Genomic DNA, 57,671 nt, shown 5'->3' with positions numbered 1-57,671 from the left:
AAATTCACTAGAGGTAATACATACCTGTGACATATAGGGAAAAAGTTTATCCTCATATAAAATTAAGTAACTAAGTTGACTATTAAGTTCTACAGGGAAAAGTTTATGTTGTTGATATAAATCTATGTAATGACTAAATTCTTCTAATTTCTCAATATCAAATCCTTCTGGTTGTGTGGGGTGGGATAAGCCACCAACATCATCTATCCACATAAAATTTACATTAGGATTCAAACAAAAATTTCCTCTCACTTCAGAATTTAAAATATTGGGATAATAATATTGCATTACTTCCAAAAATATATCTTTCTTACTAGGTAATATCCAATATCTATCTAAATAAACATTTGGATGATAGTTATATAATTCATTTCCTAAATCATCTTGAATCATCTGCTCGTCTTCAACAATATAAACAAGGTTCAAAAGTTCCGATTTTAATATATATTTAGGAATTGAAATATATAAACTATCCTGTCTTTGCGACAAAACCAACTGATAACGTTTAGCACCCTTACCAGGATTTTTCAACCGATACCCTATATATTGAGATGTTCGCTTCTCCTCAAACTTCTCATAAAAACCCATTTTACCTAACATACTGATAGCTAAAGATAACAAATCTTCCCCACCTTCAATTACCTGAATATTCGTGGAAACTAAGCGAGGAACACCGTTTTCAACCTCAAAGCGTTGGATGACATCGTATATAATTTTTGACATGGCTTTTTTCCAAATACCTTGGCTAAGGTTCATGGAAATATCATAAACTCTATTTTCTAAAATTACAATAGTCTTGGCTAAGATTTTTGGATTTTGTGGAAAAGGTTGATTTTCCGGCTTTTTCTTCAGAACACATTTCTTATCAGTGTGTAAGAAGAAGTTATAATGAAAACGAACCACAGAGGCACAGAGGACACGGAGGTAAGAGGTTTGGGAGAGGATATGAATGAGCTTACAGGAGAAGTTATTGGGGCTGCAATTGAGGTACACCGGGTTTTGGGTCCTGGTTTTTTGGAGGAGGTGTATAAGGGGGCTCTTATTATTGAGTTTATGGTGCGGGGTATACATCATGAGGTTGAGAAGTCAATCAGTTTGACCTACAAAGGACATGAGGTGGGTTGGGGTAGATTAGATTTTTTGGTTGCAAACTGTTTAATTGTGGAATTAAAAGCTGTGCAAAACTTAGCTCCCATTCATGAAGCTCAACTTTTGTCCTACCTGAAAATCACGAACCTTTCTTTAGGTCTTCTCATCAACTTTAATGTCCCTCTCCTCAAAGACGGTATCAAACGCATCATCCTCTAACTCTTCCCTCTGTGTCCTCCATGCCTCTGTGGTTCGTTTATACTCTTGCAAAACATTACATTATCCCCCTAACTCTTACCTCTGCGCCTCTGCGATTCGTTTATACATTTATGGCATTTTTAGACAAAATTAGGATTAAATCTTGTACTGCGGGCATCTTACCCCCTAGAATCATACATATTAAAGCCAAATTCCAATTTAACGAAAGTTTATGTCGCCTTATCCTAGTTTAGTTACTGTTTCCGCACTTTTACTATATTTTGTAGTTACAATTAATGTTGGTAGAGCTAGATTCAAATATCAAGTTCCCGTACCACAAACCACAGGCAACCCAGATTTTGAAAGGGTTTTACGGGTACAGCAAAATACTTTAGAACAACTAGCTTTATTTATACCTGCCCTATGGTTGTTTTCTATATATGTTAATCCTATTTGGGCTGCTGGTTTAGGTGCAGCTTGGGTCGTGGGGCGTATTGCTTATGCTTGGGGATATTATATAGCGGCCGAAAAACGCGGGCCAGGTTTTGCCATTAGTTCTCTTAGCAGCATCGTGCTAATTCTCGGTTCACTTGTGGGTATTATTTTATCTATGCTGAAATAAACCTGGGACTGTGCATTGGTGACTGGGTTAAATTTTACCAATCACCAATCACCAATTACCCAACTAAATCGGGAAATACCTCTTGCACAGCAGGATGTACCAGATGATGATTTTGGACATTTAAACCTTTTGCTAAAGCTGGGTTAACTTCTAAAGCTTTTAGTCCCAGATTTGCTAACTGCACAGCGTAGGGTAAGGTACTGTTATTTAGGGCTTGTGTTGATGTCCAAGGTACTGCTCCTGGCATATTGGGAACGCCATAATGAACTACACCTTCATCAATATATACTGGTTTAGTGTGTGATGTAGGATGTAGTGTTTCTACGCAGCCACCTTGATCAACGGCGACATCCACAATCACTGAGCCAGGACGCATTTGTTTAACTAATTCACGAGATACTAAAATAGGTGCTTTTTTGCCGGGAATTAAAACTGCACCAATGAGTAAATCAGCGTCTTTAACAGCAGTTTCAATATGGGCGGAATTGCTGTAAAGTAATTCTACCCGCGAACCAAAGAAGGTTTCTAGGTAGGATAGGCGTTCCACATTGACATCTAAAATTTGTACTATTGCACCCATACCGACGGCGATTTTTGCGGCTTCTGTACCGACTACACCACCGCCTAAAATTACTACTTTGCCGGCTTTAACTCCTGGTATACCGCCTAAAAGTACCCCTCTTCCCCCTTGTTGACGTTCCAGGAATCTTGCACCAAATTGGACGGCTAACCGACCCGCAACAATACTCATGGGGGTGAGTAGGGGGAGTTTATTTGCTCCTGGTTGTTCTACGGTTTCATAGGCGATCGCACAAGTGCCACAATCAATTAAATGTTCTGTTAATTTCCGATCTGCTGCTAAATGTAAATAAGTAAATAACAACTGTTCTTTTTGTAAAAATTTATACTCACTAATTAAAGGCTCTTTCACCTTGATTACTAATTCCCTATTCCAGGCAGCAGAAGAATTATTAACAATTTTTGCTCCAGCTTGGCGGTAATCTTCATCCGTAAAACCCGCACCAGTACCAGCTTCGCTTTCTACAAAAATATCATGGCCGTTTTCCCGTAAAACCCGCACACTAGAAGGACTTAAACCAACCCGAAACTCTTGATCTTTAGTTTCTTTAGGAACACCTATTTCCATTGATCGCCTCTAATATTTTATTGTTTGACTTTAGCCTGACAGTCCCGATCCAATTTTGTCCGTATTCAGTAATTCAAAATGAGAAGTTTTTATTCTCTACAGCTTACATCTTGACTAATCCGCTAATATTATTAGAATAGATAAAGAATAATTAAAAATTGTTAACTTCTAGTCAGTATCCCTGGCAACTTAGTTGAAAAATCCCTGTAAATCTCCCTTCGTCAATTACACCAAAGGAATAACTGATAATGACACAACCACAACCCACTGTTAGCCCCAAATTAGAAGATCCCAAATTTGGCTTTAATGAATATGCAGAGCGTTTAAATGGTAGAGCAGCTATGATTGGCTTTATTTTAATGGTAGTTATTGAATATACTACCAATCAAGGTGTACTTACATGGCTAGGTTTAAAATAGATTGATAATTGAGGATTGTTGATATGTAGTAGAGACGTTCCCCGGAACATCTCTATGTTCGTTTGATGATGATTTGTAAGTATTCAGCTATAGCGATCGTTCATGGCCAGATCCCCCATTTCTTTTACTGACTGTGTCTATAAATCATAAATTGATCACAGAAGTCGGGGATCTTTGTACCCTATCCTCTACAATAAGAATAATTAATACCCTCTCCTTAAAAATCGCTGTTGCTAGGGTGTTAATTACCGTACTTCTTTTTTTGCCCAAGAAAATTATAATTGTGTGTGCTATTATTTGCCCTTAATGCAATAGACAAATTGTAGTTAGGATTTGCCCAAGAAATCTATACAAAAACTCTAAATGGAAGTAACTAAGCTGTGATGAATGCTGTATTACCTCGTTTTTTAAAGTCAGCCTACCGTAAAGAACCTATCATCAGTGCCTTGGTAACAATTGGTGTTGTAGATGCTTTAATTGGTGGTTTGGATGATAGTTGGTCTCTTTTTGCCTTTGGTTTAGGCACAGGAGGAATAGCCGTCGTTTTGAAATTATGGCGGATGCATCGAACTCCACCGATACCAGAAGAACCTGTAGCCCAATATTATTTACCACCTCAGCCTTCTAGTGATCCCTTACCGGTCATTAAGGTTGCCAAGAAAAAACCACGTCAGTAGTTATTAACAATGAATTTGTTAAAATTATTACTAAAATTCAGGCAGGTGAGGAACAGTGATCAAAGGTGTAGCAGTCTGATTTTAGGATTGATCATATTTGTATCTGGTCTGATGGGGCAAGATTTGAAAATGAGTTCTGCTCATGCTGATACTAATCTTATCCTCAAGCCAGAGGTGCCTAATAGTGTTGCTGAACCTCGACTGCTGCATAGTTTTGTCGCCCATACGGGTATTGTTAAATCCCTGATTTTTAGTCCTGATAGCAAAATTTTAGTTAGTGGTGGTTTAGATGGAATTCGTGTCTGGGATTTAGTCCAACAACGCCCATTATTCTTTAGCTATCAATTTACCGTTCATACCCAGATCCTCGACTTCGTGATCAATTTATTATTTATGGACACAATTAATACAAATAACTTGGGGATCTTGAGGACTCACGAACAAGTGACGGAAAAAACCAACCACTCCAGGCACAGAGGACACGGAGAAGTGAAATTTTGAGAGGTTTTTTGCGTAAGTCCTGATATTTTTACCTCACCTGAATTCTTACATTTACTTTGATTTGGGTTCAAATTTGAGATATGTTCCACCTAGTCCTTCTATAATGATTCTGGTGTTAGCAGTCATCATTTTTTGATAGGTTTCTCCATCGCTTCCTGGTTTACCTAAACCATAAATATATAATGGGCGCTCAAAAACTTTGACTTTAGCTTGTGTGGCAATGGTGGTGAGTACCTTAGACTGAGTGGTAGTATCACTAAAAATAGTTGGTACTTTAGCTTTTTTAATATCTTTAACTAAGTTTTTAACTTTTGTATCTGTCAATTTTCCGGCACTTTTCACATTAGCTAAATTACCTTGATAGGGAATACCATAAGCTTGAACATAATAAATCATAGCGTTATGGGCTGTAATTAGTTTACGATTTTTCTCAGGAATACTAGCTAATCTGACTTGAATCCACTTATTCATTTGATTGATTTCTTGGGTAATTTTTTTTGTATTTCTATTATATAAATCTTTGTTTTTGGGAAATGTTTTAATTAATTTAGTATTAATTAGTTTCACCATTTTAATGGTATTATTAGCATTATGCCAAATATGAGGCTCAACAATTTGCTGATTATTTTTAATGATTTTGATGGTATTAGTGACAGCAGTTTGAGCAACCGCAAGTTTTGGTGGGGATTTTTTCAGAGATTTAATAATTTTGTTTAAACCTGGCTCAAAGTTATAACCATGATATAAAACTAAATCAGCATTTTTAATAGTTTGAGTATCTTCTGGCATGGATTTATAATTTAATGGATTTATACCGGGAGGTATTAAACAGGTTAGGTTAATTGTATCTTGAGCAATTTGTTTTGTTAAATCACATAGGATACTATTTGTTGCGACTACTGAGGGTAAATTTTTATTAATATTATTGGTTACTATTTGGGGATTATTTATTTTATTAATGCTGGGATTATTTATTTTATTAATGTTGGGATTATTACAACTAAATAAGCCGAATATTAGGCTAAAGATAGTAGTTTTTAATAAATGTTGCATATCACAAAATTCAGGACTCAGGAGTGAAAATCTAAATCAATAAAGACACAGGGTTGCTGTGTCTCTCTAATATTTAGGGTTCTATAGGAATAATATTTGATTTATGAAATATTACGTAGGCATTGCCCAACGTAAGCGGGTTTTGGTGGGCATTGCCCACCCTACACTACTTAATATTTTATGGCTACACCAAGCAAGCTATCAAATATCATTTATGATTCCTATAATTTATTAAATGTTAACTAAAGGTAATTTACCTTGTAACATTTGGAAATTAGCTTGAACACAATTAGCACAACTGCAACCACTTGATTCTATCACTGAATGTGTGATGTTATTTACTTGTGGTGTAATTAGATCAAGATTTACGGATGTAGATTTCACCACCATCATTTGTGCATCGGGTGTAGTTTGGAGTCTGGAAGCGTGCGCTGGGTTGACTATTAATAGCACAGAGGCTAAAAACAGGGGTAAAGCAAGCAAAATGCGTTTGATTATTTTCATCTTGTTTTCCGCGAGATACCCCATCCTCAGCGAAGCAGGGTGGGGAGGGATAGCGTGTTTAATTTAATGGCTCAACGTCATTAAATTAAACATTTTCCGAGTTGATAACACGATTAAACCCGTGTTTCGCTGTATCAATCGGACTTTTTTAGCTGTACATTGTCCTAATCGTTTCCAATTAAAATCACTAACTGAAACTTGTTTTTCCGTATCTCCACTAACCCAACCGAAAAATGTTTTCTGACCTTGGGTAGCTTCTACAAAATCACCTCGCCCAACTAATCCAGAATGTCTTGGCTGAACCCAACGACTGAACAAACAGTCTTGCAGATAATCCAAACTGGGGAAGTATTTGGAAGTGCGTATCAGGATTAGTCTCAGTGAGCTAGTCAAACACGTAATCTTTGTTAATTACAAGCCCCATCCCTATTGACGGGTAGGGTTATTGACGATTCTATAAACACTGCTGCTGATACAGCATAACTAATTATTAATCCGTAGTCAGTAGTTAGGTGTCAACTGTTAGAGAATTTTTCTCCCGGTTAATATTTCTCGCACTTCTAACATGGCGGAATAGGTGGGGAGAATGTGTAAGGTTTCATGGATTGGTGTATGCTCTAAAGCAGTGGCGATCGCTTGCTGTAAATCTGGTTCTACAATTAGGTTAATATGACTTTCTACAGATGATTGACTATAGCGCAGACGTAAAGCCATATCATAGACGCGATCGCCACTCACAACCAAAGTTCCTCCCCGTTCTACTAACTTTTCTGTATCCACATCCCAAATCCAGGATACATCTGTACCATCTGGAGTGCGATCATTCAATACTAATAAAGTAGTTTTATCGCTGCTTTGAGTGACGACACGAATAGTTTCATTTGTGCCGACAGGATTTTTTGATAATAAAATTCTCACTTTTTTACCATCAATCACTAAATCTTCAGCCCGACCAAAAGCAGCTTGGAAATGATTAATTGTATCCTTAATACTAACTGCATCAACTCCTAATTCTTGGGCGGCTGTAACTGCGGCTAAAGTATTATATTTGTTGTATAATCCTACGAGAATTTGTGGCCATTCTCGGCTAAATAATGTGGGTTTACTTTTACTAAAACCACAACTAGGACAAGTAAAATCTCCCAAATGAGATAAATAAACTCCTTGATAATCTAAAGGATGACCACATCGGGGACAATAAATAGAATCAACTGCATGGGGAATGGATTCTAAATAATTTTCTGGTTCATTTAAGCCAAAGAATAAAACCCTTTGGGGTAACTGTTGTCCTAAATATGATAAAGTCGGATCATCGGCATTGGGAATAACTACCGTTGTTTCTGGTAAAGTAGAAATTACCTTTGTCCAGCGTTTACTAATAGTATCTACTTCCCCATATCTATCTAATTGATCACGGAAGAGATTTAAACAAAGAATAATTCGAGGTTTGAGGGGGTTTAAAACTTTAGGAACTATATTTTCATCAATTTCTAAAATTGCATAATCTATATTCAATTTTCCCAGAAGATTGGCATTATCTATTAAAGCAGTTGCTAAACCATTTTCTAAATTTGCTCCGGTGGAATTATGGGCGATGCGAAAACCTTTTTTTGTTAAAATGCTACATAATAGTAATGCTGTAGTTGTTTTCCCATTTGTGCCGGCAATCAGAATTACTCCATTTTTGACTTGCTGACTTAATAATTCTAAAATGCGGGGTTCTATCCGTCGTGCAATAGAACCTGGTAGAACACTAGCAGCGCCAAGACGCAGTGACCTGACGAAAAAAGTGACACTTTTTGCTATTGATACCGCAAAACCTAAGCGTAATCTATCTATAACTCTTATTTTCTGATCCACAGTCATGATTTATGAATAACCTGATAATTGTAAACAGAATTTGAACCTGCAAGTTTAACTAATTAGTGAAGATAGCATCAAAAGGACAAATCTAGTAGAGATGTTCTCTAGGAATGTATCTAGAACCAGAAATTTTTCGGAAAATAGTATGTGTTGTTGAGATGTAGTCCCACTCAGGGTTATCTTTAAAATAGTGTGTGCGTGTGATTATTATCCAACCCAGTTAATATTAGTTCAGCACAAACTTAGGAAAAATAGTAGTAAAGACAAGGTTTTTGTTGATGAATAGCATAAAGTGGCTTTTTTTACAAACTCAAATAATTACTAATTGGAGACGGTTAGTATCTAAATGCCTATTGCTGCTTGTTTGCCTATTCTTCATTACTATGCAGCCAGCTTTGGCAGGTATTAAAGATGACCGCTATGATGGCAATATTTTTGTAGTTTATGCTGGTAATGGCTCTCTAGTTCCTTCCAAAGAAACATTAGCTCAGACTTTAGCAAAACATAAACCAGCTATAGTGACATTTTACGTCGAGGATAGTAGTGATTGCAAGCAATATGCGCCGGTTGTTTCCCAGATGCAAGCTTTTTACGGACAGGTAGTAGAAATTATTCCCATTAGCGTGGATACTATTTTACCGGATCAGACCTATTCACCCACAGAACCAGGATACTATTACTCAGGGGGTGTACCCCAAGTGGTAATTTTTGACCAGTTGGGTAAGGTGGTCTTGAATGAGAAAGGTCAAGTACCTTTTGAGGAAATAGACGACAAGTTGAGAGTAATATTTGACTTATTACCCCGTACTGAGTCAGTGGAATTAAGACGACGTTCTCCGAAGGAATTTAGCAGTCAGCTAGAAGATCAATAATAGTAGGGGCGGGGTATTCCCGTCCTGGGTATTCCCTCAATTTTGAGATATTGATGATATTTTTTTTAGCGTTGTGGGTAGTCTAATGACTGGGAGGAAGGCTGTACCTTTGATCACAGCTATTTTTGATATATGGCTAATTCCAATGATTACTTCATTCAGCGCGGTAAGCAAATTGAATGCAAGAAAAGAATTGTTACATATATTTCTCTGATATCTTTTAGTGGTTCTATACTGTTTGGGGGATTTAATACTATCAAACAGGCTTGGGAAAAACCAGAGCAACCAGTAGTTCAATCTGCCGAAAGTGAGTTACAGAGACAGGTTAAGGGTTATGAGTTGGTTTTACAGCGTGAACCTAATAATCAGATGGCTTTAGAGAAGTTATCTATTATTCGGTTAAATTCAGGGGATAATCAAGGAGCGATCGCATTACTGGAAAAATTATCACAACAACATCCAGATCGGCAAGATTATAAAACTTTATTGACGAATGTGCAAACAAAAACAAGACAGAGTAATCACCCTTAGAGTTAACTCAATTTTGTTCACAATATAGCTCAGACGGATATAATGCTATACTCTATCATAAGGGAAACAAAGCTATTCTTCCAAAATGGGAAATTATGGATACTCTTAAACTTGATCTTTCCACGCAGTTACCAGATCATACTCAATTACCCTGTGAAGATGGAACAATAGTGAAGAATTTTCAAGAGCATCCCCAAAGTATTTTATTAACTGAATCTATTTGGTTAAAATTACAAGATATTCACCCAGATAAACAATTTTGTATAGGACAAGATAGCGGTATTTATTGGCGAATTACAGACCCACCAGAGAAGGGAGCAGAAGCACCAGATTGGTTTTATGTTCCTGATGTGCCACCAACTTTAAATGGTCAAATGCGCCGTTCTTACGTATTATGGCAAGAATTGGTAGCACCTTTAATTGTCATTGAATTTGTATCAGGAAACGGTAAAGAAGAAAGAGACGAAACTCCCTATCAGGGAAAATTTTGGGTCTATGAAAAAGCAATTAGAGTACCTTTTTATGGCATTTATGAAGAAAAGAAATCATCTTTAGAATTATATCATTTAGTTGAGGGAGAATATTATTTAATGTCACCTAATGAAAGAGGTCATTATGTAATTGCAAAAATGGGTGTTGAATTAGGTATTTGGCAAGGAATATATAAAAATGTAGAATTGCCTTGGTTACGCTGGTGGGACTTAGAAGGTAATTTATTATTAACAGGACAAGAATTAGCTGAACAGGAAAAACAACGGGCTGATAAATTGGCGGCAAAATTAAGAGAGTTAGGAGTGGAAGTTGATGATTAAGCACGAATTGTTAAAATGAAAAAAATCTTAGCAACTTATGGAGATTTTGCTCAATGAAAACTTTTGTTAAATGGACAGTTAGCGACTACCATAAAATGATTGAATCAGATATTTTAACAGGTCGTAATTGCGAATTAATAGCTGAAGAAATTATAGAAATGAGTCCAGAATTGCCTGATCATTATAATACTGCCAAAAGAAGTGTAAATTATTTAGCAAATCTTTTACAAGGTAAAGCAGATGTGCGGTTTAATGGTCCAATTACTTTATCTAATTCTGAACCAGAACCTGATATTGCGATCGTTAAATTACCTGAACACAGATATAATCAACACCATCCATATCCCGATGATATTTTTTGGTTGATTGAAGTTGCTAATACGAGTTTAAGCAAAGATTTATTAATTAAAAGAAAAATCTATGCCCAAGCGTAAATAGCTGAGTATTGGGTTATCAACCTACCAACGCAAGAATTAATAGTTTTTCGTAACCCTAACAAGGGGAATTATTCACTGGAAATAAAATGGCAAGAACCGATAATTAATTTATTAGCTTTTCCTAATATTGATATTATTATTAGTCAGATGTTAAATTAAAAAATATGGTTCTACCGATCCCCTTACGGAGAAGAATATTAATTTAATTTTTGTAGGTTGGGTAGAACGAAGTGAAACCCAACATTAGCGATAGGATACCAAGGGGTGTTGGGTTTCCTTTGTCAACCCAACCTACAATAAATGTTGTTTTACATAAAGAGAACGGTAGAGCCAAAAATATCAATTAAATTTTTGTTCACAGTCATATAGTTAGGAAAAGTAGAATCTATGAATAATCCCATTAACAATGATAAATTGGCGGCAAAGTTGCGAGAATTAGGGGTAGAACTAGATGGGTAAACGATGCTTTATTTTTTTAAGAAAAGGGTTTGCTGATGTTAATTGTAAAGATTTATTTCAAGAAATTTTTACGTATTTAGGAGATGATAGATTTTTGGAAGTTGTGGGTATTCTACGGATATGGGGGTAATTTAAGGATGGATAACTACAGCAATCGCTTTAATGAATGGAGAAGTTGGTTAAGCTGCATCCAAATAGACAGGATTATAAAACTGCTTTGGCAGATGCTAAAAAGAGGGAAGGGAAATAATAGAAATATTAAAGTTTACAAAATTACTGAGTTAAGTAGGTTGGCGTTAAAAATTGTCGTTATGACAAGGGAACAGGGAATAGAGAAAAGGTTTTAGGCAACTTTACTTTTCGTTACATATTTCGGTTTTTTTCTGTTCACCTACTTATCTTCTGAATTATTATTTCGTAAACATACAATCTATAATTTTGAGCCTGTTAGCTATCCTTTAACAATGATTCGGGAGCAAAAAATTAGAGTTAAAAAAGAAGGTAATATTGGAGGTGCTTGTTTTTTAATTCCCAAGCGTACACAAGAAATTTTAGGCTATTGGTGTGAAGATTATGGACTATATGGTTTTGAAGATGTTGACTACAGCTTTAGAGTACAACTTTTAGGACTACTCAATGCTTACATGGAAGATGAAGATATTGGAATTCATCTACCTGCTGGAAAAGCGCCAATCATAGATGGCATAACTTGGAATGCTAGTGATGGTGTAGAGGAGGTTAGATATAAAAAATATCGTGCTTTTAAAGATTCACAACTTAAAGATGCTGTTGTTACTGGAATTATCAGAAAAAGATTTGATGATTATATTAATGGCAAGTGTTCTTTGTATCAGGACTTACGCAAAATAGAACGAAAGTAGGGGTAATTCATGAATTACCCCTACGAAAGAATCAGGTTTTTGATTGCTTTGTGCGTAAGTCCTATGTATGTTACGACAAGTAGCTTACAATTAACTAAAAGCTACAATATTCAACAACAAAACCAATCTATGGAAAATAAGTTTAAATTTTTGAATAGCCAGTCTCATTTACAGCAATTACGCATAGATTTAGGATGTGGACTCAATAAACCTAATGGATTTGTTGGTGTGGACTTATGTCCCGGCTTAGGTGTAGATATTGTTGCCGATCTGAGTCAAAGGTTTCCATTTGAAGATAGTAGCGTAGACGAAATTAGGGCGCATGATGTTATTGAACATCTGCCAGACCGAATTCACACCATGAATGAGATTTGGAGAGTTTGTAAGCATGGCGCAAAAGTTGATATTCGTGTACCGTCTACAGATGGTAGAGGCGCTTTCCAAGATCCAACTCATATCAGTTTTTGGAATATTAATTCTTTTCTATATTATTGTAATGAATATCCTGCTTATCTAGACCTTTGTAGAAGGTATGGATTTAAAGGTGAGTTCAGTGCTGTGCGTCTTGAACATGAAGAATCTCCTGGCAAAGTAATTCATGTAATTGCAGGATTAACTGTAGTTAAGCAAGATTCAAATTTCAATAAACAGCCAATTTCAGAAAATATCCAAGTTGTCCAAGAATATCAAAGATTAGTTCAGGAAAATGAGTATCTGAAATTCCTATTTTCCGCTCATTCATACTTCCAAGAAATCGGTGAAGCAGATAATTACTACCAATACTTACAGAAATCTCTTGATTACCTACACACATCTATATTCAATAATCCTGAATCGGAATTATGGCATGAAGCAGCTAAAAATTTCACTCAGATTGCTAATTTCATCCCTGTCTACTTCAATGAGGTCAATCTAAAAGATATCTATGTTAAACGTGCAGAAATAATAGAATATTTTCTGAAACTCAATGGTGATGAAATTTATTATGAATTTCCAGATAGACCTATAAACAGAAAAAAAATCCGGCTTGGTATTCTAGCAACACATTTTACACCCTCAGCAGAAACTTATGCTTATCTTCCTGTTTATGAATATATCAGCCGAGATTTTGAAGTTATCTTGTACTCTCTCAGCCAAACTAGCCATCCACTAGAACAATATTGTCAACTTTCTGCTAATGCCTTTAGACTGCTACCACAAGAATTGTCAGCACAGGTTAATATGATTCGTGGTGATGATGTAGATATCTTATTTATAGCTACCAACGTCACCGCAGTCACTAATCAAATCTGCCTGTTAGCAACCCATAGATTAGCAAGAATACAAGTTACTAGCGGTGGTTCTGTAGTGACAACAGGAATGAGAAACATAGATTATTATATTTCTGGTACATTAACTGATTCATCACCCACAGCACAAGATCAATATCAAGAAAAGTCAATCAAATTAGAGGGTTCAGCCCATTGTTTTAGTTATGGAACTGAAGAAGGAAAAATCACCAACCCAGTAGAACGGAATAATTTAGGTATTCCCGAAGATGCTTTTGTTTTCATCTCCTGTGCTAACTACTTTAAAATAATTCCCGAATTAGTGGAAGCATGGGCAAAAATTATTTCTCAAGTACCAAATTCAGTTTTAGTGCTATTACCATTTGGTCCCAATTGGTCAAATAATTATCCCAAGCTACAATTTATCAATCATCTCAATTCCATATTTATCAAATATGGGTTAGAAACTGAACGCTTAATAGTATTAGATCCTCAACCAGTCCCAGAACGAGAGGAGATGAAGGAATATTATAAAATAGCAGATGTCTATTTAGATTCTTTCCCATTTTCAGGAACAACTTCCCTAATAGAACCACTACAGGTTAATTTACCAGTGATAGCAAGACAGGGAAATTGTTTCCGTTCTGCAATGGGAGCAGCAATGATCCAAACATTGAATATTCCTGACTTAGTAGCAGATAGTGAAGAAACTTATATCCAATTAGCTGTTACACTAGGTAATAATCCTGAATTACGGCAACAAAAAAGCGACGAAATTAAAGCAGCGATGCAGAATAATCCTAGTTTCCTGGATAGTCGCTCTTACTCCGCTAAAATGGGTAATATCTTTCAGACAATATTCACTAATTATCTGTTAGAAAATCTAGAAAATCGCCTGAGACTGAGAGATATTAACTTAATAATTTTTCCTGATTGGACACAATCAGAAGATGAACTAGGATTTGAGTTACAGCAACTAATTTATGCATTAGCAAATCATCCTGAAAATGAAAAAATTACCCTGATTATCCATACAGGTAGTATTACTACTGAAGATGCGGAAATGTTTTTATCTAGCGTAGCCATGAATCTGTTAATGGAAGATTTAGATATTACCGATACTATAGATATCTCTTTAGTAGATAAGTTAGGGAATATGCAATGGCAATCTTTATTATCTCGCATTTATGCCAGAATTATTTTGAATCATGAAGATGCAAAGACTTTGGAACAAGCATCTGTAGGAAATCTAAAAAATTATCATCTAGATACTTTAATCAATAAACTATAGTGCAAGATTCATGAATAAATAGGACTAATCTCTTACTACAAACTTTTTTGGAGTCAGCATTTTAGTCCTTAAAATTTAATCAATTGTTGAATACTGTAAATTTATGTTAATCTCTAACCATTAAATTTAGACAAGTTATTATAATCATAATTATTTTATACACAATGTAATTTGAGGTGAGACTCCACAAAATTATACAGCACTTCCCATTCTTATGAGGTACAATACCAGAAATTAACAAACCAAGGCTTAAATTATTCTTTAAATATTCTGTAGCTTCATCTTAATTTGGCATTACTCAAAAAATTATCAGCATAAAATAGGTGCAAAATGACTTCATTCAATATTAAAGAACAAGCATTACTACATTTTAATCAAGGTAATTATCAACAAGCAATATCATTATATGAGGAGTATCTAACAACAGATAATATAGACTTGGAGGTTTCTATCTATTTATGTTTGGCGTTGCTCCTAGAAAATAAAGACGAACTATCTCAAAATATTCTATCATCAATAGAATTATCTGAAGACATAGCTATTCAAGTTAATTTCTACAACCAACTATTAGATATAGCTGCAAAAACTGCATTTCAATTGTTTCAAAAAAAAGATATTATTCAAGCAGAAAAATTATATTTGTTTATCAATAATCTTGATTCTAGTTATGCAGATTCTTATTTAGGATTAGGAATGATCAAGTTTCAGCAAAATGAATTTAATTTAGCTATTGACTACTTACAAATATTCATTGACTTAGAACCTCAAGAGCATATAGCCTACTATTACTTAGGACTATGTTACAAAAATCAGAACGAATGGGATAAAGCTATCTTTAATTTAGAAACAGTAATTAAACTTAATCCTCAATTTGGTCAAGCCTATCATGAACTAAGTTTCTGTTATCTTCAGAATCATAATTTTTCTCAAGCTATTAACAAGAGCCAAATTGCAATAGAGCTAAATCCTAATCTGGCAGAAGCTTACTGTAATTTAGGTATTTGTTTACAGCATGAAGAGAAAATTGAAGCAGCTATTATTCAATTTCAGAAAGCTCTTATTATAAATCCTGATTTAAGTGAAGCTCTTAATAATTTAGGAGCTTGTCTACATGATATAGAACAATATCAAGAAGCTATTCCTTACTTGAAAAAAGCAGTTGAAATTAATCCTAATTTAGTAGAGGCTTATTATAATTTAGGTTCTTGTCTGCAAAAAGAAAATAATTTTCAAGATATAATTGGATTATACGAAAAAGCTATTAATATTGATAAGAATAATGCTAAGGCTTACTTAGGATTAGCAATTGGGTTGCTAAAAATCAGTAATGATACTAATAAAGCAGATTTCAGAGAAAAAGCAATTAAATATCTTAATAAGTCGCTAGAACTTGAACCTAACTCACCTGAAGCTTACTGCCGATTAGCAACTTGTTTCTATCAAAAAGGACAAGTAGAAGAAGCTATTAAATTATGTCAGAAAGCTATTGAATATCAACCAGATTTTTCTCTAGCATATTATAATCTAGGGATTTGTAATAGATATCAAGCAAATATTAAACAAGCTCTTTTGAACTTTGAAAAAGCACTAGAGTTAAATCCAAACGATAATGTCACAAAGCATTTGATAGAAACTATTACAGAATGTGAAAAATCTGGGTATTTTCCCCAACTTCAACAAGGTGATAATGCTTGGGATGCAATGTTATTTAAAGATAATAGCTACTATCGCTTATTTTACCTCACCGGAAGTAGCCAGTCTAGACCATTTTGGACAGTTGGAGAAATTGCCAGTGCTATTTCTTATGACTTAAAAACATGGGAATATCAAGGAGTAATCATTAAACCTAATCTAGATTTAGATTGGGCAAATGCTCGCATTTTAGCAGGTAGTGTTTATAAAGAGAATGGAATATACTATTTCTTTTTTGCTGCTTCATCATCGGAAAATATCCTTCATGAAATAATAGCTTTAGCGACTTCCTCTGATGGTATTAATTGGGAATGGAAACAAGAACCTTTTCTAGAGCTTCATTCTAGTTACTATTCGACTCGTCCTAGTTTCCATGAGGGTATGACATTAACCCATTATCCTTGGCGAGATCCTTATATTGTACAAGAACCGAGTACAGGGAATTATTATATGTTTTTTACTGCTAATTCTCCTAATCCTAATTCTATCTATCAAGGATGTATAGGTTGTGCTGTTGCAGATAGGATTGATGGTAATTATACACTTTTAGCACCCGCAACCTATCCTATAATTGAAGATATAGGAGAAGGAATTTATTTAGAAATGGAACGTCCTCAAGTTATCTATAGAGACGGCAAATATCATCTCTTTTTCTCCGTTGGCTCTGAATTTATTAATCCTAAGTGGTTAGAGCAATTAGAAATGGAGGAAAGAAAAACAGTAGCAATAACACGTTGTTCATTGCATTGGTATACTGCCGATAATATCACAGGACCATTTACAGCAGTAGGTAAAATTCCCATAGTTCAAGGTAGTCCTGAAACTGGATTATATGGAACAAATTTCATGCAAACATTAGATGGTGAATGGTTCGCTTATGGTTGTTATTTTTGGAGTAAAACATTAGAAGTACATCCTCGTTTTCCTGTTGTTTGGAATGAGGAAAAGCTGGAGATATTAATTAATTATCATGAATCTCCTATGGCATAAGTTTGTAATAAATAATTTCGTGTTCATTTATTTTCAGCTATCAATATAACTTTGCCACATCTGCTCATAAGCATTCTCCATATTACGAGTAAACTGTTTACCATTCCATAATGGTGCAGTTTGACGAGATTTCAATAATTTCCAGTGAATATCTTTCCTTAGTTCAGCATCCTTACCTAACTGTACACCCCAGTTAATATACTCCTCATCATTCCAAGCAATACCTTCTGTAATACCAGCATTCATCATCATAGTGTAACTATTACGGGCTGAAAATTGCTCTCCTACTTTAGTAACTAAAGGTACACCTAGCCATAAGGTTTCCATAGTTGTGGTTGCACCATTATAGGGATAGGTATCTAATACCACATCTGCAATTTGCAGATTAGCACGATGAATGGCTGATGAGGGTACTTTATTTAAAAATCTTAATCTTTCCTTACTTACTCCCTCCTCTTCTGAAATTTGTTCAAAAAATTCTCTCACCACACCGACATCTTTATTAATATCCTTAATTAAAAAATAACTATTGGCTACTTCTTTGAGAATTTTCATTTGTAACCGCACATTATCAGGGTTACGTTTGTAACCAGCTTGGGCGCTAAAGTAAATTACCGCATCATTAGGTATTTCTAAACCTTTTCGAGTTAAAGTCGGTACACCAATTTCAAAACCATCTACAGCTAAATAAGTATTTGGTAAACGCCAAATTTTCTCACTGTAATATTCTTGGGCATATTCTGGTAAGACATGATTATCAGCAAGATAATAATCTATGGTGGGTATTCCTGAGCCATCCCAACCTAACCAAGTTACCTGAATTGGTGCTGGTTTTAATGCCATTGCTTCACAGCTAATATCTGCTGTCATGCTATCTAAATCTATTAAAATATCTATTTCATCTTGATGAATTGTTTCCGCAATTTCTATACCATCTCTACCTAATTTTCTCACATGATCTGAATTTTCTTCATACCAATCCTGTAAAAAATCCTGAATACGAGAACGATAAGTAACAAGATATGTATAAATTTCAAATTTTTCTCGATTATGGTGTTGATATAACCACCGCGTTAACCACCCCACAGAATGTTCTCGCAAACAATGGGAAAGATAACCTATTTTTAATCGTTTTTTAGATGTTTTAATTCTTCGAGCATTAGCTTGTGAATAACGATTATATTGTTCTTGAGCATAGATTTGAATACTTTTTTGGCAAACTTGCAAAACTTGATTATGCAAAAATCTGTTTTCTCTAGGTGTATCACGAATATACGGTAAATAATAGGTACAGTTTAATAACCGATAAACTCTGGTTCTCTGTAAATTAGGTTGTTCTTCAATTAGCTGACGTAAATAACTTTCATATTTTTCAATCACTGGTAGAGCTTCATCCCAACGTCCTCCAGAACGGAGAAAACCCTGCAACAACATGACATAAGCATTAATAAAGTCATTAGTATTCTCAGCTAAATCACATATTTGTTTACTAATCTCAATACCTTGATCAAAATCACCCAATTCATAATAAAAAGTGGCTAAATGACTCAAAACTTCGGAAATGACTGCTGAGTTAGGATAATTAATTTCTACAGCTAATTGGCCATATTTAATAGCTAAATCAAATCTATGTCCTGTATAAGCTGCTTCTGTAGCAGTTAACATTACAATATGAGTAAGTTGTAAATTATCTAGATAAGCAATACAAGCTTTAGGAAAATCTAATACCCAGGGATCAAACCAAATTAATTTTAATGTTTTTTCTAGGACGGTAAATAATAGTGCCTGATCTATTTCTCCAATTTCAGAATTTAAAATTTCGATAATTCCTAATTCATGAAAATTGTCTTCTGTAAGATTTTCTAATTCTAGTGATAAATTAATTATTTCTAGAATATTGCTAATATCTCCAGGATTAAGTTCTCGAAGATGTTGACGAATTACCCAAGCAAATTTATATACTTTTAACTCTTCCTGTCTTCGCGCTTCTGTTTGTAAAACTTCGATTAATTCATAAGTCCATTGTTCAATTTCTGCATCTTCTCCATCAAAAACTGCTAACATCCAAGCTGTTTGTGCTTCTGCTTCTTTTCCTTGTAGAAGTAAGGATAATCCTAAATACCAATGATATTCTTTAATTTCTGGTTGCTGATTAATTAATTCTTGATAGAGTGTTGCGGCTTGGAAATACTCACATATTTGAAAATTTCTCACCGCTTGTTTTTTTAAAGATTCAAGATTATTCATAACCATGACCACTAAAAGTAGTAAAAATAAAAAGTAGGTAAAAAATACCTACTTTTGTTTGATATTAACAAATTATTTCTAAATAATGGATTCAAAGTTTCAGCAACTTTTAAATCCATTTTACACAACTGACTAATCAATTGGTTTGAAATCACCTATACAAGTAGGTGCTGTTGAATCAGCAGCAGCAGAAACACTTGCACCACCAGCAGCATAAGCACCAGCATCTTTTTTCTGACATAGAATAGCTGTTGTTGTTGTTGCACCACCAGACTGGATTAGGTCAGTAACGCCAATAAATGCTCTTAAGTTAACACTGTTCTTGGGATCTGCAACGTTATGTACGGCAACAGAAGCACCAGCAGCATCCAGGTCAGTACCAGTAGTAGTCTTAAGGCTATAAGTATAATTCGTTGTTCCAGTAGCGATACCTAGTCCCATTAATTCAATGCTGGTGGCAAATTTTTGGTTTTCTAAGTAGAATGTTTGTTGACCACGGTTCATAGAACCAGCATATTGTTTACCTTCAGATTCCCGTGCTTTGTTGGCTTGGTTTAAGAAGGAAGGTAGAGCAATAGCGGAGAGAATACCGATAATAATGATTACAACTAACAGTTCAATTAAGGTGAAACCTTCGTTATCTTTCTTTTTGTCTAAGAGGTGTTGTAAGAATTTTGCTTTCAGTTCGTTTTTCATAGTAGTTTTCCTTGCGGTGGGGTGTTGTTTGTTTCTTTATGCAAATAACTTACCCACTCTTGATCAATTTCATATCACCTCCCAGAAAAAATATTTTTCCTTAGAAATAAAAAATGGCTGAAAAAGCTGATAAATAAACATTTCATCTCATTTTATTTTTTCTATCAGTGCAAAAATTACGCCGCTAATTATGCTATCCTAGATTATGCGTAGTCATTATGAGTATAGATAAAAATATGGCTAACCCCACAGTGGAAAACTTGGTTATTATCGGTTCTGGTCCTGCTGGATATACGGCCGCTATCTATGCGGGAAGAGCGCATTTAAAACCTGTTGTGTTTGAAGGTTTCCAACTGGGGGGTTTTCCAGGAGGACAACTCATGACAACTACGGAAGTGGAAAATTTTCCCGGTTTTCCTGAAGGTATTACCGGTCCACAACTGATGGCTAATATCAAGGCACAGGCGCAACGATGGGGGGCGCAATTATATACTGAAGATGCGATCGCTGTTGATTTAAGTCAGCGTCCTTTTATCATTCGTTCTCAAGAAAGGGAAGTCAAGGCACATAGTTTAATTATCGCTACAGGTGCAACGGCTAAACGCTTAGGTTTACCTAGTGAAAAGCAATTTTGGAATCGGGGGATTTCCGCTTGTGCGATTTGTGATGGTGTTATCCCTATGTTTCGCGGTGTGGAGTTGGTGGTAATTGGTGCAGGTGACTCCGCCGCAGAGGAAGCTATTTATTTAACTAAATATGGTTCTTTGGTGCATTTATTAGTCCGTTCTGAGAAAATGCGGGCTTCTAAAACTATGCGAGATCGGGTTTTACATCATCCGAAAATTAAAGTGCATTGGTATACAGAAGCGGTAGATGTGGTTGGTAAAGAAACAATGACGGGTTTACAAGTCCGTAATAATCAAACTGGGGAAGAAAGCACAATTGCCGCTAAAGGCTTATTTTACGCCATTGGTCACAAGCCCAATACAGACCTATTTCAAGGGCAATTAGAATTAGACAAGGTAGGATACATCACCACTAAAAATGGTGGCGTGGAAACGAGCTTAGAGGGTGTATTTGCCGCCGGTGATGTCCAAGACCATGAATTTCGTCAGGCTATTACGGCGGCGGGGACTGGTTGTATGGCGGCGATGTTGGCGGAAAGATGGTTATCAGCACAGGGTTTAATTCAAGAATTTGATTTAAGTTCACCAGCAGAAATACCAGCAGAAACGCAGATCACAGAAATAGTCACAGAGTTTAATTTACAGATCACACGCCATGAAGGTGGTCATGCTTTAAGAAAATTATTTCATGAGAGCGATCGCTTGTTAGTGGTGAAATATATTGCTCCTAGTTGTAGTCCTTGTCATGCTCTCAAACCCATATTAAACAAGGTGATTGATGAGTTTGATGGTAAAATTCATTTTGTAGAAATTGATATTGACAAAGATCGAGAGATTGCGGAAAATGCTGGCGTGATTGGTACACCAACAGTACAGTTATTTAAAAATCAAGAATTAGTGCAGGAAGTGAGGGGCGTGAAGCAAAAAAGCGAATATCGGCAATTAATAGAGAGTAATATTTCATGAATAGGCAATAGGCAATACTTCGACTTACTTCGACCCTTCGACTAGCTCAGGGCATCGCCAGATCAGTACAAGTCGCTCAGTAACCAGAGGCAAGAGTGGGGACTTCAGTCCTAAAATGAGGAATAGATTCCTCACTACCAAACCTAATCTGCTTTAATTTATTCGCCTGTACTTACTTAACTATTTTAACAATGCCGCTAAACTTCCGCATCTAATTCTGTTTCATGTCAAAAATAATACAAATGGCAAAGTGCAATGCTAAACCCCTAGGATAAATTCATAAGTGTGATGATTAGGACTTACCCAACTGGAACATTGGTAGGGTGCGTCAGATATGAACAATCTGTTTATTGGCAGGATTTATGCAGTCTGACGCACCCTACAACAGATTTACTGACTAATGATAAACTACGGTAATATATCACTACTTTCTAACTCGGTTTTGTCTAGACTTTCTTTAACCCGGCGAATGGGTAAATTAGCGATTAAGGCCGTTGCCCGTTGATTGCTTTCAAGGGAAAACTCCAAACCATCTGTTTCTATTTCTACATAGCGACAAACGATTTCTAGGATTTCCTGGCGGATTTTTTCCAAGGTTTGGGGGTCTAAGTCGGCACGGTCATGGGATATCACCACTTGCAAGCGACGTTTAACATCATCGCGGCTGTTATCGGGACTACGAACAAATAGTTTTTCTAAAATTTCAAGGATCATTGCAGGTATGTGTAAGGCAGAAGAAACTGGGAGGCTAATTAAACAATCTTCGACCACAACATTTTTCTCAAGCGAGAGAAAATGCCGTTGTTAGATGAGTCAAGGTCAAGAAACTCGACAGTTTCCCCTTCCAATCTCCGAGCAATGTTCTCAAAAGCAATGGCAGCTAAAGAAGGAGTTTCTGATAATACTAAAGGTTCGCCACGGTTTGTAGAGACAATCACACGCTCATCATCGGGGATTACTCCTATGATGGGGATAGCGAGAAGTTCCTGAACATCATGTACAGACATCATATCATTTGCCTGTACCATTGCTGGTCTAATTCTGTTAACTATTAAGTTAATCTTTTTTACACCTTGGGCTTCCAGCAATCCGACTACACGGTCAGCATCGCGGACTGCGGAAATTTCGGGAGTGGTGACAATGAGGGCTTCTTTAGCGGGTGCGGTGGCATTTTTAAATCCCATTTCAATTCCCGCCGGACAGTCAATCATCACATACTGATACTTTTGGGCTAGGGCATTGACTAATAGTTTCATTTGATCCGGTGTGACGGATTCCTTATTGCGATGTTGGGTAGCTGGTAATAGTACCAAATTTGGTTGTCGTTTGTCTTTAACGAGGGCTTGTTCTAAACGACATTCTCTAGCTAGGACTTCCACCGCAGTATAAACAATGCGATTTTCTAGTCCTAGTAGTAAATCTAAATTTCTCAGACCAAAATCTGCGTCAATTAAGGCTACTTGCTTACCAATTTTGGCTAAGGCCATACCCAAATTAGCGGAAACTGTGGTTTTACCGACTCCTCCTTTACCGGAGGTAATGACAATAATGCGAGTCATGATAATGGGTTGATGAAACTTCAGGAAACAACTATAGCAGGAGGCAGAGGGCAGGAGGCAGTGGTTCGGCTTACTTCAACCCTTCGACTAGCTCAGGGCATTACAAGCTCAGTACAAGTCCCTCACCAACCGGAGGCATGAAACAGGAGGGGAAGCCGATAACTATTGATTGATTTTAATCAATTGGTTACGGGAAAAATCAGCAGCTTTGGCAATGCGAATGCCTTCACTGGTAATATGTGCAACTTCAGGATAGAAGTTAGTTGGTGATTTTTCTGGCGCTCTGGCCACAGCATCGGCAATTCGTAATTGGGTGGGTTGCATTTGCAAGGCCATAATTAGAGACTCCCGATTACCACTAGCACCGGCATGGGCTACTCCTCGCAATCTTCCCCAGATGATAATATCTCCATCTGCAATGACGATACCACTAGGATTAATATCTCCTAAAACAATTACTGTCCCAGGATGACGAATTTCCACACCGGATCGGACTGTCATTTGCAAATAGAGTGCGTCTGCTAGGGGGGTGGTGGTAGATTGAACGTTAGTGGTAAGGGGGTTTTGCAGTGGGATTTGTTCTACAGAATAACCGAGAGTGCAAGCGGCGATCGCTGTTTGTCTCCGACTGGTAGCTACAGATTTTAGTTGTATTTGGTATGTATTTAATGTTTCTGCTAGTTGTTGCAGTTGTCTGTTATCCAATAACCGATCTTGGGCTAGCAAATGCAAGGCTGTATTTGGTTTCCGTAGGCGATCGCCCGCATTGAGTCGCTGTTTCATTTGTTGCCAAATTTCCCAAGCACTAAATTCTGATGCTGGTACTTGCGACTCCGTAGGCAAAATTAATAACAGTCGTTCTCCTTCTGTTTTTAACTGAACTTGAATATTATGATCTACTTTCTGCTGAGGTAATTCTAAACCAGCCGTTAATCGATCAGATATAATAGAACTAGATTCCTCTAGTTCAGAAACTTGAGATGTTGAATTTTCCGTTGTAGAATTACTTTTTAAATTAGTAATCACAGAGTTTAACTCTGAATTAGGGATAATATCATTAGCTTCTATTTTATTATTAGTCGCATCTGTATTTATCTCGCCAGAGTTAGAATTATTGATCTCTGGATTAACCTGGTGCAAACTTGGGTCTGATTTAGGTAATTCAGATTTTATAGCATCAGATTTATTAGTATCTACATTAGTTTTTTCAACATCATAATTATTTACTTGTTGATTACTCTGATCACCAACTGATTCTGACTTAGTAAAATCAGATTTTATTGGATTAGATTTAGCAGCATCAGAATTCATGTAACACTAGCCAAAATATGCCAACATTTGAGATTTGAATAAAAGTTTGGAATTTGTTGAATGTTAACTGGTAACTGTTAACTGTTTATCAATCTTTGGTAAACCGTTGCCAAAGCATCAGCATTACCGACATTACCAGGAAACAATACTACAGGCAAATCAGGAAATAAAGGATGATCGGATGGTGTAATTACCATAGAACAACCTGCTAAAATTTGACCAAGTAACCGGGCTGAAGTTAAAGCCAGTCCTGTACTCAAGACATCATTAGAAGTTATACCTCCCTTACTGATTAGGAATCCTATATCAGATGGCAAACCTTGAACAATATCCATGAGTAAACCAGAAACCGTATTGCCAAAATCTAATCTAGTTTTGATATCCGGAAAAGTCAACTCCTGACGGCTAGTGTATACTACTGGTGTTTTACCAGCATTGTGTACTTCCTGAACTTTTTCCAGAATCTCGGTTAGCAGTGTAACAGATTCATGGACTCCATCATCAAGCAATCTCCCCACATTTACTTCTATACCGACTGTTCCGGCAACTTGTAATAGTGATTCTAACTGTTGAGTTGTCTTTTTGACATGAGAACCAACAATGACTGCCCCTGGTTTACCATCACGGACGTATGCTGCCATATTTTCAGCAGCGATGGGTTGGGCTGGTAAGGCGGCCAAAGCTGTTAAAATACTAGCAGCAGAACGGAATAAAAATCGTTTTCCCTGATTGGCGGCTGTTAATACATCTACAGCAAAGGTATTAAGATCATCTTGATGTTCTCCATCTACCACACCACACTGATTATCTTGAAGTTCCAGTAACTGTTTTAAACTACCTTGACGGATATCGTCAAGTAAGAATCTACTGACAGTATCTTCTTTAATTCGTCCTTTGGTTTTTTCTTCTACATACTTAGGTAGATAGCTATAATTGTAACTAAAGACGGAATCACGAGCAAATTCTGTTTCATGCACGGGTGTAGGAACACCATCAATAATTAGATAATGAATGCTATCACGGGTAATTCTTCCCCCTTCAAAAAATGCGGGGACAAGAAAATGAGCATCAAATGGTCCGAGTTCTTCAGCAATAACATCAGTTTCTATGGGATAATGTCCACGTAAGGTGGAGTCAGAACGACTAACTACGAGAAAATCGGTTATTTGTTCTGCTGCTAAGGCAATTTTCAGGTTATGACAAACTTCTCTAGTTACCGATGCTGCTGCTTCTGGAGTGAGGGAACGAGTATTAGTTAAAATAAAGAAAATGGGAGCATCATCTTTTAGTCCTAACCGTAAAGTTTCCACATCCCAGCGCATTAATAATAAACAACTGTGGACGGTTTGTGAACCGGTCGGATCATCATCTAATACAATTATTTTAGGTTGGTTATTCATAAATATGTGACTGGTGGTAGATATTCGACATCTAAAATTTGATCAATGGTGTAAGGACAAGTTGGAGGAAAACAATTTAAACCGCTTTTTTTCTTTGCTTGTCGTACTGCATCAGTATAAACTTCATCCAGCACTGTTAACAAATAATTGTAGAGATTTTTTGATTTGGTTAATTTCCTGATTTCTACGCGAAAATTATCAATTTCTACTTCCCAATGATTTTTACAGTCAGGAATACTCCAATGTTGATACAATAGCAGATGTTTAAGAAGTTGCAGTAGATGGCTTTCCAATTTGTGTTTTTGTTCATTCCCCAATGACGAAATCTCCTCAATTAAATTTTCCCAATCAAGATTTTCTAAATTCTTTTCCTGTAATTGTTGCAATGTTATTTCTAACCACTGGGGATAATCTTGTTCATAAAGAGTTTTACTCAATAATTTAGATATCATTTAGGATTCTCCAGTTTGACTACAAAGGGTAAAGAGTTCAGGAGTTCAGATTGTATTACTTAATCTACTTTGATTTATGCTGGTTTACTTACTGAGGTTAAATTTTTAACTGTGCTAAACCCAAATAACGGATACCTTGGGGAGAAATATCAAACCGACAAGGTAAGACTTCTAGACCGAGTTTAATAGCTTCTCGCAACAACTTACCATAAATAGGATCGGTAGTATCACCGGGAGCAAATTTTGGACAATCCCCGCGATTAATAAAATACAACATTACCGCCCGACTTTGGGGTAAAACGTCCATTAATTCCTGTAAATGTTTTTGTCCTCTGGTGGTTTCTGTATCAGGAAATACTGCTAAATTGCCTTGTGTCCAAGTTGTATTTTTAACTTCTAAAAAAATAGGTCGTTGTTCACTACTACCTGTGAGATAAAAATCTACTCGACTTTTGCGATCTTTGCCATAGACAACTTCACCTTTCACCTGTTCATATTCACCCAATTCTGGGAATAAATACTTCTCTAAGGCTAATTTAATGACCCGATTAGGTAAAGCGGTATTGACACCAACCCAAATGGGTGTGGGATTATTGACCTGTATTAATTCTAGGGTATAAGCTAATTTGCGTTGCGGATTATTACTTTTAGAAATTTGCACAGGACTACCAACAGTACAAACTCCCGTCATTGGCCCCGTATTGGGACAATGTGCTGTTACTATTTCCCCAGATTCCAGTTGCACATCCACAAAAAACCGCTTGTAGCGTTTGAGTAAAATTCCAGGATATAATTTTGGGTAATCATACAGATAATCAATCATGTCCATAAATTATTTCACAGCTATCTGAGTCATGAGTTTTTTAGTAATATATATTATGTACCTCAGAAAGTAACTTTTTTAATAAAAATTTGGGTCATGTAGTTATAAGATACCAGTAATAACTAAAAAACAATTACTTGTTAAAATTCCTCAGAATACTTATGAATGAAAAATACGATTCTCCACTGTACTGCAATATATCGAATAATAATGTTACAAACCACTATTACCAATCCTTAGAGCATTTGTTAATAGTATCTCAAGATATCTCTCAAACTCGTTCCCTAGAAGAGATTATACAAATAGCCTTAAATGCAGCCCGAAAAATTACCAACTGCGATGGAGCAACTTTTGTCCTTCTGGATCATGGCTTATGCTACTATGTTGATGAAAATTCTATTGCTCCGCTGTGGAAAGGTCAGCGAGTTCCCCTCAATCTTTGTATTTCTGGCTGGGTAATGGTGAATAATCAGCCTGTGATCATTAGTGATATATATAGTGATAAAAGAATAAATTCTAATTTTTACAAACATACTTTTATTAAAAGTATGGCCATGGTTTCTCTGTCCTATCAAAAACCTACGGGAGCAATTGGTATTTATTGGCAAAATCAGTATCAATCCAGTCTGGAAACAGTTAAATTGCTACAAGTTATTGCTGATATTGTCATGGCAAATATGGATAATTGTTTGCGATATTCACAACTAGAGCGACAATTACAAGATCGCACCACAGCCTTAGAAGAGGCTAATTTTTGCTTACAAAAAGAAATGCAAACTCGCAAGCTTTTAGAATCAAAAATTCGTATTCTTTCCCTGACTGATGAATTAACAGGAATGCACAACCGTCATGGTTTTTTCCTCTTAGCTGAACAGCAAATCCGTTTAGCCCAACGTTCTGGGACAAATCTGAGTATTTTATTTGTAGAAATAGAGGGATTCAAAAATATTTACAAGCAGTGGGGGAAGGATATTGGAGATGATACAATCCTAGCTATAGCTAGATTACTCAAACGCATCTGCCGAAATTCTGATACCATAGGGCGGATAGAAGAGGGAGAATTTGTGGTACTTGCCCAAGGTTGTGATCCAGGTTGTTTAATCATAAAACAGCGCTTACGAGAATCTGTTGATGAATTAAATGCCAGCAAAGAATTTCCATTTCCTGTAATTCTCAATATCGGTGTTCAAGATTATGAATCTAAACCCCATCTTCCCCTAGATGATTTAATTACCCTGGCGCAAATTAATATGTATAAATCAGGGACAGGCAGTTAAGCTGCTAAGTTTGATTTATATCATAAAAGGATAATTTTTGTACTCAAATTGAGGGTATTTTTCTGGAGGTTGAATATAATTGATCTTATTAATCCTACCATGTAGACTAGCGCGGGAGGATTTACCAATGCAAGGAGAAACATCCTATGCAACAAATCTCATCTGCTACGGACTTAGAATATGCTTTTCTGTTTACTCTCAGAAAAGTTAACTCGATTAATACCGCAGGTTTTCAGCCATTTTTTGCAGATTTACCAATTGATCCTGATATTAAGGGTAAATATCGCTTCCGCAGATTATCCCGGTTTATAGTTACGGGAGATAAGTTAGTTAAACTCCCCCATGGATATCTATTCCAAAGCGAGAAATATAATCCCTTGTTAGGAGATGTAAAACGCGAATTTGCGGAATTAGATGATGCACTTATAGAACTGGAAATTTTCAAAAATTTGATTTTGGCTTTTTATGATTCTTGCAAATTACATCCAGAAGCAGAAATTGGTGTGCATCAAATTAGAACTACCTGTTCAACTAATAATTTAGGTAATCCTGCACCTGAAGGTATTCACCAAGATGGTACGGATTTTATTGGTATTTTTGCTGCTGGGAGGGATAATATTCAAGGTGGAGAAACCCATTTATACACTGCTAAAAAAGAAAAGCCAGTTTTTAATAAAGTCTTGAAACCTGGAGAAATAATTTTGGTGAATGACCATGAATTTTTCCATTTTACTACTCCCATTAAACCAGAAAATCCCGGCGTGGGAACTAGAGATGTTTTTGTGATTACTTCTCCAAGTTTAATTACTGATTAAGTAAGAATTCAGGAATCAGGAGGGGCGAACGGCGGTTCGCCCCTCCAGAAGTAAGAATATTTGTTTGTAACAGGAATCGTCTATAGACAAATTTTTTCATCAATTATCAATTCAACAATGAATCGGAAATTTTCATTCTGACTCCTGTATTCTGTATCCTCAATCTTTACCTTAACTTTAACATCAAGATTTAGATCCCCGATTTCTTCAAGAATGGGGGGATTTTGTATAATTGCTATATACTGAAGATAATGAGTAATTGATTTTTGCCAATTATGAATCACGAATTTTACAACCAGGGATTAGCAAAAGCCCAACAACAAGACTATGCAGGGGCGATCGCCAATTTTACTGAGGCTATTCAAGAAAATCCTGGGTTGACTAAGGCATATATTCAACGAGGTTTGGCATATTATGATTCTGGGGCAGTTTTGCAAGCTGTTTATGATTATACGGCAGCAATTAAACTGGATGAATCTATTAGTGAGGCTTTTTATTGTCGGGCTTTAGCTAGGTTAGCATTAAAAAATTTGCCTGGTGCTTTAGAGGATGTAGATCAAGCAATTAGAATTAATTCTGATGATGCTGCAGCTTATGATTTGCGGGGAATAGTAGAACGCAAACAGGGGCATATTCAGCAGGCGATCGCTAGTTTTAAAAAAGCCGCCCAACTATATTTAGATCAAAAAAATAAAGAAAAATGTCAAAGTTGTTTAGAAAAAATTAAACAATTACAACCCCCAGAAAAACCTCTACCACCACAAACAAATCCTGCACCTGTATCTATTATCTCTACTAATCAATATTTCCAGCAATTATTAGCTAAAGCAGAACATGGAAAAACAAAGGAAGCAATGGCTGATTTAGATTGGGTGTTAAAAGCTGATCCCCATGATGCTCAAGCTTACTGTTGTCGTGGAGTAGTACAATGTAAAATGGGTAATTATCGAGAAGCTATAGCTGACTTTAATCAAGCATTACAACTCAATTTTATTGATGCCATAGTTTATCGTAATCGTGGTAAAGCCCGTTCCCAAATTGGTGATCATCAAGGAGCATTAGCTGATATTAACCAAGCATTAAAAATGCAACCACGAGATCCTTTAGTTTATGTTGCCAGAGGTAATATTTACCGAGAAATGGCTAATTATCTTCAGGCAATTCAAGATTATAGTCAAGCACTACAAATTAATCCCGATTATCCTCCAGCTTACTATCATCGTGCTATTACCTACACATTGTTAGAAGAAATGGAAAATGCTGTCGTTGATTATCAAAAAGCAGCTAGTATTTATTGTGAACAAGAAGATTGGGAAAACTATTACCAAGTGGTGAGCAATTTACAAAAAATTCAAACATCAAATCCAGAAATTAAAGATCAAAAATCCCAAGTTTTACGTCAGCGACTTCTACGTTTAGTTGGTGGACATTGGGAAATAGCACAGCGTTTAATTCAACAACAGGAATATGATTATCCAGGAATGTCCGATGATTGGTATTTTCAAAGAGTAATTGAACAATTAGAAAAAGATCGTAATTAAACTTATAGCAGGAGGCATCAGTCATCAATCAACATCCTTATAAAATCTCCATTGCCTAAGTTCTGTTGATGATTACAATTCAATCATAATAGGGTGGGTTAGTTCATGCAACCCACCATGTTGCTTAGTTTTATGCTAAAACACAACTATAAATTAAACAAACTCTTCCAACTGTTCCAGCTTTAACCAAATATTAGGTGTAGGTACTTTGCCAAATTTCACTAAAGCATAGTCACCCTTAATATCTACAACTTCTCCCCTACTATCAAATAAATAAGCAGGAAAACGGGAATCACTAGCTTTAGCTTCTACACTATTCTCCAACTTTTCGCGCACTGCCCGCACCATATTTCCTTTTTTAAGAGCCATAAGTTCCTCTTTTGCAATTAATGAAATTTTCTATTCATAATTTTATAAGAAAATCCGCTAAAAATCCAAGAGAGGCAAAAGAGAAATGATTTATTATTAATTTTAAGGTAAATCACCGACTTTATTAGTCAGCATTCAGTTATTAGTCTTGAAAGATTTAGGCTCAAAATATTTTCTTTATAAGATCCTGATTTAAAATCTCCAATTTTAATCCTGTAAAGTCCATTCTGCAATAGACATCTGGTGAAAATTAAATGTGCGAGACTTACAACCCTTTTAGAGACGTTCCATGGGTAGGGATTCTCGTCTCTACAATCTTTATCACCAGATGTCTAATCAATTTACCATTGGTATCTTCTACCCAAATAATAGACAATTGATGTTTTTGGGTTATTAATAGATAATTTTTGGACTATAAAAGTAGAATTATTAATAGTAATTGTGTGAGACTACTTGTGTAATTTGTATTAGGTGATGCTTCTTAATTATTTTGGTGACAAACATAGTAGTAAAAGATGATTTTTATCTCTATAAAAATGTGATATTAATTGTATTTATTCGTGATATCAGCCTTTTGTATTGGTGATCTAATTTTCTATTTAAATGTGATTACCATCACAAATATGACCTTAGATGAATACTCTACTGAATATAATTATGGAAACAATCTCTTATACTCTTATTGATTAGAACTGATGCAACTGGCACATTGGTGGGGTGTGGTTCGACAAGCTCACCAACCACGTCAGATATCAACAATTTGGTTATTGACATAATTTATGCTGTCTGACGCACCCTAAAACTGAATTTTCCCCTTTAATTAGGGATGAAGCGAGGTAAAAATGTCATGAAAATTACGGTTTCCTATAAATCCCCGTTACAAAAATGGCCTCCTGCCTTTTGCCTTAGTTAAGACTGTGCTTGCTTCACCGTAAGCTTGCAACCTTACATTATAAAAATACTTTTGCTATTTATTGTCAAAATAACAATATTTGTGACAATTACGCTAGAATTATTAAAGGTTCGTTACAGATATGGCAAATCATCCCTATTTCTGTTACAACAAGCGAACATTTAGCTTATTAATCTAAAAACACTAAAGTTTACCGAAACCCTCTATGACGCTCCCAATTCGTAACGTCGCCATTATCGCCCACGTTGACCACGGTAAAACCACCCTTGTTGACGCTCTCCTCAAACAGTCCGGCATTTTCCGCGAAGGCGAAGACGTTCCGGATTGTGTCATGGACTCCAATGATTTGGAAAGGGAACGAGGCATTACAATTCTTTCTAAAAATACAGCGGTTCGCTATAAAGAAACCCTGATTAATATTGTTGATACCCCTGGACACGCTGACTTCGGTGGAGAAGTAGAACGAGTTCTCGGCATGGTAGACGGTTGTTTGCTGATTGTTGATGCCAACGAAGGACCGATGCCCCAAACCCGCTTTGTGTTGAAAAAAGCTTTGGAAAAAGGTTTGCGTCCTATTGTTGTTATTAACAAGATTGACCGTGGCCAAGCTGACCCCCATATTGCTGTGGATAAAGTATTGGATCTGTTCTTAGAATTAGGTGCAGATGAAGATCAGTGCGACTTTAAGTATTTATTTGCTTCTGGTATGGCGGGTTTCGCTAAAGAAAGTTTAGAAGCTGAATCTGTAGATATGCAGCCTCTATTTAATGCTATTCTCCGTCATGTTCCTGCACCTGTGGGAGATCCCGAAAAACCCCTACAATTGCAAGTTACCACCCTCGATTATTCTGAATATTTAGGCCGGATTATCATTGGTAAAATCCATAATGGAACTATCCGCGCTGGACAACAAGCTGCTTTAGTGGTGGAAGATGGCAGCATTGTCAAGGGTAAAATTACCAAATTGATGGGATTTGAAGGCTTAAAGCGGGTAGAAATGGAAGAAGCCACTGCTGGTTATATTGTGGCTGTGGCTGGTTTTGCTGATGCTTATATTGGCGAAACTATTACAGATCCTAATGAACCCCAAGCATTACCTTTAATTAAAGTAGATGAACCAACTTTACAAATGACCTTCTGGGTGAATGATTCACCTTTTGCCGGTCAGGAAGGTAAGTTGGTAACATCTCGCCAAGTGCGCGATCGCTTGTTCCGTGAATTAGAAACCAACGTAGCTTTGCGCGTTGAAGAAACCGACTCTCCCGATAAATTCTTGGTTTCTGGTCGAGGTGAATTACACCTGGGTATTTTAATTGAAACCATGCGTCGTGAAGGTTTTGAGTTCCAAGTATCTCAACCTCAAGTAATTTACCGCACAGTTAACGGTCAACCTTGCGAACCTTATGAACTTCTAGCATTAGACGTTCCTGCTGATGCTGTTGGTAGCTGTATTGAACGGCTAGGACAACGGAAAGCCGAAATGCAAGATATGCAGCCCGGTGGTGGCGATCGCACTCAATTAGAGTTTATCGTTCCTGCCCGTGGTTTAATCGGTTTCCGGGGTGAATTCATGCGGATGACCCGTGGTGAAGGTATCATGAACCACAGTTTCCTTGATTACCGTCCACTTTGTGGTGATATTGAAGCCCGCAACAAAGGCGTTCTTATCTCCTTTGAAGAAGGTGTTTCTACATTCTACGCCATGAAAAACGCTGAAGATAGAGGCGCATTCTTTATCAGTCCCGGTACTAAGGTTTACAGAGGCATGATTATTGGTGAACATAATCGTCCTCAAGACTTGGAATTAAACGTTTGTAAAACCAAGCAATTAACTAACCACCGTGCCGCAGGTGGTGATGAACTTGTACAATTGCAAACACCTATAGACATGAGTTTAGAACGGGCGTTAGAGTACATCGCCCCAGATGAATTGGTAGAAGTTACACCTCAATCAATTCGTCTCCGCAAAATGGCCAAGAAATTAGCTAAACGTTAATTTATCTAGGGTGGGAATTTTAAAACCCACCTTTGTTTTTCGATAACGAACCACTCCAGACGCAGAGGACGCAGAGAAAGAGTTAATTTTGTATCTGCGTTTATCTGCGTTCTATGATAAATTCCTAAAAAAAGTTTTTTGTCAATAAACCCCCCTCTATTCTCAATATTATTAATAATAATTTCTATTAACTTAACGATTTTTGGTTGTTTGAGCGATCGCTCTTGACAGTGTTTTGAGTTTCTGGTAAATTTGGTTAAAATCCCAAGGGATTGGTATGAGAGTTTTTAAGAATTTTATTCCCCAGATATGCAGAACCACGGAGAAAAGAAAGGTTAATGGAGTAATATTATTAATCGCATTTTTGCTATATAATCTAATCAATAATAAACGTAAATCCATCCTCAACAATGCCAGAAACGCAAATCATTTTCTTTCAGGACGATAGAGGGGAAGTTACTGTTTTAAATTGGCTAAAAAAATTACTCAAACAAGATCGCAAAGGATATGCAAACTGTATTGCGAGAATTGAACAATTAGCTGAGTATGGTTTTGAATTAAAAAGACCAGCAGCAGATTTTTTGAGAGATGGGATTTATGAGTTAAGAGCGAAGCACATTAAAGTACATATAGACTTCTCTATTTTTTTCATGGACAAAACGTGGTGATTTTAGCTCATGCCATGATTAAAGAACATAAACAAGTTCCAGAGAAGGAGATTGAATTAGCATTAAAATATAAAAATTTATTTGTACTCAAACCAGAAAATTATACTTATACTGAACCAGAGGAAGAAGCAAATGAAGAAAACTAATGATGCAATCAAAATTATTAACAAAATGATGAAAGAAGATCCAGAATTACAAGAGATGGTGAGAGAATCTGCGTTAAATGCTCAAGTATCTCAAATCATTTACAATGCTCGGAAACAAGCTGGATTAACTCAAAAACAATTAGCTGATTTAGTTGGTACTACTCAGTCAGTGATTGCTGGATTAGAAGATGCAGATTATGAGGGACATTCTTTGTCTATGTTAGCTCGAATTGCGGCAGCTTTAAATCAAAAAGTTGAAATTAAAATATCACCTAAATAAGTTGTTTAGCAGTCAAGCAAGCATAAAATATAATTTTAAGATTTAATTTCATCCAGAAATGCAAAGATATTATTGATTGGGTAAAATAGATTTACTAAGTTTAAGGAGTGGAAATGATGTTGTTAGAATTAAAGCGCATTCATGTACCACCAGGACAAAGAGTTTTATTAGAAAATGTCACATGGACAGAATTAGAAGCAATTTTGGAAGAATTGGGAGAACATCGTGCAGCGCGAATTGCTTATGATCGGGGAACTTTAGAAATTATGGCTCCTTTACCAGAACATGAAGATAATAAAGAAATTATTAGCGATTTAGTGAAAGCTTTATTGGAAGAATTAGATATTGAGTTTAGATGTCTTGGTTCTACAACATTTAAAAATCAATTTATGGAACAAGGGATAGAACCTGATCAATGTTTTTATATTCAAAATGAAGCTTTAATTAGGGGTAAAAAAAGATTAGATTTAACTATTGATCCTCCTCCAGATTTAGCGTTAGAAATTGATGTTACTTCCCGCACTCATCCAAATATTTATCAAGCTTTAAAAGTTCCTGAGTTGTGGAGGTTTGAAAATGGAAAGTTGCAAATTAATGTTTTAGTAGATGGTAATTATGTGGTGTCTCAGTCAAGTTTGATTTTTCCTGGTTTACCTTTAATTGATGTGATTCCTCGATATTTGGAAAGTAGTGGAATTGCTGGGAGGAATGCAACTATTAGGAGTTTTAGGAGTTGGGTGAGAGAGCAGTTATAATTTCATAATATTGTTTTATTGTAAGGATTCAGGGAACAGGAAACAGGGAACAGGGAACAGGGAACAGAAAATAAAAATGTTCTTCATCCTTCATCCTTCATTCTGACTCCTGACTCCTGACTCCTGACTCCTGACTCCTGAATTCTTACGTTTTATTCCACACTAGAATATGAATCAACAATTAGTTAATTCTTTGCTACAAGTAATTGAGGCACTTTCCCCAGAAGAAAGAACACTTTTAGAAAGTCGTCTCAAATCTCATACTATCCAAAAAACTCCGGGAATTTGTGGTGGCCATGCGCGGATTCGTAATACTCGCATTCCTGTATGGATGTTGGTGTCGTTGAGACAACAGGGAGCGGATGATGTAGAATTGCTGCAAAATTATCCAAGTCTGACATCGGAAGATTTAACAGCAGCTTGGGATTATTATGAACAACATCGTTCAGAAATTGATCTGATCATCACTACTCAAAATGAGGATGACTGATGGTGAGATTATATGCTGATGAAAACTTTCCTCTAGAAATTGTGAGACAATTACGCCAATATCAATATGATGTGCTTACTTCCTACGAAGCAGGAAAAGCTAATCAAGGTATCCCAGATGATGAAGTTTTGGCATTTGCGACTCAAGAGAAACGAGTTTTACTGACACTCAACCGAGATGATTTTATTGCGCTTCATCAAAGTGAAATTTCTCACGCTGGTATTATCATCTGTAAAGATGATCGAGATTATATAGGACAAGCTAAAATACTTCAGACTTGCTTGGGTGAAAATTCTGATTTTACTAATCGGCTAATTAGAATCAAAAAAAATAATCAACCCAAGTCTAGTATAAAGATTTTTATTTACCAAGAATACACAAGATAGAAGTCTAGTAGACCTGTCCGAAAATTATCGTAGGGACAACTCATGAATTGTCCCTACAAGGATTTCAGGCTACGCACATTTAATTACCGGAAAGGTCTAGTTATTAAATTCAGGGATTTACACATCAAAATTGTATCATCATCTTTGACGCATCTCGGCAAATCCCCGAAACCCTATATTTTTCGTTGAGATGTGTCGAATGCTTACCGGACAAGGGTTTGAGCCATGTACTTGACGTTATTTTTAGCTATGTTTATAATTTTTTTTAGAGATGCGTCGAATTGGCGGCTGAAACCCTTACTGGGTAATCCTCCCTAGACGAACTCTTTCCCGATCGCTTGAGATTGGAATTAATGGAAACTCCTTCTCCTAGGAGGAAAAGGAAAGCTAGAAGTGCACTTTCCCGATCGCTTTAGATTGGAATTAATGGAAACCAGTCTTAAAATCTTAGGAAACTAAGGATTTAGCGATGGGCTAAAATGAAAACCAATAAAACTCAGATCCCCGACTTCTAACATCAGTTCATCATCTATGAACCAGATAACAAAAGAAGTCGGGGATTTTGTATAAAAGTAGTTTTTAAAAACTTTCTCTGTGATAAATCACCTAAATTCAAATTAATTAAAAATCTAAAATTTATCCACCTAAAAAATAATCATCAGCCAACAATTGACTCAAAGAATAAGGACACTTTTCCGGTAAAATAGTTAAATCAGTTTTACTCTCCACAAAATCAACCGCACTGTGATAAATATTATCTAAATCATCCTCTAACTTATTCCTTAAATTCGTAGTCAGATGATTATTTAAGTCATACCGAAAAGTTTTAATCTCCCCTATCCAATGACGATGGTTTCTTTTATATTCTACCTGCCAAAATTGCAATAATAATAAATGAATAATAATTTGTCTTAAAAGACTTTTAACCTTCGCTAAATCTCTTTTACCCAAGTTTATTAGTTCCTCTATTAAATTTTCTATATCTAGTTGGTTAAACTGTTTCTGTTTTAATAACTCTATAGTCTCCTCCAACCATAAACTTTCATCACTTTCATAGAGTAGCTTTAAATCAGTAATAATTTTCATAATTCTACCCTTATCTTTTCATCTCATTATACATTCTTTTCTAGATACCCGACTTTTTACAGCTATTTTCAGGTAAATAAACCACATTTTAATTTAGGTTTAGCGTCAATGGTGTAGGGGCGAAGCATTCGGACAATTAATTATCGGTTTTTACCACAGACTATGATCCGAATGCTTCGCCCCTACTGTGGTCTAACTATATGGTGATGTCCTCATCATGTCAGAATTGCTCCTCCCATTAACCGCGCATATCTATACTGTAATTCATCCTTCATCAACGGCCAACGCTCCAAACTGGCATCCATATCAATCACCTTCTCTGCTGCTTGTCGCGCTAACAGCAAAATATCCTCATCTTCCACCAAACTAGCCAAAGTAAAATCAGCTACACCCGATTGACGAGTTCCCATCACTTCCCCAGGACCGCGAAACCGCATATCCATTTCCGAGATAAAAAACCCATCTTGAGACTGTTCCAACACCTTCAACCGTTGTTGAGCGTCAGGACTTCTAGAACTACTCATTAATAAACAATAAGATTGTGCTGCACCCCGACCCACACGACCTCGTAATTGGTGCAATTGTGATAACCCAAATCTTTCCGCGTGTTCAATTAGCATCACCGTGGCATTAGGCACATCTACCCCCACTTCAATTACAGTGGTAGAAACGATTATTTGAGTTTCATTATCCCGGAATTTGTTAATCGCCTCCTCTTTTTCGGCCGAAGTCATGCGTCCATGCAATAACCCAACTTGAAAATCAGGAAAAACACTTTCTTGTAACTTTTGATGTTCCTCTACAGCAGAACGCAAATCTAATTTTTCTGACTCTTCTACCAAAGGTAAAACCACATAAACTTGTCTACCTTGAGCAACTTCCCGACGCATTAAATCATAAGCTTGGGGACGTTGTTGGCCACTTAACATCGTGGTTTTAATTTGTTGTCTTCCTGGTGGTAACTCATCAATTTGACTCACATCTAAATCACCATGAACTGTTAATGCCAAAGTTCGGGGAATGGGAGTTGCAGTCATAGTTAAAACATGAGGTTGTTCACCTTTTTGTTGTAACTTTGCCCTTTGTTCCACTCCAAAACGATGCTGTTCATCTATGACAACTAAACCCAAACTTTGAAAATTAACTTTATCTTGAATTAAAGCGTGAGTCCCCACTAATAAAGGTAATTCACCCGTTTCTAATTGAGCATGAATTTCTCTTCTTTTGGCTATTTTTGTCGAACCTGTTAATAATTCAACTGGCAAATGGAGGAGATTAAACCAACTTACTAACTTACGATAATGTTGTTCTGCTAATACTTCAGTGGGAGCCATTAACGCTGCTTGATAACCAGATTGAATGGCGGCTAAAATAGCTACAACAGCAACAACAGTTTTTCCTGAACCCACATCACCTTGAACTAAACGATTCATGGGTGTAGGTTTTTGTAAATCATTGAGAATATCATTAATAACTCTTTGTTGAGCGTTAGTAAATTTAAAGGGGAGAATTTCGTTAAATTGTTCTAATAATTTACCTGTGGGTGCAAGAATAGCACTTGTTTGAATTGCTTTAGCCTGTTTTTGACGTTGCAATAAACCAATTTGCAAATAGAAAAATTCATCAAATACTAAACGACGACGGGCAGTTTTTAAAGAGTCGCCATCTTTAGGAAAATGAATATTAGGAATGGCATCTTTCAATTCCATCAAAGCATATTTTTCGCGCAAACCTTTTGGCAAAGGATCTTTTAAATTCACTGCTGCCGTTAAAGCCGTCGTTACAGCCTGTCTGACTGTATTTGCCATTACCCCTTCTGTGAGGGCATAAATAGGAACAACTCGCCCAATAGTTAAAGAATCTATAGTATCTCCTGGATCTGCCAAAACTTCTAGTTCTGGGTTATCCAAAGTTAACCCATATTTACTACCTTTGACTAACCCACAAGCGGCCAATAAACTACCCACAGGATAACGGCGTTTTAAACTTTCTTGCCAACCGCGACTACTAAAACGCGCCCCGGCAAAAAATCTACTAACTTTAATTTGTCCTGTATTATCTTTAAGGATTAATTCTAAAATTGATAACTTTTTATTTTTCGGACTGGTGAAGAAATTAAATCTTTTGACAGTCGCTATGATAGTTACTGTTTCTCCTCCTTCCAGTTGACTAATATTTACCTGACGGGCATAATCAATATGATCACGAGGATAATAAAATAATAAATCCCGGACAGTATGTAAATCTAACCGCGCTAAGTTTTCAGCTTTTCTTATACCAATTTCTGGTAAATCGCTGAGTTTTTGGTCTAGTTTTGGAGCTAGTTTTTTACTGATTTCAGCGACAATTGGCGTTGTGGGATTAGGATTTTTAGATTGGTAAGTTTGAGTGGGTGCTTCTGCTTCTGTTTCTAATTCTTGTTGCAGTTGATTTAGATATCTTCTAACTTCTGCGATTAAATGTTGTCTTTGGGTTAATGACAAATTGGGGTAATTAGCAAACTGCATTCCTATTTGATGCCAACGGAGTCTTTCTTTGGCTGGTAAAGCTGTGGGAAATTTACCAAAAGTTAAACATAGAAATTCACTAAATCGGTATTGCTTACCGACTAAATCTACAAATCTATTTTCCGCCTCAAATGCTAAGGCTTTATGTAATCTTATCCAATCGGGTGTTTCATTACTCATTGATCATTAGTTATTAGTTATTGTTAATTGCTGACTATTCTTCAAACCAACTGGCACGCCAAGCGGCTTCAGCTTCAGCAATTTTTAGTTCTTTTTGCCTTTTTTTATACTCCTGCCCTAGTTTATGAAGTTGCAGTAAGATATTACGAATTATTTTACGTCTAGCTAACACTTCCCTATCTGCAAATTCTATTTCGCCCAAACGCAGATGAATAGCCATAATCTGAGTAAGGTTAGAATCTTCCGAGTCTTCCTCATCACTAATTTCTATAACTAAATTTAATATATTAGGGGGACTAGGTATTAGATCACTAGAAGATTGTGAAGATGCAGCAGCAGCAGCCGCTACTAAAATCGGTTCTGGTAGTTTTTGGGGTAAAATCCCTGTTTTCTGGATGAAGATATTAGTAGTTTGAGAGACTTTTTTTAAAGTTTCCTCAATAGCCTCTTCTAAATTTTGTTGCCATTGGGCTATTGCTACAGGATTAGAAGAATCTACGATTTGAGGGTGTTGGTTATTTTCTTCTTTTGCTTCTAGCTCTTTTTCTTCTACCTCAGTTTCCTGTATTTCAGTTTCTGATACTGGCTCTATGGGTAAAACTTCTGACGGCTGAATATAAATAATTAATTGTGTAGCAGCTTCTTGACCTAATTTACGAATACTTTGTTGTAATTTTTGCCTCTGGTTGAGTGATAATTTGAGAAATTCTTCAGGATATCCTTGGGTACACAGATAATAACTGGCCAAAATTAGTTGTTGTTGTAAAGCTGGTCCTAAGACATTTAGATATTTACTATAAGATAATTTGAGTTCTTCGGCGATCGCCCTAATTGCCTCTTCTAATTCAGTAATGTCTTTTTGTATGCGTTCAATTGCTCTGGCCATAATTTTAAGCTGGTAATTGGTAATTGGTAATTGGTAATTGGTAAAATTCTTACCTATTCCCTCTTGTTGATTGCCTGCTATACTAAGAATATACGCAAATTTCCCAAAATAATCATCATATAAAATACAGGCCAGCGTATTGAACGTGACCTGTAGGAGAAGCAGGGTTTAGCATTGCTAAACCCCTACAACTAACTAAGAGCAAAATTACTTAGCACCAATTTGGGCAGCAACTTCATCAGCAAAGCTGATTTCTTTCTTCTCAATGCCTTCACCCAATACAAAGCGGACAAAGCGAGTAACTTGAATTTCTTCGCCAACTTTGGATTTTACTTGCTTCACTAAGTCTTCTACCGAAATACTTTGATCACGGATATAAGGTTGATCTAGTAAAGTCATTTCTTTCAGGCGTTTTTCAATTCGACCTTGAACAATCTTTTCTTTGATGTTTTCTGGTTTATTGCCCAAGTCGTCCTTACCCATTTCGATGTCTTTTTCTTTGGAGACAATTTCGGCAGGGATTTGATCTACGCTAACGTACTCAACATTAGGACAAGCAGCAATTTGCATTGCGGCATTTCTCGCCAAGTTTTGGAACTCTTCATTAGCAACGGCTAAAGCAGTTTGAGTGTTCAATTCCACTAATACACCAACGCGACCACCAGTATGAATGTAGCTGTCTGCTATTCCTGGTGTGCCACTAATAGAGAAATTAACAAAGCGCCGCACTTGAATATTTTCACCAAGAGTAGCAATGGTTTCTTTGATGAATTCATCAACGGTGACACTGGAATTTTCAATATAGGGTTGAGTTAATAAAGACTCAACGCTATCAACAGTTGCAGCTTGTTGTGCCAGGTTTTTAACTAAGGCTTTGAAAGCTTCATTACGAGCAACAAAGTCAGTTTGACAGTTAACTTCTATGAGTACACCTACTTGTCCATCCGGTTGAATGTAGGTTTCTACTAAACCTTCTGCGGCAATGCGACTACTTCCTTTGTCAGCTTTGGCAATACCTTTCTGCCGTAACCAAGTTACGGATGCTTCGATATCGCCATCATTTTCTTTCAGTGCTTTTTTGCAGTCCATCATGCCAGCACCGGTTTTTTGGCGTAGCTCTTGGACGAGTTTTGCAGATATTTCCGCCATGTTGCCTCAATTCCTAACTTGACAGATACAACTAACTATTAATTAATCACGATTTTAAGATTAATTCTGATCATTCTTTCATCTTGAAATCCTGATAGAGGGTGTGTCAAGACTGCAAGACACCGACAAAACACACCCTCAAAGAGAATTAATTGTTTGGAAGTCGCTTATTCTTCGTCGTCTGATGATTCGCTGAACTCAGCTTCATCATATTCGTACTCTTCGTCAGAATATTCTTCGTAATCTTCTTCCGCTTCTAGTTGACCGTGACGGCCTTCGTAGATAGCATCTGCTAACTTACCAACAATCAATTTAATAGATCTAATTGCGTCATCGTTAGCGGGGATGGGAATATCCACAACATCTGGGTCACAGTTTGTATCTAACATAGACACAATGGGAATACCCAATTTTTCGCATTCTTGAACTGCGTTATATTCCCGTTTCTGGTCAACAATGACCACAATATCAGGAACTTTCCGCATATTTTTAATGCCGCCCAAGTATTTTTGCAGCTTTGCCATTTCCCGACGGAGCATGGAAGCTTCTTTCTTTGGCAATAAATCCAGTGCGCCGGTTTCTTCTCTCCGTTCTAAATCTTTGAGACGGTCTGCTCTGGTTTTAATTGTTGCCCAGTTGGTGAGCATTCCACCCAACCAACGTTGGTTAATGTAGTGAGAACCACACCGGAGGGCTTCTTGGGCAATAATTCCGGCTGCTTGGCGCTTAGTGCCAACAAACAGGAATTTTTTACCTTGCTCGGATTGAGTTCGCATATAGTTATATGCGTTATCCATTAACTGGGCTGTTTGTACCAAATCAATAATATGTACACCATTTCGAGAGGTGTAAATATAAGGAGACATTTTGGGGTTCCAACGTCGGGTTTGATGACCGAAGTGAACTCCTGACTCCATCATTTGAGCCAAGGAAACTACTGGCATATTTTGTTACTCCTATTCGGGTTAAACCTCCATCTAGGTGCATTTCTCAATTTAAGAAACACCCGAATTCCCAGATGTGCGGAATTTAGACAACTATACTAGGGTAACACAAATATATTCACTTTCCCGTTGGATTTTTTGTGAAGGTCTTAATTTGGCTTTTCTTCAAACTCCACTGGGTTAAAGGAACTACTTGAATCACGGGTACTCGGGCATTATAGATATATTTAGCATCATGATCACAATTCTCCCCCACCCTGTTCCCTGTTCCCTTTCTTTAGTGATAATGGAAATTGCGGATTTGTGGAGCTAGAGAAGAATATGAGTAAGTTAAGGGTGGGTTTACTGTTTGGTGGGCGTTCTGGAGAACATGAGGTTTCTATAATTTCGGCACGAGCGATCGCTCAAGCTTTAAGTTTAGAGGAAAATGCTAATAAATACGCAGTTTTACCTTTCTACATTCAAAAGGATGGTGTTTGGCAAGCAGGAGAAGTCGCACAACAAGTTTTAACATCTGGTGTTCCCCAAGAACCCCTATCCACAACTCCTAATTTATGGCAATTTCCGCCGGAAACTGAAGAAGTTGATCTTTGGTTTCCCGTTTTGCACGGTCCTAATGGGGAAGATGGGACAATTCAAGGTTTACTGACTTTAATGCAAGTTCCCTTTGTTGGTTCTGGGGTGTTGGGTTCAGCTACGGGAATGGATAAAATTGCCATGAAAATGGCTTTTGCTCAAGCGGGACTATCTCAAGTAAAATATAAAGCTGTGACGAGGGCGGAAGTTTGGTCAAATCCTTGTGTATTTCCCAAACTGTGTGATGACATTGAAGCCACATTGGGCTATCCCTGTTTTGTCAAACCTGCCAATCTTGGTTCATCGGTAGGAATTGCTAAAGTGCGATCGCGTCAAGAATTAGAAACAGCTTTAGACAATGCGGCAACTTATGATAGACGGATTATTGTGGAAGCCGGAGTTGTGGCCAGAGAAGTTGAATGTGCGGTTTTAGGTAACGATCATCCCAAAGCTTCCGTCATTGGTGAAATTACTTTTAATAGTGATTTTTACGATTATGAAACTAAATATACTCCAGGTAAAGCTGATTTATTTATTCCCGCTAACTTACCAGATGTGGTAGCACAACAAATTCAAGAAATGGCTTTACAAGCTTTTGCGGCTGTTGATGCGGCTGGTTTATCCAGAGTAGACTTTTTCTATGTGGAAGCAACGGGAGAAATTTTCATTAATGAAATTAACACTTTACCCGGATTTACTTCTACCAGTATGTATCCCCAACTCTGGGCTAATTCTGGTATAACCTTTGTCCAATTGGTAGATCAGTTAATTCAACTAGCAATAGAAAGACATTCACCAGTTAGTTAAGAGAATTGGGGATTAGGAAAATGAGGAGAATTTTGGTTTCTCCTCCAATACTATTGCCAAAACCCTGAAACCCTATTTATATCGTTATGATTTTATTGGGTTTCAGACATATTTGGGAAAATTTGGGAAAATTGGCAATAGTATTGTCCGCTGATCAGAATTACCATTAATGTGATAAATGTGATGGATAATGAACAAGAGTTAAAAAAAAATACAGATAATAGAAAAACCCTAGTACATTTCTTACAAAAGTATCCTGGTATCTGGTTTTCGAGTTTATTCCTGATTCCTATTGGAGTTACTATTTTCGCCTATTATCAACTTAGTTATACTGACTATGTGCCACAACCACAAGCAAAAACTCCATTTATACCTGTACAATCAACTGTTTCCACATTTGCGGATAGCAGCAATCCTATACCAGGATGGTTAATACTGGCTGTGATTTTCTGCTGTGGTTCAGGTTCTTTTATGATTTTCTATTTACTGCAAAACTCCAAATACATCCAAAGAGGTAGTCAACGTCATCGCTATAGTCAAAAATTTAACTCCCAAAAACGCCATAAATCTCCAAATTTCCCATCTCCTCCATCTAATCGAGAAAATTTGTTGATCATTTTGCCACCAGAGAAAATCTATCCCCTGAATACTCATAGAGAATTTTTCACAGACTTACTGAATATATCTCAACATATTTCTCAACAGCGAGATTCACGGTTTTTCTAAAAACTTGCACAGATGAGACTTTGAAGAAAATGCCAACTTGGCAACCAAGTTTTAATTACTTCAGTTACATTAATGCAAGATAAACGACTTCAAGGGTATGGTTATCAGGTGTTACTACATACTATTTTCTTTGAGCTATTTAAGTTTATGCCAACATTTATCCAGCATAAACAAAGCAATGTATCAACAATTAAATGACTACTAAATAATGATCAGATTTCACATTTGCTACAATTGGAATATTACCTGCATATAAATACTGTCTTTTTTAAGTCAACCCCCCCTAAAATAACTGGCAGTGTTTATATATATTCCTAGCCGCTACAGTAGCAAATGTAGATTGGGAGATTTCAGGCTTTTGGTATGCCTCCTCCCACTCTCTTTTTATCTATCGGATTTATTTAACAAAAATTAGTATCTTTTAAAAATTCTAAAATGGCAGCATTCACCACATCAGCAGAACCTGTGGACGCATCATGATAACAGTTTTCTAGAATTTGTAACCGAGAATTAGGAAGATATTGATGTAATTTTTCCCCATGACTTGCAGGAAACCAACTATCTTGATCACCCCATAATACCAAAGTTGGACATTCAATATTTTTGAGATTATTTTGAATGTTTTTCAGCATACTGGGCTGATTTATTCGCAAATTTTCAATTTCTTTAGCGGCAATTTGTAATTCTTCCGCCACTTTTACTAAAGTTCCAGGAATTTCAATGAATGGGTAAGTAATCCAATAAATATCTTCTTCTGTTAATAATGAAGGATTATATAATACCTTACGTCTTTCTGTTCCCATCACTTCTCTTACTAAAGGTGCAAACCAATATGCAAGACGTAAATTATCAATTGCATGAATAATCTCTATTGGTGTTTGTGCCAGTAAACCCATCGCCCAGTGAGGTAAGGTTTCTGTAAAAATAGGGGCATTAATTACTACTAATCGTCCGATTAAATGAGGATTTATACCAGCTAATCCTAAAGAAATTAATGCACCTATAGATTCTGCCACAATGATAGGTGGTTCATTACATAAACTTTGAATAATGCGTTTTAATTCAATAATTTGATGTCCTGTTTCTTCTCGACGAGATACAGGCTTTTCTGAAAAACCAAAACATTTAAAATCACAACAAATTACTCGAAAATATTGAGATAATGGTTCAATACTATGCCGCCAATTATAACTCCAACTGCCTAAACCATGTAATAAAATAAGCGGTTTACCTGTACCTTTTTCACCATAGGCTATTTGAATAGGGTAGCCTTGGGAATCAGTAATAACTAGATTTTGCCGCCCTTGAGGAAATTTATCTTGCCACCAATCTTTCATAATATAGGAGGGAATAGGGAACAGATTTGAAACTTGTTAGATGATTTATATATTTTTATCTAACTAGCAAATGCTATTTTATATATGAATAATTTAACTACCAGTGAACAATTGCCATAATATTCTTAGTAGTATCATAGGTATGGCTATTAAGACAACAGCAAGGAAAAATAAACCAATACTAAAAATCGCTATAAAGGATTTATCTGCTTTTTTGTTTTCCTGGGGAGATTTTAAAGCTTCTTCTAATAAAATAATATTATAATTATTAGCTTTCCAGGCAAAATCAAATAAATCTCCTAACATGGGAATAGCACCAACTAAGGAATCAACAATCACATTTATTACCATCCTTCCTAATGTGGCTGTAGATACGCCCAATTGTGCCGCTTCAATGATAATATAAGAGGAAAGTAAGAGTCCTAAAACATCACCACCTATGGGTAATAATCCAATGATGGAATCTAACCCAATTCCCACTTTTGTGCCGGGAATATTAACTATATTATCTAATAGTCTACTCAGTTGACGTAGACGCTTTAATCGAGGTGCATAACCATCAGGTGTAATAGAAAACTGTTCAGGAGAATTAGGCATTATTAATAATTTGCAATCGCTGTTTAATCAACTGTTCTATTATCTCATTTCTTTATACCCATTTTATATCAAACTGCACATAATCATAACATTGATCACATCGTCTATGTTTATCTGCGTTTCATTAATTATGATTAGCCTCTTCTCCCACAGTTACATTTAATTGATGTCCAACTAGCAGGACAAAGGCACTCATCCATAACCATAACATTAAAACGATCACAGCCCCCACTGCACCATAAACTTTATTATAATTGCCAAAATTGCTCACATAAAGACGAAATAGTGCAGAAACCATTGCCCAAACGATAGCTGCTAAAGCGGCCCCTGGAATTAGTGGTGTATTTGCTGTCCATTTACTTGACCCATAGCGATAGACAAAAGCAAAAGCGATTGTCACTGTAGTTAATGCTAAAGGCCAACATAAAAATTGCCAAAGATGAAATAAGAAGACTAAATAAGAATTGTTTTTGACAACAAATCCCAAGAGTAAATCACTGATAAATACTAAAAAAGAAGCTAACATTAATAATAGGATAGTGCCGATGGTTAAGGCAAGAGATATAAGTTTTGCTTGCCAATAAGGACGCATTTTTTTTGGGTGAACTTTCTGAATTTGATCTAAAGCTGTCATGGCTGTGTTAATTGCCCCGGAAGCAGTCCAAAGGGTAATGATAAAACTCAGAGAAAATAAACTACTATTTTTAGAGTTGGCAATTTCATGAGTCGCAAAATCACGAATTAATATCCAAGCATCTTGGGGGACAATTCGACTCAGTTGTATTGCTAGTTGAATAAATGTATTTTGCAAGGATTCGGCAAATAAGCCAATTGCTGTTAATAATGCCAAAATTGCCGGAAATAGGGATAACATGGTATTAAAGGCTATTTCGGCTGCTAATCCTAATAGTCTTGTCTCTATTGTCCTGGCAAAAGTTTTTTTGATTGTGCGCCACGTTAGATGACGAAAAAACTCAAAAAAACGAGGCTGAATTATCATTTTTATTACCCCAATTTTTAGGAAAGCTTCATGTTTGTCAGTGCAAAAAGTAAATAGTAAGTAGGTGAATAAAATAAAAATGAGGAGTATTGCATTTTGCAAAATGCCTGAAACTCAATCAGAATATCGCATTGAGACAACTTTACATACCGTTACATACCTGTAAATATTTAATTCTAACATTTGACTAGGCTTTATCAATAGTGCTATAATGGGTTTTAACCTGAATACCAATACTAGAATCAAAAGTCATTATAAAATCAACCTTACCATCACCAACCAGTCGCTTTTCATAATCTAGTTTTTTCATCTTATGTATGAGTTTTCACAATAAATTTAGAATATGAAAGTTTTATATGTATTACGCTGTAGTATTAGCGACAATCTTTAAACGCGATAGAGAAACATATTATGATAACTATACAGTAATATTTTTGACGTAATGAGCGAGATAATTGACTAAAAGTAGGCTATCTTGCTACCAAGAAAGAATAATGTCAAACTGGTCTATTTACTAACTATTAACTACTCCTAACTACAATAATGACTGAAAATATTGATAAATCTACCCATTTAACCCAAAAGTGGTTAACTGAAATTCAGTCTCTGACACAACAGATCAAGCAATTTCAGCTTGAACGAGATGAAGCTTGGGAAAGTTCGCAAAAATGGCGACAGCTTTATAATACCGAGGCAGAACAAAGACGTGCAGATGCAAAAATGCACCAGGAAGCTATATTAGCTGTAAAAGCTGAATTCCAAAAGTTTTCAGGTATCAATTCTGAAGCTAGTGCTGACAATACTATCGCTATCCAGCAACAAATTGCTCAATTTAGTTCTATAGAAGAGTTACAAAATCAATTATTACAAGTTATTCAGGAGCGTGACTGCCTACTACAAGCGTTAAAACTTGAACAAGAGAATCACACTCGAACTCGTAAAAGTCTAACTACGGCTTTAGGTGATGCTATTGATAGTTTGGCACGTTTGAAAGCAGAAAAGAAGGAGGCAGAGGGGGCGGAAAGTTAAGTAATCACAAAATTATTGACATTCAATATTCCTGTTAATCCTGTAACTTCAATGATGGCATCAGTGGCAGCATTAAAACCTGCTGTTGTATCATTAATTGCGACAAAGGTTCTTTGTCCAAAGCTGAATTGAGCATCTATGATATCTTTTTCTGTTGTGGTAGTAAAGTTTTCATTATTAGCATTACCTGTGATAATGTTATCTACATTAGTAACACCAATCGTTAATTGTTTCTCAAAAGATAACCCATTTTGATCTGTTGTTCTGACTCGAATACTATAGCTATTTTTGGTTTCAAAATCAAAAACACTATTAGCTCTGAGTTGGTTATTGCTAGTAGTAAATAAAGCAGTATCAGTAGCAAACCAAACATCATTCATGGCGCGGGTACTGCCATCTGTACGAGTGTAGTTGCAAGTATGATTACCTGTTTTCCTCCTCTTCTTCCTTAGTGTCCTTCGCGTCTTCGTGGTTTATTTAATCAGTATTCTTTGGGTGGGAAAGGAGTAAATACGATTGGGAGATGGCATTTTACAAAATTATGAGAAATCCAAACTTGTAAGGGTTTAGCACTGCTAAACCCCTACAGGATGACAACATTTTTTAGGATAACTAGGTGGGCTAAGAAAAACCAAAGTGTGTAAAGAAAAGTAAAATCGCCCAAAATTTCTTCACTCTTGCCTTTTGCCTTGCCATAACGACAATTTTTAACGCTAACCTACTTAACTGAATTTAAAATCCCATTGCTTCCGCAACAGCTTGAATATCTGCGGGTATACCCTGTTTGAACTGAGCTTGACTGTGTTTAATGGCTGTATCTGGATCTTTTAAGCCATTACCAGTGAGAACACAAACCACTGTTGCCCCTGTGGGAACTTCGTCTTTTACCTGTAACAAACCGGCGACAGATGCAGCACTGGCAGGTTCACAGAAAATCCCTTCTGATGATGCTAACAGGCGATAAGCGTCAAGAATTTCCTCATCAGTTACAGCGCGGAAACTACCTTGGCTGGAGGTTTGGGCGGCTACAGCTTTATCCCAACTAGCAGGATTACCAATTCTAATGGCTGTGGCTAAGGTTTCAGGGTGTGCCACCGGTTGACCATTTACCAAAGGTGCAGCCCCAGCAGCTTGGAAACCCATCATTTTTGGTAGGCGATCGCATTTACCATCCTGATGATATTGACAAAAGCCCATCCAATATGCTGTGATATTGCCCGCATTACCCACGGGAATACATAACCAGTCGGGGGCATCACCCAGGGCATCCACAACTTCAAAAGCGCCAGTTTTTTGTCCTTCTAAGCGGTAGGGGTTGACAGAATTAACTAAAGTAATGGGATAGTTGTTTGCCATGTCCCGGACAATTTCTAGGGCGCGGTCAAAATTACCTTTAATTGCTAATACCTCTGCACCATACAGTAAGGCTTGTGCCAATTTACCTAAAGCTACATAGCCATCGGGAATCAACACAAAGGGACGCATTCCGCCCCTTCTGGCATAGGCGGCGGCGGCGGCGGAAGTATTACCAGTGCTGGCACAAATCACAGCCTTAGCACCTGCTTCTGCTGCTTTGGAAATTGCCATTGTCATCCCCCGGTCTTTGAAGCTACCAGTGGGGTTAAGACCATCATATTTTACATATACCTTGACCTGTCTGCCAATACGTTCGGCGATCGCTGGCACGGGAATCAAGGGGGTGTTGCCTTCCAACAGCGTCACCACGGGGGTCTTTTCGCTGACAGGCAAGTATTGACGATAGGCTTCTATCAGCCCTGGCCATGGTTGGCAATAGGATTTAGCAGCAGACAGGCTCAAAGTCACGGGATTCAAAATTTCTTAATTAAGGATTAGGAATTGGGAATACTTTTGGGACAAGTATCCCACTTTTCAAGTCTATATGTTAGTTGGGGAACACCGTCATCATGATCGGAGTCCCTTATGACTACATTTGTAACCTATTAGAGTATATGATGAAAACTATACAATTTTTTAACAAAGATTAATAATAGTATATTATACTATTATCTCTAACGGTGTGAGTGAAGTTTGTAATGCAAACAACTATGTCTACTATGTCATCCAGTGTTTCCGAGTGCGAATCCCACGCTAACTTAGTCAAGAAGTTAACGAAGGCTTACTATCGAGACGATCAGCAAGTTAAGTTCATGGACTTGCAAGCAGAGGTAGATTCCCTTTTAGAGCAATTGCAAAGTCTAAAAAGTGAACGAGTGGAAACTCCTAGCGACGAAGAATAAGCCCCCTGATTGGTAACTATTCAAATCGCTGATTAGTTTGTGACCAATGTTCCAGACTATATCCCCGTTTTTTTTCTACCAGTAACGCTAGAGATTGGTCATCAGTTAGTTGAGCGATCGCTATTAGCGTTTGCTGGTTTGTACCGGTAAAATCACTATAAATCACTTTCCCATCCGGCGCAAAAATCAGAGTTCGAGGTTTTTTTTCTCCCTCTGGTTGTTCGGTTTGATTCGTTTGGGACTGGTTTAAAGCAGCGATCGCTGCAGCCGAAATAGTCACCATTACCTGCTGATTTTCGTCATTAGTTAAACTAACTAACTGCACAGGCAAATCAGCCATTTTTGTTTGTATTTCCTGTAAATTAGGAATAGCACTACCTGTAATATCCCCCGACTGTTGTAGAGTCTGCCAAATAGTTGGCAAGATGGAATTTACTAATTCAGGTTTTTGTGGAGATAAATCTTTTAAAGATACCGGCGATGGTTGTACCCACTCTAAAGCATCCACTGTTAAAGCTAAGGGTTGACGATGAGGATATTGATTCTGACTATCAGGAAGTTTAGACCCAGATATTAACAAACGCAAACCTTGATTTTGCACCTGTACAGCTTTAATAGTAGCCGCAATAATTTCTTGTTGACCATCAGGTTTCCAAGCAATAATTTGTATACTTGGGTCAGAACTAATACCCAATATATGCCGCCAAAATTTGCGCGGCTGATTTTTGAATTCGTCAAAATTCACAAATGGATAAAGTAACCAACTTGTACCATTGTGAAATGCACTAACTTCCACCTCATACCATATTTGATTATTAGTATTTTTTAAATCAGTCTGTAAGGAAATTGGCAACCAATCTTGTTCATTAATCTGATTAACTTGTTTCACAGTGCCAATAATCCGACTTTTATGGACATTAATAATGTCATCATCGAGTCTTGTTAATAGACATTGAATATATTTGAGAGTTTCTGCATCAATATTTGATTGTGATTGTAACCAAGTATTAGTTCTTTCTTCTCCTCTGTGCACTTTAAAAATTAGTGCCATCCAAGCTAAAACCGCCCGACGATTGGGATTTAATCGCAAAGCTACAGTTGCCCGATTCCAAATTCTACCCTTATCTGTTTGAATTAAACTAGCAATTTCTTGAGCATTATTAGGTGATTTTTCAAATATCTGTAAAGCTTGTTCCCAACGACCATCAATAATATCTGCTATTGCCTGTTGATTTGGGCTTGCCCAGTTTTTATCCGCTTGGATTTTAGTGAAATCAGAATATAACTTAATCACATCTATTTGCGCCTTGGCTGCCGATGAAAAAGGCTGTTTCCGATCCTTTTCTAAAGACTTTAACCAATTTAAAGCAGGAGTCCAAAGTCCATTTCTAGCTAATAATATAGAATGTTGAAAAGCAAATTCATTAACAGCAGATTTTTGAAAATTAATTCGTTCCAGATAAACAGCATTAGCAACTAACTGACTAGGTTTAACTTGATAAACTTGGAAATTTGGTTCTAAATCAAGGGTTTGATCAATAACTAACTCTTTTGTCTCATCACCTGTTACTTGTTGCCATTTTGGTAATTTACTATTACTTGTTTCCCAAGATAACATTTGTTTTAAACTCTTAAGAGTAGGATTATAATGGACAATTTGACCATAGATAATATTATTTTCCTGTGGATACTTACCCTGTAAATAAAACCAAAATCCTGGTGAGTTAGTATCTGTAAAAGCTTTGATGCTAGTTAAAGGTAAATTAATTTTTCCTTGTTGATTATCTACTTCTGATGTTTTTGCATATTTAGAGGCATCAACAAAATTTTTGGATAAACCAATAATAGGTAATTTGGTAATTAAATAGTAGTATTTATCTGCCTGAAATTTATATTCTAAATCGTGAGAACGTTGATAAATTCGTAATTCTACCAATTGCTGACAATTAGATTCACAATTTGCCAGTTCTTGGAAAACTGGCATTAAAAAAGATTCTTCTGATTTAATTTCTAAAGGAATAGTTTCCCCAGCTATGCGTTTTTTTTGACTTAAACTGCGTTCAATAGCTGTGAGTGTTTGGGGTATTTCCCGTTTACCTGTAGAAATTTTTGCCCATTGTGGCAAATATTCATTCACCCAGCTAACTTGTGCGGGATCTAAGATAAATAATACACTCAGCCAACCAAAACCGATAATTGCACCTGCAATGCTTAACAATAGACTCATGGCTAAAGTAGATGATAAGAAACTTTGCCATTGAGAAGGTTGTGGCTTTTTTTGGACAGTCTTTTTAATTACACCTTGATGAGTTTGATTGATATTATTGGGCTTCAGTCTGAGTTTGCGCGGTTTATTCTTCATCTGAAATCACTAGCACGGCTAATTTGACGTTGTTTAAAATCATCTATAGATTTTGACAAACTTAGTGTCATTTTGCCAGTGTGATGGGGTAAAAGTTTAAACTTCGTTGAGATTCCTAGATTGTGTAAAAAGCTAGGGATCTGATTTATTGGTAATATTGTTGTTCATTAGTCATTCAGAATAGGTATAATTCTTTCCCAAATCACCAGCACAGAGAAAATAAGCAATAAAAAAGGTTTGGTTGACAACCAAACCTTGACTTAAATCCAGTGCATAACAACATCCCGAATTAATCTAACCTTTCTCATCTATTCTTAGCATCTTCCTATGGTATGTGTACAAATTTTATAAAACCTGATAAGAAATGATGTTGATAGCCAAAAATAAAGGACGGGTTTGATCCCGTCCGCAATAATAGCTTGAAAGTGGTAGTACACCTTGAAATTTTCAAAAATATTATGAATAAAATTCAATAGGTTGTTAGGAGAGTAAATGAAGTCAACCGCAAGAATATTAATTTATTTCTTGCTTGTTATGATCATTATTTATCCATGGAATTATTCCAATCTATCATAGATAGATTTGTTTGTGATGCCACAATGGCAAATTCTGCTTGATAATTGGTAATTTGTAATTGGGAAGAAAATCAGGACTTTATTCTCCTCTGTCTTTTTGTCTAGGGACTTGCAGTAAATAAATTATCCAATGTTTTGGAATGGGCTTCTAGCTTGTCCTTTGACTTGTAAATGCCCTATTTTTGTGATAAATCCAGGAAATTTGCTAACTTGTAAACTATTCGCGCACCGACGTTTCCATCCCATTCAGCATCACCAACTTCGCACACATCAAAACCAATAATTTCTCTACCACTATTTACGACTTCACGGAATAAACAATAAACTTGTTCTAATTCCAATCCTCCAGGAACAGGAGTACCTGTATTTGGACAAAGTTTAGGATCTAAACCATCAACATCAAAGCTAATATAAACTTTGTCTGGTAAATGACTGATAATTTCTTGACATAAATTTAGCCAAGTTTTACCAGAATATAATTGTTGTTTAATTAATGGATCATAATAAGCAATAATGCGTCCATTGGATTGATTAATCATTTCTACTTCATCATGACAAATATCCCGTAAACCCACTTGAATTAATTTGGAAATTTGGGGAATTTTCATGGCATTAAACATGATTGAAGCATGGGAAAATTCAAACTCTTCATAGGCATTTCTTAAATCAGCATGGGCATCAATATGTAAAATGCCAAAGTTGTTATATTTAGTAGCTAAGGCTTGAAAATATCCCAAAGGAACGCTATGATCACCACCAATAACAGCTACTTTTTTACCTAAATTTAAGGCTTTTTGACATTCTGTAAATAGCCCTTGATTAATTTGTTGACAAGCATGATTAACACTCGAAAGAATATTTTGTAAATCTTGAGAATCTGATATTTTTAAACCTTTAGCTAGATGTTCGATAATGCTTTTTGCTTGTCCACGATAGTATTCATTTTTTTCTAACATTTCTTGTGTATGTCTTTCCACAAATATCCCTTGTTTCCAGCCTTCAGGATGATCAAAATCAAATAAGTCTATTTGTAGGGAGGCTTCAGCAATTCGTTCGGGTCCTTGTGCTGTTCCTTGATGATAGGAAACTGTGACTTCCCAGGGAACGGAAAAGATAATTAATTTCGCTGATTCATAATCAAATGGTAATCCCAAAAAATTACCATTTTCTTCAGCGATGTCATTGGGATTATAGTTTTCTAGGGAGTAGTTCATATTTTTCATTGGGTGATAATTTTAATTCCTGTTCAAGTATTGTAGTAGGGTGCGTCAGATATTACAAATCTGTTTATTGATAAAATTTATCAAGTCTGATGTACCCTTCGAGTTTTCTTTTGAGTTCTTTTAATTTCTTAATATTAAACATTGTTGGGTTATTCTGCTAAAGTTGAGTTTAACTGCTAATCAAAATTATTAATCCAGTGTTTCGATGACAATTACAAAAAAGCGATTACCAAATTTCTGGAAATTTAGTAAAAATCCTACCTTATCCCAGCGATTAATGCTGATTGGTTTAGGTATAACTCTATTTTGCATCTTCTTAGCCTTTTTTGCACCTGTTTTCCAGGCTTGGGGGTGGTTGCAAAATCCTAAAGAATTTCTTTCTAACCCTATCCATGAAGCACCTTCAGCAAAACATTGGTTTGGGACAAGTCGTTTAGGTTATGATGTCTTTTCTCGCAGTGTGTTTGGTGTGCAAGCGGCACTGCAAGTGGTAATTTTAGCTACTTCTTTGAGTATGCTGGTTGGTGTTCCTTTAGGGATGGTAAGCGGGTATTTAGGGGGAAAATTAGATAAAGTTTTGCTGTTTCTCATGGATAGCATTTATACCTTGCCAGGGTTACTATTGTCAGTAACATTGGCATTTGTGGTGGGGAGAGGAATTTTAAATGCTGCGATCGCTATTAGTATAGCCTACATTCCCCAATATTATCGCGTTGTCCGTAACCATACCGTCAGCGTCAAAACAGAAGTATATATTGAAGCTGCGCAAGCAATGGGAGCTTCTACTTGGGTTGTTTTATCCAGATATCTATTTTTCAATGTTATTCAAAGCGTTCCTGTTCTCTTTACCCTTAACGCTGCCGATGCCATCTTAGTTTTAGGCGGTTTAGGATTTTTAGGTTTAGGATTACCGGAAGAAGTCCCAGAATGGGGATATGATTTAAAACAAGCTTTAGAAGCACTACCTACAGGCATTTGGTGGACTACCTTATTTCCTGGTTTAGCAATGACAACCTTGGTGGTAGGGTTATCACTACTTGGTGAAGGGTTGAATGAATTTGTCAATCCTCGTCTGAGAAGAGAAAATAGGTAATTGGTAATTGGTAATTGGTGATTAGAAAGAAATAACTAATGACTCATGACAACCAATAACTAATAACTAACAACTGACAATTAAAAACTAATAAGCTGAGAGAGTTTTGTGAACGATAATATTACTTTAATTGCGGCTGCTACGGGTGGATTTATGATTTCCATAGCTTTATCTGGTATTTTGAAAGGCACACCTATCAAAGATTGGCAACAGGTACACAAAACTTCATACCCAGTTGCAAATATAGAAATTGTCACAAAAAATCAATAGAAATGCTAATACAGCAAAATTCAGAAGTCAGGAGTCAGAAGTAA

The 57,671-nt window shown here is 36.5% G+C and carries 59 protein-coding genes (1 of these 59 running past the window's edge); 30 read left to right on the top strand and 29 right to left on the bottom strand.

What is annotated here, in order from left to right:
- A protein-coding gene (locus CUN59_RS08385) for a hypothetical protein (protein WP_243406898.1) crosses the window boundary here: on the bottom strand, nt 1-723 show its 5' portion. Its footprint begins 51 nt before the window's first position; only the first 723 of its 774 coding nucleotides appear in the window; the start codon lies at nt 721-723; its stop codon lies beyond the left edge, outside the window.
- Nucleotides 724-888: 165 nt separating this feature from the next.
- Here CUN59_RS08385 and CUN59_RS08380 point away from each other — a divergent pair, with 165 nt between their 5' ends.
- Nucleotides 889-1,308: a GxxExxY protein gene (locus CUN59_RS08380; RefSeq protein ID WP_104387411.1), complete on the top strand. Its 420-nt coding sequence runs from the start codon at nt 889-891 to the stop codon at nt 1,306-1,308.
- A 211-nt stretch (nt 1,309-1,519) separates the two neighbouring features.
- Nucleotides 1,520-1,909: an MAPEG family protein gene (locus CUN59_RS08375; protein WP_104387410.1), complete on the top strand. Its 390-nt coding sequence runs from the start codon at nt 1,520-1,522 to the stop codon at nt 1,907-1,909.
- Nucleotides 1,910-1,964: 55 nt separating this feature from the next.
- Here the strand turns inward: CUN59_RS08375 and ald are convergent, their stop codons facing one another.
- A complete protein-coding gene (gene ald / locus CUN59_RS08370; RefSeq protein WP_104387409.1) occupies nt 1,965-3,056 on the bottom strand; it encodes an alanine dehydrogenase in 1,092 nt (363 codons plus the stop codon).
- A 248-nt stretch (nt 3,057-3,304) separates the two neighbouring features.
- Here ald and CUN59_RS21075 point away from each other — a divergent pair, with 248 nt between their 5' ends.
- From CUN59_RS21075 to CUN59_RS22430, 3 genes are all read left to right on the top strand, one after another.
- Complete coding sequence (locus CUN59_RS21075) at nt 3,305-3,475, top strand: CAB/ELIP/HLIP family chlorophyll-binding protein (RefSeq protein WP_133164010.1); 171 nt, start codon at nt 3,305-3,307, stop codon at nt 3,473-3,475.
- A 383-nt stretch (nt 3,476-3,858) separates the two neighbouring features.
- Entirely contained in the window at nt 3,859-4,152 is a 294-nt protein-coding gene (locus CUN59_RS08365) for a hypothetical protein (protein ID WP_104387408.1), read from the top strand.
- 129 nt (nt 4,153-4,281) lie between these two features.
- Complete coding sequence (locus tag CUN59_RS22430; RefSeq protein WP_306460508.1) at nt 4,282-4,653, top strand: WD40 repeat domain-containing protein; 372 nt, start codon at nt 4,282-4,284, stop codon at nt 4,651-4,653.
- A 51-nt stretch (nt 4,654-4,704) separates the two neighbouring features.
- Here CUN59_RS22430 and CUN59_RS08355 read toward each other — a convergent pair whose 3' ends face one another.
- The gene (locus CUN59_RS08355) at nt 4,705-5,706 is read right to left on the bottom strand and encodes a metal ABC transporter solute-binding protein, Zn/Mn family (RefSeq protein WP_104387407.1); all 1,002 of its coding nucleotides are present in this window, start codon (nt 5,704-5,706) and stop codon (nt 4,705-4,707) included.
- 103 nt (nt 5,707-5,809) lie between these two features.
- Here CUN59_RS08355 and CUN59_RS22295 point away from each other — a divergent pair, with 103 nt between their 5' ends.
- The gene (locus CUN59_RS22295) at nt 5,810-5,941 is read left to right on the top strand and encodes a hypothetical protein (RefSeq protein ID WP_279327293.1); all 132 of its coding nucleotides are present in this window, start codon (nt 5,810-5,812) and stop codon (nt 5,939-5,941) included.
- Here CUN59_RS22295 and CUN59_RS08350 read toward each other — a convergent pair.
- The 3 genes from CUN59_RS08350 to CUN59_RS08340 all read right to left on the bottom strand — a co-directional run bounded on the left by CUN59_RS08350 (nt 5,938) and on the right by CUN59_RS08340 (nt 8,076).
- A complete protein-coding gene (locus CUN59_RS08350; RefSeq protein WP_104387406.1) occupies nt 5,938-6,210 on the bottom strand; it encodes a hypothetical protein in 273 nt (90 codons plus the stop codon). The genes CUN59_RS22295 and CUN59_RS08350 overlap by 4 nt on opposite strands.
- Before the next feature lie 63 nt (nt 6,211-6,273).
- Entirely contained in the window at nt 6,274-6,528 is a 255-nt protein-coding gene (locus CUN59_RS08345) for a hypothetical protein (protein WP_243406897.1), read from the bottom strand.
- A gap of 204 nt (nt 6,529-6,732) precedes the next feature.
- Nucleotides 6,733-8,076, bottom strand: coding sequence for a Mur ligase family protein (locus tag CUN59_RS08340; protein ID WP_104387405.1), 1,344 nt, complete (start codon nt 8,074-8,076; stop codon nt 6,733-6,735).
- 275 nt (nt 8,077-8,351) lie between these two features.
- Between CUN59_RS08340 and CUN59_RS08335 the strand changes: the two genes are divergently transcribed.
- The 7 genes from CUN59_RS08335 to CUN59_RS08300 all read left to right on the top strand — a co-directional run bounded on the left by CUN59_RS08335 (nt 8,352) and on the right by CUN59_RS08300 (nt 17,306).
- Nucleotides 8,352-8,945 carry a thylakoid membrane photosystem I accumulation factor gene (locus CUN59_RS08335; protein ID WP_104387404.1) on the top strand — a complete coding sequence of 198 codons (594 nt, stop codon included), beginning with the start codon at nt 8,352-8,354 and terminating at the stop codon, nt 8,943-8,945.
- 132 nt (nt 8,946-9,077) lie between these two features.
- On the top strand, nt 9,078-9,476 hold the full coding sequence (locus CUN59_RS08330; RefSeq protein ID WP_104387403.1) for a tetratricopeptide repeat protein: 399 nt from the start codon (nt 9,078-9,080) through the stop codon (nt 9,474-9,476).
- A 95-nt stretch (nt 9,477-9,571) separates the two neighbouring features.
- Nucleotides 9,572-10,288 (top strand): Uma2 family endonuclease, encoded by a 717-nt coding sequence (locus CUN59_RS08325; RefSeq protein ID WP_104387402.1) that lies wholly within the window; start codon nt 9,572-9,574, stop codon nt 10,286-10,288.
- A 53-nt stretch (nt 10,289-10,341) separates the two neighbouring features.
- Nucleotides 10,342-10,722, top strand: a complete 381-nt coding sequence (locus CUN59_RS08320; RefSeq protein WP_306460507.1) for a Uma2 family endonuclease — start codon at nt 10,342-10,344, stop codon at nt 10,720-10,722.
- 926 nt (nt 10,723-11,648) lie between these two features.
- Nucleotides 11,649-12,065, top strand: a complete 417-nt coding sequence (locus CUN59_RS08310; protein WP_207765387.1) for a glycosyltransferase family protein — start codon at nt 11,649-11,651, stop codon at nt 12,063-12,065.
- A 9-nt stretch (nt 12,066-12,074) separates the two neighbouring features.
- Nucleotides 12,075-14,624: an O-linked N-acetylglucosamine transferase family protein gene (locus tag CUN59_RS08305; protein WP_104387400.1), complete on the top strand. Its 2,550-nt coding sequence runs from the start codon at nt 12,075-12,077 to the stop codon at nt 14,622-14,624.
- Between the two features lie 330 nt (nt 14,625-14,954).
- Entirely contained in the window at nt 14,955-17,306 is a 2,352-nt protein-coding gene (locus tag CUN59_RS08300) for a tetratricopeptide repeat protein (protein WP_104387399.1), read from the top strand.
- Between the two features lie 33 nt (nt 17,307-17,339).
- Here CUN59_RS08300 and CUN59_RS08295 read toward each other — a convergent pair whose 3' ends face one another.
- Together CUN59_RS08295 and CUN59_RS08290 are read right to left on the bottom strand one after the other, a co-directional pair.
- Nucleotides 17,340-19,553, bottom strand: coding sequence for an O-linked N-acetylglucosamine transferase, SPINDLY family protein (locus tag CUN59_RS08295; RefSeq protein WP_104387398.1), 2,214 nt, complete (start codon nt 19,551-19,553; stop codon nt 17,340-17,342).
- A 132-nt stretch (nt 19,554-19,685) separates the two neighbouring features.
- The gene (locus CUN59_RS08290) at nt 19,686-20,249 is read right to left on the bottom strand and encodes a type IV pilin-like G/H family protein (RefSeq protein WP_104387397.1); all 564 of its coding nucleotides are present in this window, start codon (nt 20,247-20,249) and stop codon (nt 19,686-19,688) included.
- A 236-nt stretch (nt 20,250-20,485) separates the two neighbouring features.
- Between CUN59_RS08290 and trxB the strand changes: the two genes are divergently transcribed.
- A complete protein-coding gene (gene trxB / locus CUN59_RS08285; RefSeq protein WP_104387422.1) occupies nt 20,486-21,841 on the top strand; it encodes a thioredoxin-disulfide reductase in 1,356 nt (451 codons plus the stop codon).
- A gap of 408 nt (nt 21,842-22,249) precedes the next feature.
- Here trxB and minE read toward each other — a convergent pair whose 3' ends face one another.
- The 6 genes from minE to sfsA all read right to left on the bottom strand — a co-directional run bounded on the left by minE (nt 22,250) and on the right by sfsA (nt 27,386).
- On the bottom strand, nt 22,250-22,555 hold the full coding sequence (minE, locus tag CUN59_RS08280) for a cell division topological specificity factor MinE (protein WP_104387421.1): 306 nt from the start codon (nt 22,553-22,555) through the stop codon (nt 22,250-22,252).
- Nucleotides 22,556-22,593: 38 nt separating this feature from the next.
- Nucleotides 22,594-23,400 (bottom strand): septum site-determining protein MinD, encoded by an 807-nt coding sequence (minD, locus tag CUN59_RS08275; protein ID WP_104387396.1) that lies wholly within the window; start codon nt 23,398-23,400, stop codon nt 22,594-22,596.
- A 162-nt stretch (nt 23,401-23,562) separates the two neighbouring features.
- The gene (minC, locus tag CUN59_RS08270; RefSeq protein WP_104387395.1) at nt 23,563-24,711 is read right to left on the bottom strand and encodes a septum site-determining protein MinC; all 1,149 of its coding nucleotides are present in this window, start codon (nt 24,709-24,711) and stop codon (nt 23,563-23,565) included.
- Nucleotides 24,712-24,788: 77 nt separating this feature from the next.
- Entirely contained in the window at nt 24,789-26,111 is a 1,323-nt protein-coding gene (locus CUN59_RS08265) for a four-carbon acid sugar kinase family protein (protein ID WP_104387394.1), read from the bottom strand.
- On the bottom strand, nt 26,108-26,563 hold the full coding sequence (locus tag CUN59_RS08260) for a DUF29 domain-containing protein (RefSeq protein WP_104387393.1): 456 nt from the start codon (nt 26,561-26,563) through the stop codon (nt 26,108-26,110). Before CUN59_RS08260 ends, CUN59_RS08265 begins: the two co-directional genes overlap by 4 nt.
- Nucleotides 26,564-26,660: 97 nt before the next feature.
- Nucleotides 26,661-27,386 (bottom strand): DNA/RNA nuclease SfsA, encoded by a 726-nt coding sequence (gene sfsA / locus CUN59_RS08255; protein WP_104387420.1) that lies wholly within the window; start codon nt 27,384-27,386, stop codon nt 26,661-26,663.
- 161 nt (nt 27,387-27,547) lie between these two features.
- Between sfsA and CUN59_RS08250 the strand changes: the two genes are divergently transcribed.
- The 3 genes from CUN59_RS08250 to CUN59_RS08235 all read left to right on the top strand — a co-directional run bounded on the left by CUN59_RS08250 (nt 27,548) and on the right by CUN59_RS08235 (nt 31,019).
- On the top strand, nt 27,548-28,663 hold the full coding sequence (locus CUN59_RS08250) for a sensor domain-containing diguanylate cyclase (RefSeq protein ID WP_104387392.1): 1,116 nt from the start codon (nt 27,548-27,550) through the stop codon (nt 28,661-28,663).
- Between the two features lie 146 nt (nt 28,664-28,809).
- Nucleotides 28,810-29,478, top strand: coding sequence for a 2OG-Fe dioxygenase family protein (locus CUN59_RS08245; RefSeq protein WP_104387391.1), 669 nt, complete (start codon nt 28,810-28,812; stop codon nt 29,476-29,478).
- Nucleotides 29,479-29,753: 275 nt separating this feature from the next.
- The gene (locus tag CUN59_RS08235; RefSeq protein ID WP_104387389.1) at nt 29,754-31,019 is read left to right on the top strand and encodes a tetratricopeptide repeat protein; all 1,266 of its coding nucleotides are present in this window, start codon (nt 29,754-29,756) and stop codon (nt 31,017-31,019) included.
- Between the two features lie 153 nt (nt 31,020-31,172).
- On the opposite strand, the gene CUN59_RS08230 is transcribed toward CUN59_RS08235, so the two are convergent.
- On the bottom strand, nt 31,173-31,388 hold the full coding sequence (locus CUN59_RS08230; RefSeq protein WP_104387388.1) for an NAD(P)H-quinone oxidoreductase subunit O: 216 nt from the start codon (nt 31,386-31,388) through the stop codon (nt 31,173-31,175).
- Between the two features lie 1,118 nt (nt 31,389-32,506).
- Between CUN59_RS08230 and typA the strand changes: the two genes are divergently transcribed.
- Nucleotides 32,507-34,297, top strand: a complete 1,791-nt coding sequence (gene typA, locus CUN59_RS08225) for a translational GTPase TypA (protein WP_104387387.1) — start codon at nt 32,507-32,509, stop codon at nt 34,295-34,297.
- A gap of 192 nt (nt 34,298-34,489) precedes the next feature.
- Here typA and CUN59_RS08220 read toward each other — a convergent pair whose 3' ends face one another.
- Entirely contained in the window at nt 34,490-34,699 is a 210-nt protein-coding gene (locus CUN59_RS08220; RefSeq protein ID WP_104387386.1) for a hypothetical protein, read from the bottom strand.
- 8 nt (nt 34,700-34,707) lie between these two features.
- On the opposite strand from CUN59_RS08220, the gene CUN59_RS21955 reads away from it, so the two are divergent.
- From CUN59_RS21955 to CUN59_RS08195, 6 genes are all read left to right on the top strand, one after another.
- Nucleotides 34,708-34,965, top strand: coding sequence for a type II toxin-antitoxin system RelE/ParE family toxin (locus CUN59_RS21955; protein WP_243406896.1), 258 nt, complete (start codon nt 34,708-34,710; stop codon nt 34,963-34,965).
- Entirely contained in the window at nt 34,962-35,111 is a 150-nt protein-coding gene (locus tag CUN59_RS21950) for a hypothetical protein (protein WP_243406895.1), read from the top strand. The genes CUN59_RS21955 and CUN59_RS21950 overlap by 4 nt, the downstream gene beginning before the upstream one ends.
- The gene (locus CUN59_RS08210; protein WP_104387385.1) at nt 35,098-35,391 is read left to right on the top strand and encodes a helix-turn-helix domain-containing protein; all 294 of its coding nucleotides are present in this window, start codon (nt 35,098-35,100) and stop codon (nt 35,389-35,391) included. The genes CUN59_RS21950 and CUN59_RS08210 overlap by 14 nt, the downstream gene beginning before the upstream one ends.
- A 116-nt stretch (nt 35,392-35,507) precedes the next feature.
- The gene (locus CUN59_RS08205) at nt 35,508-36,146 is read left to right on the top strand and encodes a Uma2 family endonuclease (protein ID WP_104387384.1); all 639 of its coding nucleotides are present in this window, start codon (nt 35,508-35,510) and stop codon (nt 36,144-36,146) included.
- Nucleotides 36,147-36,315: 169 nt separating this feature from the next.
- A complete protein-coding gene (locus CUN59_RS08200; protein WP_104387383.1) occupies nt 36,316-36,636 on the top strand; it encodes a DUF433 domain-containing protein in 321 nt (106 codons plus the stop codon).
- Nucleotides 36,636-37,022 carry a DUF5615 family PIN-like protein gene (locus tag CUN59_RS08195; protein ID WP_104387382.1) on the top strand — a complete coding sequence of 129 codons (387 nt, stop codon included), beginning with the start codon at nt 36,636-36,638 and terminating at the stop codon, nt 37,020-37,022. The genes CUN59_RS08200 and CUN59_RS08195 overlap by 1 nt, the downstream gene beginning before the upstream one ends.
- A gap of 636 nt (nt 37,023-37,658) precedes the next feature.
- Here the strand turns inward: CUN59_RS08195 and CUN59_RS08190 are convergent.
- The 5 genes from CUN59_RS08190 to rpsB all read right to left on the bottom strand — a co-directional run bounded on the left by CUN59_RS08190 (nt 37,659) and on the right by rpsB (nt 43,774).
- Nucleotides 37,659-38,108, bottom strand: a complete 450-nt coding sequence (locus CUN59_RS08190) for a DUF29 domain-containing protein (RefSeq protein ID WP_104387381.1) — start codon at nt 38,106-38,108, stop codon at nt 37,659-37,661.
- Nucleotides 38,109-38,323: 215 nt separating this feature from the next.
- The gene (gene recG / locus CUN59_RS08185; RefSeq protein WP_104387380.1) at nt 38,324-40,795 is read right to left on the bottom strand and encodes an ATP-dependent DNA helicase RecG; all 2,472 of its coding nucleotides are present in this window, start codon (nt 40,793-40,795) and stop codon (nt 38,324-38,326) included.
- 34 nt (nt 40,796-40,829) lie between these two features.
- Nucleotides 40,830-41,681: a hypothetical protein gene (locus tag CUN59_RS08180; protein ID WP_104387379.1), complete on the bottom strand. Its 852-nt coding sequence runs from the start codon at nt 41,679-41,681 to the stop codon at nt 40,830-40,832.
- A gap of 207 nt (nt 41,682-41,888) precedes the next feature.
- On the bottom strand, nt 41,889-42,830 hold the full coding sequence (gene tsf, locus CUN59_RS08175) for a translation elongation factor Ts (protein ID WP_104387378.1): 942 nt from the start codon (nt 42,828-42,830) through the stop codon (nt 41,889-41,891).
- Nucleotides 42,831-42,997: 167 nt separating this feature from the next.
- Nucleotides 42,998-43,774, bottom strand: a complete 777-nt coding sequence (rpsB, locus tag CUN59_RS08170; RefSeq protein WP_104387377.1) for a 30S ribosomal protein S2 — start codon at nt 43,772-43,774, stop codon at nt 42,998-43,000.
- A 321-nt stretch (nt 43,775-44,095) separates the two neighbouring features.
- On the opposite strand from rpsB, the gene CUN59_RS08165 reads away from it, so the two are divergent.
- Nucleotides 44,096-45,157: a D-alanine--D-alanine ligase family protein gene (locus CUN59_RS08165; protein ID WP_104387376.1), complete on the top strand. Its 1,062-nt coding sequence runs from the start codon at nt 44,096-44,098 to the stop codon at nt 45,155-45,157.
- 171 nt (nt 45,158-45,328) lie between these two features.
- The gene (locus CUN59_RS08160) at nt 45,329-45,883 is read left to right on the top strand and encodes a hypothetical protein (protein WP_207765386.1); all 555 of its coding nucleotides are present in this window, start codon (nt 45,329-45,331) and stop codon (nt 45,881-45,883) included.
- Between the two features lie 401 nt (nt 45,884-46,284).
- On the opposite strand, the gene CUN59_RS08155 is transcribed toward CUN59_RS08160, so the two are convergent.
- The 4 genes from CUN59_RS08155 to CUN59_RS22290 all read right to left on the bottom strand — a co-directional run bounded on the left by CUN59_RS08155 (nt 46,285) and on the right by CUN59_RS22290 (nt 49,127).
- A complete protein-coding gene (locus CUN59_RS08155) occupies nt 46,285-47,220 on the bottom strand; it encodes an alpha/beta fold hydrolase (RefSeq protein ID WP_104387374.1) in 936 nt (311 codons plus the stop codon).
- Between the two features lie 93 nt (nt 47,221-47,313).
- Nucleotides 47,314-47,817 (bottom strand): DUF4112 domain-containing protein, encoded by a 504-nt coding sequence (locus CUN59_RS08150; protein WP_104387373.1) that lies wholly within the window; start codon nt 47,815-47,817, stop codon nt 47,314-47,316.
- A 124-nt stretch (nt 47,818-47,941) separates the two neighbouring features.
- Nucleotides 47,942-48,814 (bottom strand): YihY/virulence factor BrkB family protein, encoded by an 873-nt coding sequence (locus CUN59_RS08145; protein WP_104387419.1) that lies wholly within the window; start codon nt 48,812-48,814, stop codon nt 47,942-47,944.
- 190 nt (nt 48,815-49,004) lie between these two features.
- Nucleotides 49,005-49,127, bottom strand: coding sequence for a hypothetical protein (locus tag CUN59_RS22290; protein WP_279327292.1), 123 nt, complete (start codon nt 49,125-49,127; stop codon nt 49,005-49,007).
- Nucleotides 49,128-49,360: 233 nt separating this feature from the next.
- Between CUN59_RS22290 and CUN59_RS08140 the strand changes: the two genes are divergently transcribed.
- Nucleotides 49,361-49,846, top strand: a complete 486-nt coding sequence (locus tag CUN59_RS08140) for a hypothetical protein (protein WP_104387372.1) — start codon at nt 49,361-49,363, stop codon at nt 49,844-49,846.
- Here the strand turns inward: CUN59_RS08140 and CUN59_RS08135 are convergent.
- Nucleotides 49,843-50,226 carry a bluetail domain-containing putative surface protein gene (locus tag CUN59_RS08135; protein ID WP_104387371.1) on the bottom strand — a complete coding sequence of 128 codons (384 nt, stop codon included), beginning with the start codon at nt 50,224-50,226 and terminating at the stop codon, nt 49,843-49,845. The genes CUN59_RS08140 and CUN59_RS08135 overlap by 4 nt on opposite strands.
- 352 nt (nt 50,227-50,578) lie before the next feature.
- Entirely contained in the window at nt 50,579-51,670 is a 1,092-nt protein-coding gene (thrC, locus tag CUN59_RS08130) for a threonine synthase (RefSeq protein ID WP_104387370.1), read from the bottom strand.
- 230 nt (nt 51,671-51,900) lie between these two features.
- Here thrC and CUN59_RS08125 point away from each other — a divergent pair, with 230 nt between their 5' ends.
- Nucleotides 51,901-52,104 (top strand): hypothetical protein, encoded by a 204-nt coding sequence (locus CUN59_RS08125; protein WP_438501808.1) that lies wholly within the window; start codon nt 51,901-51,903, stop codon nt 52,102-52,104.
- 16 nt (nt 52,105-52,120) lie between these two features.
- On the opposite strand, the gene CUN59_RS08120 is transcribed toward CUN59_RS08125, so the two are convergent.
- Both CUN59_RS08120 and CUN59_RS08115 read right to left on the bottom strand, forming a co-directional pair.
- The gene (locus CUN59_RS08120; protein ID WP_104387369.1) at nt 52,121-54,466 is read right to left on the bottom strand and encodes a hypothetical protein; all 2,346 of its coding nucleotides are present in this window, start codon (nt 54,464-54,466) and stop codon (nt 52,121-52,123) included.
- Between the two features lie 751 nt (nt 54,467-55,217).
- The gene (locus tag CUN59_RS08115; protein WP_104387368.1) at nt 55,218-56,255 is read right to left on the bottom strand and encodes an agmatinase family protein; all 1,038 of its coding nucleotides are present in this window, start codon (nt 56,253-56,255) and stop codon (nt 55,218-55,220) included.
- 214 nt (nt 56,256-56,469) lie between these two features.
- Between CUN59_RS08115 and CUN59_RS08110 the strand changes: the two genes are divergently transcribed.
- Nucleotides 56,470-57,357 carry an ABC transporter permease gene (locus CUN59_RS08110; RefSeq protein WP_104387367.1) on the top strand — a complete coding sequence of 296 codons (888 nt, stop codon included), beginning with the start codon at nt 56,470-56,472 and terminating at the stop codon, nt 57,355-57,357.
- A gap of 108 nt (nt 57,358-57,465) precedes the next feature.
- The gene (locus CUN59_RS21380; protein WP_165790174.1) at nt 57,466-57,627 is read left to right on the top strand and encodes a hypothetical protein; all 162 of its coding nucleotides are present in this window, start codon (nt 57,466-57,468) and stop codon (nt 57,625-57,627) included.
- The last annotated feature ends 44 nt before the right edge of the window (nt 57,628-57,671 follow it).

Origin of the sequence: Cuspidothrix issatschenkoi CHARLIE-1 (assembly GCF_002934005.1) — a bacterium.
In the GTDB taxonomy this organism is placed as follows: domain Bacteria; phylum Cyanobacteriota; class Cyanobacteriia; order Cyanobacteriales; family Nostocaceae; genus Cuspidothrix; species Cuspidothrix issatschenkoi.
Note: the sequence above shows the minus strand (reverse complement) of the source record. Positions and strands in the feature narration are given on the sequence as shown.

Excerpts from the sequence above, each read along its gene's own strand:
- CUN59_RS08335 (WP_104387404.1), top strand. The coding sequence starts at position 8,352 with ATGAATAGCATAAAGTGGCTTTTTTTACAAACTCAAATAATTACTAAT.
- CUN59_RS08300 (WP_104387399.1), top strand. The coding sequence starts at position 14,955 with ATGACTTCATTCAATATTAAAGAACAAGCATTACTACATTTTAATCAA.
- CUN59_RS08120 (WP_104387369.1), bottom strand. The coding sequence starts at position 54,466 with ATGAAGAATAAACCGCGCAAACTCAGACTGAAGCCCAATAATATCAAT.
- CUN59_RS08365 (WP_104387408.1), top strand. The coding sequence starts at position 3,859 with ATGAATGCTGTATTACCTCGTTTTTTAAAGTCAGCCTACCGTAAAGAA.
- CUN59_RS08220 (WP_104387386.1), bottom strand. The coding sequence starts at position 34,699 with ATGGATTTACGTTTATTATTGATTAGATTATATAGCAAAAATGCGATT.
- CUN59_RS22295 (WP_279327293.1), top strand. The coding sequence starts at position 5,810 with ATGAAATATTACGTAGGCATTGCCCAACGTAAGCGGGTTTTGGTGGGC.
- CUN59_RS08350 (WP_104387406.1), bottom strand. The coding sequence starts at position 6,210 with ATGAAAATAATCAAACGCATTTTGCTTGCTTTACCCCTGTTTTTAGCC.
- CUN59_RS08115 (WP_104387368.1), bottom strand. The coding sequence starts at position 56,255 with ATGAACTACTCCCTAGAAAACTATAATCCCAATGACATCGCTGAAGAA.
- minD (WP_104387396.1), bottom strand. The coding sequence starts at position 23,400 with ATGACTCGCATTATTGTCATTACCTCCGGTAAAGGAGGAGTCGGTAAA.
- CUN59_RS08330 (WP_104387403.1), top strand. The coding sequence starts at position 9,078 with ATGGCTAATTCCAATGATTACTTCATTCAGCGCGGTAAGCAAATTGAA.
- CUN59_RS08235 (WP_104387389.1), top strand. The coding sequence starts at position 29,754 with ATGAATCACGAATTTTACAACCAGGGATTAGCAAAAGCCCAACAACAA.
- sfsA (WP_104387420.1), bottom strand. The coding sequence starts at position 27,386 with ATGATTGATTATCTGTATGATTACCCAAAATTATATCCTGGAATTTTA.
- CUN59_RS08155 (WP_104387374.1), bottom strand. The coding sequence starts at position 47,220 with ATGAAAGATTGGTGGCAAGATAAATTTCCTCAAGGGCGGCAAAATCTA.
- CUN59_RS21955 (WP_243406896.1), top strand. The coding sequence starts at position 34,708 with ATGCCAGAAACGCAAATCATTTTCTTTCAGGACGATAGAGGGGAAGTT.
- CUN59_RS08165 (WP_104387376.1), top strand. The coding sequence starts at position 44,096 with ATGAGTAAGTTAAGGGTGGGTTTACTGTTTGGTGGGCGTTCTGGAGAA.
- CUN59_RS08355 (WP_104387407.1), bottom strand. The coding sequence starts at position 5,706 with ATGCAACATTTATTAAAAACTACTATCTTTAGCCTAATATTCGGCTTA.
- CUN59_RS21075 (WP_133164010.1), top strand. The coding sequence starts at position 3,305 with ATGACACAACCACAACCCACTGTTAGCCCCAAATTAGAAGATCCCAAA.
- CUN59_RS08110 (WP_104387367.1), top strand. The coding sequence starts at position 56,470 with ATGACAATTACAAAAAAGCGATTACCAAATTTCTGGAAATTTAGTAAA.
- CUN59_RS08380 (WP_104387411.1), top strand. The coding sequence starts at position 889 with ATGAAAACGAACCACAGAGGCACAGAGGACACGGAGGTAAGAGGTTTG.
- rpsB (WP_104387377.1), bottom strand. The coding sequence starts at position 43,774 with ATGCCAGTAGTTTCCTTGGCTCAAATGATGGAGTCAGGAGTTCACTTC.
- CUN59_RS08260 (WP_104387393.1), bottom strand. The coding sequence starts at position 26,563 with ATGATATCTAAATTATTGAGTAAAACTCTTTATGAACAAGATTATCCC.
- trxB (WP_104387422.1), top strand. The coding sequence starts at position 20,486 with ATGGCTAACCCCACAGTGGAAAACTTGGTTATTATCGGTTCTGGTCCT.
- minC (WP_104387395.1), bottom strand. The coding sequence starts at position 24,711 with ATGAATTCTGATGCTGCTAAATCTAATCCAATAAAATCTGATTTTACT.
- CUN59_RS22430 (WP_306460508.1), top strand. The coding sequence starts at position 4,282 with ATGAGTTCTGCTCATGCTGATACTAATCTTATCCTCAAGCCAGAGGTG.
- CUN59_RS08150 (WP_104387373.1), bottom strand. The coding sequence starts at position 47,817 with ATGCCTAATTCTCCTGAACAGTTTTCTATTACACCTGATGGTTATGCA.
- CUN59_RS08200 (WP_104387383.1), top strand. The coding sequence starts at position 36,316 with ATGAATCAACAATTAGTTAATTCTTTGCTACAAGTAATTGAGGCACTT.
- CUN59_RS08230 (WP_104387388.1), bottom strand. The coding sequence starts at position 31,388 with ATGGCTCTTAAAAAAGGAAATATGGTGCGGGCAGTGCGCGAAAAGTTG.
- CUN59_RS08125 (WP_438501808.1), top strand. The coding sequence starts at position 51,901 with ATGCAAACAACTATGTCTACTATGTCATCCAGTGTTTCCGAGTGCGAA.
- CUN59_RS08290 (WP_104387397.1), bottom strand. The coding sequence starts at position 20,249 with ATGAAAAACGAACTGAAAGCAAAATTCTTACAACACCTCTTAGACAAA.
- CUN59_RS08375 (WP_104387410.1), top strand. The coding sequence starts at position 1,520 with ATGTCGCCTTATCCTAGTTTAGTTACTGTTTCCGCACTTTTACTATAT.
- typA (WP_104387387.1), top strand. The coding sequence starts at position 32,507 with ATGACGCTCCCAATTCGTAACGTCGCCATTATCGCCCACGTTGACCAC.
- CUN59_RS08195 (WP_104387382.1), top strand. The coding sequence starts at position 36,636 with ATGGTGAGATTATATGCTGATGAAAACTTTCCTCTAGAAATTGTGAGA.
- recG (WP_104387380.1), bottom strand. The coding sequence starts at position 40,795 with ATGAGTAATGAAACACCCGATTGGATAAGATTACATAAAGCCTTAGCA.
- CUN59_RS08340 (WP_104387405.1), bottom strand. The coding sequence starts at position 8,076 with ATGACTGTGGATCAGAAAATAAGAGTTATAGATAGATTACGCTTAGGT.
- CUN59_RS08180 (WP_104387379.1), bottom strand. The coding sequence starts at position 41,681 with ATGGCCAGAGCAATTGAACGCATACAAAAAGACATTACTGAATTAGAA.
- tsf (WP_104387378.1), bottom strand. The coding sequence starts at position 42,830 with ATGGCGGAAATATCTGCAAAACTCGTCCAAGAGCTACGCCAAAAAACC.
- CUN59_RS08250 (WP_104387392.1), top strand. The coding sequence starts at position 27,548 with ATGAATGAAAAATACGATTCTCCACTGTACTGCAATATATCGAATAAT.
- CUN59_RS08305 (WP_104387400.1), top strand. The coding sequence starts at position 12,075 with ATGAATTACCCCTACGAAAGAATCAGGTTTTTGATTGCTTTGTGCGTA.
- CUN59_RS22290 (WP_279327292.1), bottom strand. The coding sequence starts at position 49,127 with ATGAAAAAACTAGATTATGAAAAGCGACTGGTTGGTGATGGTAAGGTT.
- CUN59_RS08295 (WP_104387398.1), bottom strand. The coding sequence starts at position 19,553 with ATGAATAATCTTGAATCTTTAAAAAAACAAGCGGTGAGAAATTTTCAA.
- CUN59_RS08135 (WP_104387371.1), bottom strand. The coding sequence starts at position 50,226 with ATGAATGATGTTTGGTTTGCTACTGATACTGCTTTATTTACTACTAGC.
- CUN59_RS08140 (WP_104387372.1), top strand. The coding sequence starts at position 49,361 with ATGACTGAAAATATTGATAAATCTACCCATTTAACCCAAAAGTGGTTA.
- CUN59_RS08265 (WP_104387394.1), bottom strand. The coding sequence starts at position 26,111 with ATGAATAACCAACCTAAAATAATTGTATTAGATGATGATCCGACCGGT.
- CUN59_RS08205 (WP_104387384.1), top strand. The coding sequence starts at position 35,508 with ATGTTGTTAGAATTAAAGCGCATTCATGTACCACCAGGACAAAGAGTT.
- ald (WP_104387409.1), bottom strand. The coding sequence starts at position 3,056 with ATGGAAATAGGTGTTCCTAAAGAAACTAAAGATCAAGAGTTTCGGGTT.
- CUN59_RS08310 (WP_207765387.1), top strand. The coding sequence starts at position 11,649 with ATGATTCGGGAGCAAAAAATTAGAGTTAAAAAAGAAGGTAATATTGGA.
- CUN59_RS08245 (WP_104387391.1), top strand. The coding sequence starts at position 28,810 with ATGCAACAAATCTCATCTGCTACGGACTTAGAATATGCTTTTCTGTTT.
- CUN59_RS08325 (WP_104387402.1), top strand. The coding sequence starts at position 9,572 with ATGGATACTCTTAAACTTGATCTTTCCACGCAGTTACCAGATCATACT.
- minE (WP_104387421.1), bottom strand. The coding sequence starts at position 22,555 with ATGATCCTTGAAATTTTAGAAAAACTATTTGTTCGTAGTCCCGATAAC.
- CUN59_RS08190 (WP_104387381.1), bottom strand. The coding sequence starts at position 38,108 with ATGAAAATTATTACTGATTTAAAGCTACTCTATGAAAGTGATGAAAGT.
- CUN59_RS08210 (WP_104387385.1), top strand. The coding sequence starts at position 35,098 with ATGAAGAAAACTAATGATGCAATCAAAATTATTAACAAAATGATGAAA.
- CUN59_RS08320 (WP_306460507.1), top strand. The coding sequence starts at position 10,342 with ATGAAAACTTTTGTTAAATGGACAGTTAGCGACTACCATAAAATGATT.